Source organism: Ruegeria sp. H7, assembly GCF_056532945.1.
Genome location: NZ_JBQFNZ010000004.1, coordinates 288358 through 337883, shown reverse-complemented (window position 1 = coordinate 337883; position 49526 = coordinate 288358). Strand labels below are relative to the sequence as shown.

Annotated in this window: 47 protein-coding genes (1 of these 47 running past the window's edge); 22 read left to right on the top strand and 25 right to left on the bottom strand. The window is 60.8% G+C overall.

Annotation, left to right across the window (positions count from 1 at the left end; all coding sequences use genetic code 11):
• Positions 1-112: 112 nt before the first annotated feature.
• From ACR0AC_RS12060 to ACR0AC_RS12025, 8 genes are read right to left on the bottom strand one after another with little or no spacing between them, the layout of a single operon-like run.
• A complete protein-coding gene (locus tag ACR0AC_RS12060) occupies positions 113-520 on the bottom strand; it encodes a Rid family hydrolase (protein ID WP_480873610.1) in 408 nt (135 codons plus the stop codon).
• Positions 517-1698: a malate dehydrogenase gene (locus ACR0AC_RS12055; protein WP_480873608.1), complete on the bottom strand. Its 1182-nt coding sequence runs from the start codon at positions 1696-1698 to the stop codon at positions 517-519. The genes ACR0AC_RS12060 and ACR0AC_RS12055 overlap by 4 nt, the downstream gene beginning before the upstream one ends.
• Positions 1698-2321, bottom strand: a complete 624-nt coding sequence (locus ACR0AC_RS12050; protein WP_170611731.1) for a BMC domain-containing protein — start codon at positions 2319-2321, stop codon at positions 1698-1700. The genes ACR0AC_RS12055 and ACR0AC_RS12050 overlap by 1 nt, the downstream gene beginning before the upstream one ends.
• On the bottom strand, positions 2318-3697 hold the full coding sequence (locus tag ACR0AC_RS12045; RefSeq protein ID WP_480873606.1) for an aldehyde dehydrogenase family protein: 1380 nt from the start codon (positions 3695-3697) through the stop codon (positions 2318-2320). The genes ACR0AC_RS12050 and ACR0AC_RS12045 overlap by 4 nt, the downstream gene beginning before the upstream one ends.
• Positions 3697-4881: a hypothetical protein gene (locus tag ACR0AC_RS12040; RefSeq protein WP_480873604.1), complete on the bottom strand. Its 1185-nt coding sequence runs from the start codon at positions 4879-4881 to the stop codon at positions 3697-3699. Before ACR0AC_RS12040 ends, ACR0AC_RS12045 begins: the two co-directional genes overlap by 1 nt.
• Before the next feature lie 19 nt (positions 4882-4900).
• Entirely contained in the window at positions 4901-5209 is a 309-nt protein-coding gene (locus ACR0AC_RS12035; RefSeq protein WP_170630867.1) for a BMC domain-containing protein, read from the bottom strand.
• Between the two features lie 40 nt (positions 5210-5249).
• Positions 5250-5516 carry a EutN/CcmL family microcompartment protein gene (locus tag ACR0AC_RS12030; RefSeq protein WP_480873602.1) on the bottom strand — a complete coding sequence of 89 codons (267 nt, stop codon included), beginning with the start codon at positions 5514-5516 and terminating at the stop codon, positions 5250-5252.
• On the bottom strand, positions 5516-6808 hold the full coding sequence (locus ACR0AC_RS12025; RefSeq protein ID WP_480873600.1) for a glutamine synthetase family protein: 1293 nt from the start codon (positions 6806-6808) through the stop codon (positions 5516-5518). The genes ACR0AC_RS12030 and ACR0AC_RS12025 overlap by 1 nt, the downstream gene beginning before the upstream one ends.
• Positions 6809-6899: 91 nt before the next feature.
• Between ACR0AC_RS12025 and ACR0AC_RS12020 the strand changes: the two genes are divergently transcribed.
• The gene (locus ACR0AC_RS12020) at positions 6900-8039 is read left to right on the top strand and encodes an FAD-dependent oxidoreductase (protein ID WP_480873598.1); all 1140 of its coding nucleotides are present in this window, start codon (positions 6900-6902) and stop codon (positions 8037-8039) included.
• Here ACR0AC_RS12020 and ACR0AC_RS12015 read toward each other — a convergent pair.
• Genes ACR0AC_RS12015 through ACR0AC_RS12000 form a run of 4 tightly spaced genes read right to left on the bottom strand, consistent with a single transcriptional unit; the run spans position 8036 to position 11803 of the window.
• Positions 8036-8743 (bottom strand): type 1 glutamine amidotransferase, encoded by a 708-nt coding sequence (locus ACR0AC_RS12015; protein ID WP_480873596.1) that lies wholly within the window; start codon positions 8741-8743, stop codon positions 8036-8038. The genes ACR0AC_RS12020 and ACR0AC_RS12015 overlap by 4 nt on opposite strands.
• Positions 8740-10164, bottom strand: a complete 1425-nt coding sequence (locus tag ACR0AC_RS12010) for an FMN-binding glutamate synthase family protein (RefSeq protein WP_480873594.1) — start codon at positions 10162-10164, stop codon at positions 8740-8742. Before ACR0AC_RS12010 ends, ACR0AC_RS12015 begins: the two co-directional genes overlap by 4 nt.
• Positions 10149-10862: a GltB/FmdC/FwdC-like GXGXG domain-containing protein gene (locus tag ACR0AC_RS12005; protein ID WP_480584468.1), complete on the bottom strand. Its 714-nt coding sequence runs from the start codon at positions 10860-10862 to the stop codon at positions 10149-10151. The genes ACR0AC_RS12010 and ACR0AC_RS12005 overlap by 16 nt, the downstream gene beginning before the upstream one ends.
• The gene (locus ACR0AC_RS12000) at positions 10859-11803 is read right to left on the bottom strand and encodes a class II glutamine amidotransferase domain-containing protein (RefSeq protein WP_170622402.1); all 945 of its coding nucleotides are present in this window, start codon (positions 11801-11803) and stop codon (positions 10859-10861) included. Before ACR0AC_RS12000 ends, ACR0AC_RS12005 begins: the two co-directional genes overlap by 4 nt.
• 126 nt (positions 11804-11929) lie before the next feature.
• Between ACR0AC_RS12000 and ACR0AC_RS11995 the strand changes: the two genes are divergently transcribed.
• Together ACR0AC_RS11995 and ACR0AC_RS11990 are read left to right on the top strand one after the other, a co-directional pair.
• Positions 11930-12601 (top strand): GntR family transcriptional regulator, encoded by a 672-nt coding sequence (locus tag ACR0AC_RS11995; protein WP_480584464.1) that lies wholly within the window; start codon positions 11930-11932, stop codon positions 12599-12601.
• A gap of 119 nt (positions 12602-12720) precedes the next feature.
• Positions 12721-14343, top strand: a complete 1623-nt coding sequence (locus ACR0AC_RS11990; protein WP_480873592.1) for an acyl-CoA dehydrogenase family protein — start codon at positions 12721-12723, stop codon at positions 14341-14343.
• A gap of 86 nt (positions 14344-14429) precedes the next feature.
• On the opposite strand, the gene ACR0AC_RS11985 is transcribed toward ACR0AC_RS11990, so the two are convergent.
• Positions 14430-15365, bottom strand: a complete 936-nt coding sequence (locus ACR0AC_RS11985; protein ID WP_170622405.1) for a LysR family transcriptional regulator — start codon at positions 15363-15365, stop codon at positions 14430-14432.
• A 146-nt stretch (positions 15366-15511) separates the two neighbouring features.
• Between ACR0AC_RS11985 and ACR0AC_RS11980 the strand changes: the two genes are divergently transcribed.
• The 4 genes from ACR0AC_RS11980 to speB all read left to right on the top strand — a co-directional run bounded on the left by ACR0AC_RS11980 (position 15512) and on the right by speB (position 19458).
• Positions 15512-16528: a TRAP transporter substrate-binding protein gene (locus ACR0AC_RS11980; RefSeq protein WP_480873589.1), complete on the top strand. Its 1017-nt coding sequence runs from the start codon at positions 15512-15514 to the stop codon at positions 16526-16528.
• A 72-nt stretch (positions 16529-16600) separates the two neighbouring features.
• Complete coding sequence (locus ACR0AC_RS11975; protein ID WP_170622406.1) at positions 16601-17197, top strand: TRAP transporter small permease; 597 nt, start codon at positions 16601-16603, stop codon at positions 17195-17197.
• The gene (locus ACR0AC_RS11970; RefSeq protein ID WP_480873587.1) at positions 17194-18474 is read left to right on the top strand and encodes a TRAP transporter large permease; all 1281 of its coding nucleotides are present in this window, start codon (positions 17194-17196) and stop codon (positions 18472-18474) included. The genes ACR0AC_RS11975 and ACR0AC_RS11970 overlap by 4 nt, the downstream gene beginning before the upstream one ends.
• Before the next feature lie 21 nt (positions 18475-18495).
• Positions 18496-19458 (top strand): agmatinase, encoded by a 963-nt coding sequence (speB, locus tag ACR0AC_RS11965; RefSeq protein ID WP_480584453.1) that lies wholly within the window; start codon positions 18496-18498, stop codon positions 19456-19458.
• A gap of 112 nt (positions 19459-19570) precedes the next feature.
• Here speB and ACR0AC_RS11960 read toward each other — a convergent pair whose 3' ends face one another.
• The 8 genes from ACR0AC_RS11960 to ACR0AC_RS11925 form a co-directional block, all read right to left on the bottom strand.
• The gene (locus ACR0AC_RS11960; RefSeq protein WP_480873585.1) at positions 19571-20464 is read right to left on the bottom strand and encodes an autotransporter domain-containing protein; all 894 of its coding nucleotides are present in this window, start codon (positions 20462-20464) and stop codon (positions 19571-19573) included.
• A 21-nt stretch (positions 20465-20485) separates the two neighbouring features.
• Positions 20486-23824, bottom strand: a complete 3339-nt coding sequence (locus ACR0AC_RS11955; protein ID WP_480873583.1) for an OmpA family protein — start codon at positions 23822-23824, stop codon at positions 20486-20488.
• A gap of 484 nt (positions 23825-24308) precedes the next feature.
• The gene (locus ACR0AC_RS11950; protein WP_170622411.1) at positions 24309-24968 is read right to left on the bottom strand and encodes a DUF2461 domain-containing protein; all 660 of its coding nucleotides are present in this window, start codon (positions 24966-24968) and stop codon (positions 24309-24311) included.
• A 12-nt stretch (positions 24969-24980) separates the two neighbouring features.
• The gene (locus ACR0AC_RS11945; RefSeq protein WP_480873582.1) at positions 24981-25325 is read right to left on the bottom strand and encodes a TfoX/Sxy family protein; all 345 of its coding nucleotides are present in this window, start codon (positions 25323-25325) and stop codon (positions 24981-24983) included.
• Positions 25325-25723 carry an MAPEG family protein gene (locus tag ACR0AC_RS11940; protein ID WP_170622413.1) on the bottom strand — a complete coding sequence of 133 codons (399 nt, stop codon included), beginning with the start codon at positions 25721-25723 and terminating at the stop codon, positions 25325-25327. Before ACR0AC_RS11940 ends, ACR0AC_RS11945 begins: the two co-directional genes overlap by 1 nt.
• A gap of 24 nt (positions 25724-25747) precedes the next feature.
• A complete protein-coding gene (locus ACR0AC_RS11935) occupies positions 25748-26134 on the bottom strand; it encodes a VOC family protein (protein ID WP_480873580.1) in 387 nt (128 codons plus the stop codon).
• Positions 26135-26202: 68 nt separating this feature from the next.
• Positions 26203-27438: an RNA polymerase sigma factor gene (locus ACR0AC_RS11930; protein ID WP_480873578.1), complete on the bottom strand. Its 1236-nt coding sequence runs from the start codon at positions 27436-27438 to the stop codon at positions 26203-26205.
• A gap of 3 nt (positions 27439-27441) precedes the next feature.
• On the bottom strand, positions 27442-27813 hold the full coding sequence (locus tag ACR0AC_RS11925) for a YciI family protein (protein WP_170622416.1): 372 nt from the start codon (positions 27811-27813) through the stop codon (positions 27442-27444).
• 190 nt (positions 27814-28003) lie between these two features.
• Here ACR0AC_RS11925 and ACR0AC_RS11920 point away from each other — a divergent pair, with 190 nt between their 5' ends.
• Positions 28004-28417 (top strand): VOC family protein, encoded by a 414-nt coding sequence (locus tag ACR0AC_RS11920; protein ID WP_170622417.1) that lies wholly within the window; start codon positions 28004-28006, stop codon positions 28415-28417.
• Between the two features lie 11 nt (positions 28418-28428).
• Here the strand turns inward: ACR0AC_RS11920 and ACR0AC_RS11915 are convergent, their stop codons facing one another.
• Positions 28429-29619 (bottom strand): sterol desaturase family protein, encoded by a 1191-nt coding sequence (locus ACR0AC_RS11915; protein WP_170622418.1) that lies wholly within the window; start codon positions 29617-29619, stop codon positions 28429-28431.
• A 164-nt stretch (positions 29620-29783) separates the two neighbouring features.
• Here ACR0AC_RS11915 and ACR0AC_RS11910 point away from each other — a divergent pair, with 164 nt between their 5' ends.
• On the top strand, positions 29784-30827 hold the full coding sequence (locus tag ACR0AC_RS11910) for a helix-turn-helix domain-containing protein (protein ID WP_170622419.1): 1044 nt from the start codon (positions 29784-29786) through the stop codon (positions 30825-30827).
• A 31-nt stretch (positions 30828-30858) separates the two neighbouring features.
• On the opposite strand, the gene ACR0AC_RS11905 is transcribed toward ACR0AC_RS11910, so the two are convergent.
• Positions 30859-32382: an ABC-F family ATP-binding cassette domain-containing protein gene (locus ACR0AC_RS11905; protein WP_480873576.1), complete on the bottom strand. Its 1524-nt coding sequence runs from the start codon at positions 32380-32382 to the stop codon at positions 30859-30861.
• A gap of 295 nt (positions 32383-32677) precedes the next feature.
• On the opposite strand from ACR0AC_RS11905, the gene ACR0AC_RS11900 reads away from it, so the two are divergent.
• On the top strand, positions 32678-33682 hold the full coding sequence (locus ACR0AC_RS11900; RefSeq protein ID WP_480873574.1) for a hypothetical protein: 1005 nt from the start codon (positions 32678-32680) through the stop codon (positions 33680-33682).
• Here the strand turns inward: ACR0AC_RS11900 and ACR0AC_RS11895 are convergent.
• A complete protein-coding gene (locus ACR0AC_RS11895; RefSeq protein WP_480873572.1) occupies positions 33657-35213 on the bottom strand; it encodes a winged helix-turn-helix domain-containing tetratricopeptide repeat protein in 1557 nt (518 codons plus the stop codon). The genes ACR0AC_RS11900 and ACR0AC_RS11895 overlap by 26 nt on opposite strands.
• Before the next feature lie 148 nt (positions 35214-35361).
• Here ACR0AC_RS11895 and ACR0AC_RS11890 point away from each other — a divergent pair, with 148 nt between their 5' ends.
• The 4 genes from ACR0AC_RS11890 (at position 35362) to ACR0AC_RS11875 (ending at position 39248) form a co-directional block, all read left to right on the top strand.
• Positions 35362-36300, top strand: a complete 939-nt coding sequence (locus ACR0AC_RS11890) for a homocysteine S-methyltransferase family protein (protein ID WP_480873570.1) — start codon at positions 35362-35364, stop codon at positions 36298-36300.
• Between the two features lie 106 nt (positions 36301-36406).
• Positions 36407-37042, top strand: coding sequence for a hypothetical protein (locus ACR0AC_RS11885; protein ID WP_480873569.1), 636 nt, complete (start codon positions 36407-36409; stop codon positions 37040-37042).
• Between the two features lie 80 nt (positions 37043-37122).
• Positions 37123-37719, top strand: a complete 597-nt coding sequence (locus ACR0AC_RS11880) for a GNAT family N-acetyltransferase (protein ID WP_170622425.1) — start codon at positions 37123-37125, stop codon at positions 37717-37719.
• A 65-nt stretch (positions 37720-37784) separates the two neighbouring features.
• The gene (locus tag ACR0AC_RS11875) at positions 37785-39248 is read left to right on the top strand and encodes a cytochrome-c peroxidase (RefSeq protein WP_480873567.1); all 1464 of its coding nucleotides are present in this window, start codon (positions 37785-37787) and stop codon (positions 39246-39248) included.
• Positions 39249-39422: 174 nt separating this feature from the next.
• On the opposite strand, the gene ACR0AC_RS11870 is transcribed toward ACR0AC_RS11875, so the two are convergent.
• Positions 39423-40607, bottom strand: coding sequence for a M24 family metallopeptidase (locus ACR0AC_RS11870; RefSeq protein WP_480873565.1), 1185 nt, complete (start codon positions 40605-40607; stop codon positions 39423-39425).
• 84 nt (positions 40608-40691) lie between these two features.
• Here ACR0AC_RS11870 and ACR0AC_RS11865 point away from each other — a divergent pair, with 84 nt between their 5' ends.
• The 8 genes from ACR0AC_RS11865 to ACR0AC_RS11830 form a co-directional block, all read left to right on the top strand.
• Positions 40692-41735 carry a pyridoxal-phosphate dependent enzyme gene (locus ACR0AC_RS11865; protein WP_170622427.1) on the top strand — a complete coding sequence of 348 codons (1044 nt, stop codon included), beginning with the start codon at positions 40692-40694 and terminating at the stop codon, positions 41733-41735.
• On the top strand, positions 41732-42877 hold the full coding sequence (locus ACR0AC_RS11860) for a M24 family metallopeptidase (protein WP_480873562.1): 1146 nt from the start codon (positions 41732-41734) through the stop codon (positions 42875-42877). Before ACR0AC_RS11865 ends, ACR0AC_RS11860 begins: the two co-directional genes overlap by 4 nt.
• Entirely contained in the window at positions 42874-43584 is a 711-nt protein-coding gene (locus ACR0AC_RS11855; RefSeq protein WP_480873560.1) for a maleate cis-trans isomerase family protein, read from the top strand. The genes ACR0AC_RS11860 and ACR0AC_RS11855 overlap by 4 nt, the downstream gene beginning before the upstream one ends.
• A gap of 148 nt (positions 43585-43732) precedes the next feature.
• Positions 43733-44821 carry an ABC transporter ATP-binding protein gene (locus tag ACR0AC_RS11850; RefSeq protein ID WP_480873620.1) on the top strand — a complete coding sequence of 363 codons (1089 nt, stop codon included), beginning with the start codon at positions 43733-43735 and terminating at the stop codon, positions 44819-44821.
• Between the two features lie 104 nt (positions 44822-44925).
• Positions 44926-46017, top strand: a complete 1092-nt coding sequence (locus tag ACR0AC_RS11845; protein ID WP_170622430.1) for an extracellular solute-binding protein — start codon at positions 44926-44928, stop codon at positions 46015-46017.
• Positions 46018-46089: 72 nt separating this feature from the next.
• Positions 46090-47364, top strand: coding sequence for an ABC transporter permease (locus ACR0AC_RS11840; RefSeq protein ID WP_480873558.1), 1275 nt, complete (start codon positions 46090-46092; stop codon positions 47362-47364).
• Between the two features lie 5 nt (positions 47365-47369).
• On the top strand, positions 47370-48581 hold the full coding sequence (locus ACR0AC_RS11835; protein WP_480873555.1) for an ABC transporter permease: 1212 nt from the start codon (positions 47370-47372) through the stop codon (positions 48579-48581).
• A 161-nt stretch (positions 48582-48742) separates the two neighbouring features.
• Positions 48743-49526, top strand: the 5' portion of a protein-coding gene (locus ACR0AC_RS11830) for an aminopeptidase P family protein (protein WP_480873553.1). Its footprint extends 437 nt past the window's final position; only the first 784 of its 1221 coding nucleotides appear in the window; the start codon lies at positions 48743-48745; its stop codon lies off the right edge, out of view.

The following is a 49526-nucleotide window of genomic DNA, read 5'->3' as shown; positions in this document are numbered from 1 at the left end:
GCCAAACAGTCACTGGACAAGCTGCTGCCCATGATCGATTGATCAAACGGGTCGTAATCCAAACGCAAAGGGCGCCAATGGGCGCCCTTTTTGCGGCGCGTCGGATGGCCGTTCAGAAACCGATCTGGCCGGTTTCGTCGTGGATCACCGCATCCACGTCGATCTCCACCATCAGACCGGGTTGCGTCAAACCTGCCTGAACGGCGGTCAGGACCGGGTCTATGCCCCGGAACACCTCACCATGCACGCGGGCGAACTCACCTGCCTTTGACAGGTCGGTCAGATAGGCCCGCACCCGGCCCACATGGCGCAGCTCGGCGCCCATCTGCTTTAGCGCGTCTTCGGTGCGGGACAGGATATAGCGCGTCTGCGCGCCCACATCGCCGGGCGCATGGATGCGGCCCGTGGGTTCGATTGCCGTCGTGCCCGCGACCCAGACAAATGGCCCGATCCGCTTGGCCCGGGAATACGAGGCGACCTCTTCAAACCGTCCGCCGGATTTCCAGATGCGGACCGTCACAGGCCCAGCCTCAGCCGGATGGCATCCGCTGCCGTTTGCAGCGCCGCCTGTTCCGAAAGCGTCAGGCGCAATTCCTCGACCTCGACCAACCCACCCGCGCCAAGATGGGCAGGCACGCCCAGTACCACGCCATCAATGCCATATTCGCCCTGCAGCATGACCGAGACCGGAACCGGGCCGGTCCGCGCACCTCGGATGTGGTCGATCAACTCGATCGAGGCATGGGCCGGGGCAATCGTCGCGGACCCCGATTTCTTGAGCGCCACAACCTGCCCGCCCCCGGTGATCGCATCCTGCACGCAGGCATCGATCTGCCCGGGCGACAGGAATACATCCAGCGGACGGCCCTTGATGCGGGCGCGACTGGGGATCGGGGCCATCTCGTCACCGTGACTGCCAAGCGTAAACGCCTCGACGTCCGCAGGTGTGACACCGGCGGCCATCGCCAGCGCGTTGCGGAACCGGCTGCTGTCCAGCGTGCCCGCCATGCCTAGCACCCGTTCGCGCGGAAAGCCCGTCGCGCGCAGCATCTCGACCGTCATTTCGTCCAGCGGGTTGGTCACTACGATGACGATGGCATCTGGGGTCGCGGACCGGATCGCCTCGGCCGCCGGACGGATCACGCGGGCGTTCACGTCGATCAGATCGGCGCGGCTCATGCCCGGGCGGCGGGCGCGACCTGCGGTGACGACGACAACCTCGGCCCCGGCCACCAGATCCAGCGTTTCACCTCCGACACAACGGGCGCGGGCCCCGGTGATGCCGGATGTGTGGTTGAGATCCAGCGCGGTTGAGGCCGCTAGCCCCGGCGCAATGTCGATCAGCGCAATCTCATCCGCGAGATCCGCCATCGCCGCCAGATGCGCGATATTGCCGCCAACGCCCCCGGCCCCCACCAGCGCCAGCTTACCCAGCCTGCGCGCCTTGCGCGGCGCGCGCGACGGGGCGACCCATTTGGGCGAGCGGCGATAAAGCACCCGGCGCATCGATACCGCACCATCGGTGCGCGGCGGTTGCGGGCGTTCCAGCGGCCCATCCACCAGTGTGATCCCTACGCGTTCTGCGGTTTCGCGGGCCAATGCGGTCACGATGTCACCGGGCATAACCTCGAACACGATCCTGCCGCGGCGGCGGGCGTCTTCGACCGCGTCCGAACCTATGACGCGCGGGGTGGCCATCACCCGGCCTGCCCGTCCACGGCCTCGATGGCGCGGGTGGCGGCCTCGACGGCAGTTTTGACCGAGTTTTCCGAGCCCGAAATGAACAGACGCCCAAACCGCCCCACCGCACGCACCTCGACAATGTCGATCTCGGCGGCTTTCTCGGCCTCGTTCGCGGCAATCGAGATATAGGCGGCGGGCGCACATTCCACGATGCCCAGCGTCTGCCCGGGCACGATCAGCGCCCCCTTGCGCCATTTGTTCAGCAATTGCGCCTGATAGGGTTCGACGCTGGTGATGATCTGCGTCGAACTGATCGCGGGCTTCAGCCGGTCCGACATAGACGCGCCCAGTTCCGCCAGCATCGCATCGCGCGCGGCGGACACTTCGGCATTCGAGGGCGAGCGCAGGATGAAAAACCCGAACTCGCGTTCCACCATCTGCGTCGTCGCCTCGACCGAGGACGCCTTGAGCGCCCGGTCGATCAGCGAGAACACCCCGTTGCCGGGCGCAAACTCACCAATCAGCACGGTGTCGCCGGACAAGGGCACCGATCCCTGCACCGTCGCGCCGTTATAGGCGGCGAATTTGGGTTGCAGGTTGTCGATCTGCATCAGCGCCCGGATGGTGATCTCGCTCATGCGCCATACTCCTCGTAAATGTCGCGCCAGGGTCTGCTTTCATAGGCGACCCGCTTGATGTTGATCAGATGCAGGGCCGTCACATTGTCCGAGGTGATCGAGCCCGACCACGTGCCCGTGCCCAGCATGAAGGACGGCTCCAGATCGGTGGAATAGCCCATGCCGCCCATGATCCCCGGCGTATTCACCAGCACCCGGCCCGTGGGCACGGATGCGAACCGGGCCACCACCTCGGGATCATCGGAGTGGATGACCGAGGAATGGCCCCAGCCTTCGAATTTGGCGATGGATTGCGCCAGTTCGATGCCGTGATCGGTGGATTTCGCCTCATAAAACGCCAGCACCGGGTTCAGCTTTTCCGCCGAAAGAGGGCGGTGCCAGCCCACTTCGACCTCTTCCGACACCAGACAGCGGGTGCGCGGCGGGATCGAGAATCCGGCGGCATCGGCCAGCGCCTGCGGGCTTTGCCCGACCAGTTCCGGGTCCATCATCCGCGCGCCTTTGAAGATCACTTTGGCCAGCCGGTCGGCCTCAGCCGGGGTGCAGAAATAGGCCCCCTTGAGTTTCAGCTCATGCCGCAGGTCGCGGGCGATTTCGGGGTCTGCCACCACCGCCTGCTCGCTGACACAGGCGGTGCCATAATCGAAACTTTTCGAGGTCACGATCATCTCGGCCACTTCGGCCAGATCGCGGGCTTTGGATTTATGCACGTAACAGGGCACATTGCCTGCCCCAACTGCCAGCGTCGGCTTGCCGCTGGAATAGGCGGCCTTGACCATCGCCGGGCCGCCCGTGGCCATCACGACCGAGGTGCGGCGGTGTTTCATCAACTCAGCCGTGCCCTGAATGGTCACCGCATCAAGGCACTGGATCAGCCCTTTGGGCGCACCCATCTGCTCGGCCACACGGGCCATCATGCGTACGGTTTCGATCCCGCATTTCACGCCGCGCGGATGCGGGGCGCAGACGATGGCATTGCCCGCCTTCACCGCCGACAGCACCTTGTAAACAATGGTCGAGGTCGGGTTCGTAACCGGAATCAGCGCGGCCACCACGCCCATCGGTTCGCCAAAGGCCGCGACCTTGGTGGCGTCGTCCCGCCAGAGCAGGCCAAGGGTCGTCACGTCCCGCAGATGGTCCGCAACCGACAGGGCGTTGAACAGGTTCTTGACCCGCTTGTCGGGTACGTTGCCATACCCGGTTTCCTCGACCGCCAGTTGTCCCAGCCGTTCAGCCTCGGGCTCGATGGCGCGGGCCATGGCGTCGACGATGGCATCCACCTGCGTCGGGTCGGTGCCCAGAAAGGCGCGGTAGGCCTCGAACGCGGTTTCAGCAGCACGGCGGGCGGCGGCGATGGAGTTCAGGTCAGCGTCCATCACGCGCCTCCGGTGGCTATGGTGTCAAAGATACGGCGGGCCTGATCGACGTCGCCTGCGGTGATTCCGATCGTTTCCAGCCGACGACCGGCGGCGGCCACGTCCGCGCCGAGTATCCGGTCGGACATGGCGATCAGGCTGCTGGTCAGCGGCGTCGGAATTCCTGCCAGTTCCCCGGCCGACACAAGCGGCACCAGAGAGCCCAATACCCCGTCGCGCATCAAACCGCGCGCGGCCTGCTGATCCGGGATCGGACGCGCACCGGCGCCCCGCTCGGTCCCGGCAAAGGTCGAGACCCAGTCTTCGGTCTGCGGCAGGTTGCGTACACCAAAGGCGGCGGCTATGCGCCGCCTCTCGTCGGCAAGCCCGTGAATCACCGCCATCTGGTCGGCACCGATCAACGCGGCAAAGGTCTGGTTCGCCGCAAGCGGAACACCACCCATCGGCACGGTGGGACCGCCGGTGCCCATCGCCGCACCACCAAGGATCAGCGCCGGGATCTCAACGGCGGCAGACAGGTCGCTGAACCCCGATGCCAGAACCGACTCGACCGGGTGCAGGTTCGGCAGGTAGCGCGACAGCGCGTCCAGAACCTGATCCCGCCCGCGCGGCAAGGTCGCCGCAGCCATCGGTGCGGCTTGCGAAAGCGTCAGGCCCGAGCCCTCGGCCCTGTACCAATAGGGCAGGCCCTGAACCTCGACCAGCGTGACATCGGCGGTGCATCCGCCGATCCGCAGCAGCCATGCGGTTTCAATCGCGCCCAGCGACCGGCCCGGGGCCAGAACCAGTATCTGCCCGTCGCTCAGGTGATCGGCCAGCACCATGGCATAGGTACGTTGCTTGTGGATCGGACCGGTCAGGAAAATCGCTTGAGCGTCGCGCACCGCCGCATCCAGTTCCGCCGTGGTGCGCACCGATGGACCATCGCGGTCCACCTGATAGGTGCCCACCGGCCCATCACCCTGAATGCCGATGCCCGAGGATTGGGCCAGCAGCGCCAATTCGGCCCCATAGGCCGAAAACAGGGTGACATCGGCCCCTTTGGCCAGACACAACGCCGCCAGCAGGCGGGCGTCTGGCGCGCCGCCCAGAACGCAAATACGGTCCAGCCGGGGCGGCTCGGGCGCGTCCCGCGTGGCGCCGCGTGTCACGGCGCGGGTGAAATCCTCGAATCCGGCTGACATGAGACCTCCTCAGACGGGATCAGGCTGTCGAACCGGAACCGAGGCTGTCGATGATCCCCTCAAGCTCGTCATGAGGGCGCGCGATGACGTGGACCGAGACCACTTCGCCCACCTTGTTGGCCGCTGTCGCACCCGCGTCGGTGGCCGCCTTGACCGCGCCGACCTCGCCGCGCACAAGCGTTGTGACGAGCCCGCCGCCGGCCTTGGTCTGGCCCACAATTGCAACGCTGGCCGCTTTGACCATCGCGTCGGCTGCTTCGATTGCACCGACCAGACCCCGGGTCTCGATCATGCCAAGGGCCATCTGCCCCGCCACTGGTTTCGCCATTTTCTGTTCCTCCGAAAATAAAAGTTCCGCGTGTTGTGACTCAGGTGATCGAAACGCGATCCACCACCGCAACGATGGCCAAATCGACGGGGGCCGTGGACAGCCCCGCAGCCATGCGCGCCGCCGATCCGGTGACGACCAGCACCGTGTCGCCCACCCCCGCGCCGCAGGTGTCGACCGCCACGCGCGCCGGGTCGATCAGCTTTCCCTTACCGTCGACCAGATCGGTCAGCAGCAGTTTCGATCCTACCAGCTTGGCGTCCTTGGCGGTTGCCGTGACGGTTCCTGCGACTTTGCCCAGATGCATCAGAGCGTCCTCAGATAGCGGTCCAGTTCGACCTGCGTGACCTGCTGGTTGAAGAAATCCATCTCGCGCTCGGCCTGTTGCACCACCAGTTGCCATTGCATCTCGCCCAGCACGTCGCGCAGCCAGTCCGATCCCTGCGCCAGCGCAATGGCCGTTGGCAGATCGGTCGGGATCGGATCGCCGATACCCTCTTCATAGGCGTTTCCGGGTGTGGGATCGGTGGGGGTCAGCCCCTGTTCGATCCCGTCCAGACCGGCGGCAATCTCGGCGGCGAGCAGCAGGTAGGGGTTCGCATCCGCCCCCGCATCGCGCTTTTCGACGCGCACGGCACTGTCGGAGCCCTCGATCACCCGAATGCCCACGGTGCGGTTGTCAAAGCCCCAGCTGGTGTTGATCGGGCAGAACGTATAGGGCTGCCGACGGCGATAGCCGTTGACCGTCCCGCTGCCGCAAATCGACATCTCGCACATGCGCCGTTGCAGACCGGCGATGAAGGACTTTCCGGTGTCGTTGATCTTTCCATTGTCGGCAAAGACGTTCACGCCGTCCTTCCACAGCGAATAATGCGTGTGGAACCCGTTGCCGGACTGATCAAGGAACGGCTTGGGCATGAAGGTCGCCAGATAGCCATGGGCAATGCCCAACTGGCGGATCAGGGATTTGAACAGAACCACGCGGTCCGCTGCCGCTAGGGCTTCGCCATAGCGGATATTCACCTCGATCTGACCGGCTGCGTATTCCGGGTTCGACTGTTCGATGGGAATGCCGCATTCGTTGATCTGCTGGCGGATCGGGCCAACGATATGTTCCATCCGCGCGGCGCGGCCCAACCCATAGACCTGAATGCCGCTGTCGCGCGGCTGGCCGGTTTCGGGGTCCAGCAGGTAGAACTCCAGCTCGGTACCCACATTGACCTCGAACCCCATGGCGCGGGCGCGGTCGACCTGACGGACCAGAGCTTGTCGGGGATCGATCGGCACCGGCTTGTGATCCATACCCTCGGCGCGGCCAAAACAGACTGCCACGCCGGGCTCCCACGGCACCGGCACGGGCTGCGTCAGCGGAAACACATGCATGTCCGGATAGCCGTTGTCGAAATTGACGTATGGCGTGTCCCAGACATCGCAGGTCATGTCGATGGCCAGCAGGGCAATCGACAGCGCATTGCCGCTTTGACAAACGTGATCCCAATGGCTGGCCGGAATGCGCTTACCGCGCATGATGCCGTTCAGATCACCCACACCCAGAATGACGGTATGTATGCCCTCGGGCAGTTCAAACCCCGAACTCATTTGCGCGCGCTCCCTGTTTTTGGCTTTATAATTTCTGTATTCTGTATACAGTATTCACAAAGCCAGCCCGGAAACAAGGAAAATCTGCGCCATGTCCAAAAGCTCTGTCATTGTTGTCGGGGGTGGTATTGCCGGGGTCATGACAGCGCTGACCCTGCAACGGCGCGGCGAGACCGTGACGCTGATCGACCGGTGGGAGCCGGGACATTCCCGTGCATCTTCAACGGATTACAACCGGGTGATCCGCGCCATTTCCGGGCGGGACGAGTTCTATACCCGGTGGGCGCGCGAAAGCCGCCTGCGGTGGCTCGAGCTGCAGGCCGAGAGCGGGCAGAACCTGATGTATGAATGCGGCGCGCTGATTCTGGCGACCGGCGGGCATTGCGACTGGGAAGACGCCACAGCCGAGACCTTCGACCGGGTTGGCGTGCCCTATTACAAGTTCGCGCGGCAGGACATCGAAGCCCGGTTTCCGCAGTTCCGGGTGCCCGATATCGACTATGCCCTGTTCGAGCCCGAGGCCGGGATGCTGATGGCCCATCGCTGCGTGCTGACCGGGCTGGACCTGTTCCGCCGGGCGGGCGGCACCGTGCAACGGGGCCGCGTCACCACCGACGGGTCCGAGCGTCCGATGCTGGACGGCAAACCGCTTGAGGCCGATCTGATCGTCATCGCCACCGGCCCCTGGATGGCGGATATGTTCCCCAAAACGATCAAGCCGATCTCGACCGTGGTTGGGGTCAATGTCCTGTATACCTCGACCCCCGACGGGTCCGAGGATTTCGACATGAGCCAGATGCCCTGCTGGATCGATCACGGGCAGGGCTCATTCGGGCTGCCGTCCTCCGAAGGTTCGGGGGTCAAGGCGGCGGTGGTGATCCCCGACAAGATCGATCTGGACAATGACGAACGGCTGATCCGCCGGGAAACGCTGGGCCGCACCCGCAGCTATATCCGCCACCGCCTGCCGGGGCTGGACGGGCAACGGGTGGTGGATTCCAAGTTCAACCAGATCATCCTGACGCCCGACACCCATTTCATCGTCGACTGGCACCCCGAGCATGACAACGTGCTGTTCGCCGGTGGGTGCTCGGGACATCTGTTCAAACATGCCCCGGTGTTCGGAGAGTTTGTGGCAGGCGTCGGATTAAAGGATTTCGGCACCGCAGACCGGTTCAAGATCACAGGTCGCAGAAAGCTGAGCCCCAAGGAAAGCCCCAGCGGGCGTTAACCCCCGGGTTGGTCGGGCCTGTAGGTTCCGCGAAACAGATCAACGGCCTGAGACACCGCCAGATCCGTGGGCACGTCGCTGGTTTGCAGGTCGGCCAGACCGGCATCGGCCTCATCCCCGGTCAGAAACACATCGCGCCCGCGCTGGAACAGGTCGCGCAGGTGGACGGCCTGGTATTCGGGATGAAACTGCACCGAACGCGCCGGGAAATCATAGTCCAGCGCCCCAACCGGGCAGTGACTGGCCGTCCCCGTCACCCGCGCGGATGGCGGCACCTTGGTCACTTGGTCCTGGTGCCAGACATAGGCGTCCACTTGATCGCCGCCATACTCAAAGCGCCGTGCGCCGACGATATTGCCAACCGCCGCCTTTTCGGCTTTGCCGCCATAGACATCGGCCATGATCTGATGGCCGAAACAGATGCCAAAGACCGGCTGTTGCCCGGCTTTGCAATCCACCAGAAACGCCCGCAAGGGCTGCATCCAGTCGGTGTCGTCATAGACCCCAAATTCCGAGCCTCCGACGATCACGCCATCGAACTCCGCCAGCGCGGGCAGTGGCGCTCCGTCCACCACGTCGGTTGCGGTAAACCGTGCCTCGGGCAGGTGCGGCGCAAGCCAGTCGCGGATCTGCTGCGCGGTGCGCGGCAGACCCTGCAACAGCGGCAGCGGATGGCCGGTCAGTTCAAGAAGTGCGATCCTCACCAATCAAACGCGCGGTCGATCCCGGCCATTTTCACGCCGGTAAAAGCCGAGGCCTCAAAGCTGAGCGCGCGTAGGTCTTCGACCTCCAGATTATGGACCGAGGATTTGCCGCAGGCCTTGGCCAGTGCGGTGATCTCCATCGTCATTGCGGTCAGATAGCGGGCGATGCGCTCGGCCCCTGCATGGGGGTTCATGCGCGCCTCAAGGTCCGGGTCCTGCGTGGCCACACCCACCGGGCAGCGGCCCGTATGGCAATGGTGACACGCGCCCGGAGAGGTGCCCAAAGCGGTATAATCCTCAAGATAGCGCGGGCTGTTGCACCCCAGCGCCACCATCGCCGCGTTGCCGATCATCACCGCATCCGCGCCCAAGGCCAGACATTTGGCCGCATCCACACCCGACCGGATGCCACCGGCGGCCACAAGGGACACTTTGCCGGTCATGCCGCAGTCGTCCAACGCCTCGCGCGCTGCGCGAATGGCGCTCATGGTCGGGATGCCGGTGTGGTTCAGCAGCAGTTCGGGCGAGGCCCCGGTGCCGCCCTCGGCCCCGTCCACCACAACCACATCCGCGCCCGCTTTGGCGGCAACTGCCACGTCGAACCGGGGGCGGGTTGCGCCCATCTTGATGAAGATCGGCACCTGATAGTTGGTGGCAATCCGCAATTCCTCGATCTTGACGGACAGATCGTCGGCCCCAAGGAAATCCGGATGCCGGATGGTCGAGCGTTGATCGACCCCTTCGGGCAATGTTCGCATCTGGCTGACACGCGGGCTGACCTTCATGCCCAGCAACAGGCCGCCGGTTCCCGGCTTGGCCCCCTGCCCCACGACAATTTCCAGCGCATCGGCGCGGCGCAGATGGTCCAGATCCACGCCATAGCGAGCGGGCGACATCTGATAGAGCAGGCGCTGCGAGGCTTCGCGCTCTTCCTCCAACATGCCGCCTTCGCCGGTGCAGGTCATGGTGCCCACTTTTGACGCCCCATAGCCCAGCGACGCCTTGGCCGAGGCCGACAATGCGCCGAAAGACATGGAGGCGATGTAGATCGGGATTTTCAACTCCAGCGGACGTTCGACCAACCCGCGCCCACCGCCCAGAACGGTCGTCGTATCGCAACTCTCACGATAGCCTTCCAGCGGCAGGCGGGTCATGGTTGCGGGGACAAATGTCAGGTCGTCAAAGGTCGGCATCCGCTTATTGAACGTGTTGTAGCCGCGCACCTGATACCGGCCCAACTGCGCCAAAGCGTGAACCTCCGAGATCGCCTCGGGCGTCCAGCGCGTCGATCCGCCTTCGACGTATGAGGAGGGCACACCCGCCGGGCGACCCTCGATTGCGCCTGCGTCGCGGAACCGGATTTCCTCCTCGGGGGCGACGTCGAATGGATACTCATAGGGTTTACTCAGATCATGAGCCATGCGCTTGCGTCCCTGCTTTCAAAATACCAAAGGCGTTGACCGGAAACCATCTTGCGCCAGTTCCGGGAACGGTCGACCAGCCCCAGCGGATCGAGGATCGCGTCGACCTCGGCCACTTCCTCCGCGGTCGGTTCGATCACGTTGACATCGACGCCGACGCTGTCGACCTCACCCGCGACCCAAACCTCGCCTTCCCACAAGGCATCAGCGCAGGATTCGCCCGCGCCGCCCAATGCGATGATCCGCCCGGAATGCGCCATAAAGCCGGATTGATAGCCGATCTTGCCTTCGACCACGATATTGCCACCCTTCATGGCGACGCCGACCCGTGGCCCGGCATCGCCCTTGACGTGGATCGTGCCGCCGATCATCGCTGCGCCGCAGGACATGCCCGCATAACCGCCGACAGTGATGTGGCCCTTGGCCATGCCTTCCCCCACGGCCCAGCCGCAATTGCGTTCGATGGTGATATTGGCCCCGGTATTCAGCCCGCCGCAGTAATACCCAACCGAGCCTTCAAAGGTGATGTCCACATTATCCGGCAGGCCCACGCCCAGATTGTGCCGGGACAGCGTATCCACAACCCGGATCGGCCGACCCGTGGCGCAGGCGGCCATGATGTCCCGGTTCACCTCGCGGATATGGCGCTTGCCAACCTCGATAACGATCTCATCCATCTGTGCTGCCACCTCGCTCATGCTGCCAGGGTCCGGTTGCCGACGCCCCAGATGCCGGTCAGCGAGGGGCCGTCATAGTTGATCACGTCGCATTCCTCGGTCATCACCCGGCGCACCGCCTGTTCCTCGGTCGCAGCGGCCAGATCGCCGTTGCGGTTGACGACGACCAGCGGCTTCATCGCAAAACGATCCTTGGCAAAGCCGATCCCGTCCGGCGTGGCGATCATGTAGGTAAAGACCCCGTCGATCGAAGTGATCGACTTTTTCAACGCCTGCTCCATGGTCAGGCCCGCTTTCATCTGGTCGCTGACCCAGACCGCGATCAACTCGCTGTCATTCTCGGTCAGGAACCGATAGCCCGCGCGGGTCAACCGGTCGCGCCAAGTGAAATAGTCGGTGATCTGCCCGTTATGGACAATCGCCACATCCGAAAACGGCCGCGCCCAGAACGGGTGCGAGGCATTGGGCAGTACCGAGCTTTCCGTCGCCAGCCGCGCGTGGCCCAACCCATGGGTGCCGATCATGTCGCGCACGCCATGTTTCTCGGCCACCGCTTCGGCCCCGCCGATATCCTTGATGATCTCAAGGCTGCGGCCACAGGACTGAACCTCGATCCGGTCGGTCAGTTCATCGGCATCTGCGACCCAGGCCTGCAAATTCGACGGGTCCGAGATCTCGATCCGAAAACAGTAATGGCGGTTTTCATCCGTCACGATCCGGGGGTCGGACAGAAAGCTGCTGCCATGTTCACGCAGAACGGATTCAAAGGCGGTCAGGTCCGCATCCTGCCGGGATTTGTCAAACCCCATGCCACGCAGGACATACCCGGTTTCCCGTGGCACGCCATAGACAGCAAACCCGGTGCTGTCCGCGCCCCGGTGTTCCTGCGCATCCATCAGGTCAACCAGATCCGCACCAACCTTGCCGGGCGCGGCCAGTATCCTGCCAGCTATTCCACACATGAAGAGCTCCCTGTTCAATCGCGTCTGTATACTGTATACAGTACACGAGTAATAGCAACCCTATTCGCCTTGGCACCTGTTGGATTTTTGAATACAGAATTCAAAAGACAGAAAGAGAGGCTGCGAGTGGCTCTGAAACAAATAAAGACACAACGCCGACGGCTGGCGGATGAGGTCTATGATCAACTGGTCGACGCGATCATGAGTCGCGAGATCACGACCGAGGACCGGCTGGTGCAGGAAAAACTGGCCGCCGAGCTTAACATCAGCCGCACCCCCGTGCGCGAGGCCTTGATGCGGCTGGAAACCGAAGGCGTGCTTGAGGTTGCGGCCAGCGGCGGTTTTCGTCTCGCCCAGATGGATCAGAACGAGGTCCGGCAACTGTATCAGGCGCGGGCCGCAATCGAAGGGCAGGCAGCTCGAATTCTGGCCGTTCACGCCGAACCGGACGTGCTGAACCGACTGCGAGATTTAATCCGCCGCGAAGAGGATCTGACAGACCCGTCCACCCGCGACTATTTCATCGCCAACCGCCGTATCCACCGGGCCTTCATGGTCGAGGCGGGCAACAAGTTCCTGTTGGACATGTTCGACATGATCTGGGGCAAGGCGATGGCGTTTCATCTGTTTTCGGCCATTGAAAACGTCGATATTTCAAAGTCCCTGGGAAACCATCTGATGCTGGTCGACGCCATTGCTTCGGGTGACGCGACCGAAGCGCTTGAAACCTTTACCGCCCATATTCAGGCCGGTTTTGACCTGCAGATCGAAGGGCTGAAGGAAGAACACAAAAGCTAAAGCCGGTGACGGGCAGTCCAGACGGCCAGCCCGTCCGTGGATGACGCGACGATACAAATGCAAAGCAGGGGCCTCCGTGTCATCGTTTGTCAGAAATGACAGAAATGAACGTGAGCGCCATGACCACATCCGCATCAATGAGCCACCTGCCCACGCATGAGGTGCAAAACCAGCCCGTCCCCCGCGATGGTTTTGATCTTTGGGCCACCGACCCGATCCTGCGCGATCACATCGGGCTGAGTCAGGCCGATACCGCACAGATCGCCGATATGGGTGCCCGACTGGGCAGCGCCGAGATGCGCGAAGCCGGACGCGAGGCCAACCGGGTCGAGCCCAAGCTGATCAGCTTTGACCGCTCGGGCCGCAGGCTGGACGAGGTGCGGTTTCACCCCGGTTATCACAAGATCATGGATCTGGCGTTTACCTCGGGCATTGCCGCAGCGGCCTGGGACGGGGCCAAGGGTGGGCACACTCACTACATGGCGGGCATGTATATGCTCAGCCAGGTTGAACCGGGAACAAGCTGCCCGGTGACGATGACCTATGCCGCCACGCCGTCGCTGATGGCCGCGCCCGAGCTGGAGCGGATCTGGCGGCCCAAGCTGACCGCGCGGGCCTATGACACGGACATGAAACCGGTACAGCAAAAACGCGCCGCCACCCTTGGCATGGCGATGACCGAGAAACAGGGCGGCTCGGACGTGCGGGCCAACACCACCGTGGCCACGCCCGACGGTGACGCCTATCTGCTGCGCGGGCACAAATGGTTCTGTTCGGCCCCCATGTCGGACGGCTTCCTGACGCTGGCGCAGGCCCCCGGCGGGCTGACCTGTTTTCTGGTGCCCCGCTGGCTTGAGGGCGAGCGCAATTCGCTGCACGTGATGCGCCTGAAAGAGAAGCTGGGCAACAAGGCCAATGCCTCGTCCGAGATCGAATATCACGACACGCTGGCCTATCGCGTGGGTGATGAGGGGCGCGGCGTGCCCACCATCATCGAAATGGTGCAGCACACCCGTCTGGGCACTGCCATGGCACCCGCCGGTCTGATGCGCGGCGCGCTGGCCGAGGCGAAATGGTGGGTCGAAAGACGCTCGACCTTTCAGCGCCGGTTGATCGACCAGCCGATGATGCGGTCGGTTCTGGCCGATCTGACGCTGGATTTCGAAGGCACAACCGCGCTGGCCCTGCACATCGCACGCGCCTTTGACAGCGGCTCGGCAGATGACATGGCCTATGCCCGTATCGCGGTCGCGCTTTCCAAGTTTCTGGGCAACAAGCTTGCGCCAACGATCGTCTATGAAGCGATGGAGTGTCTGGGCGGCGTTGGCTACACCGACGACACGCCCCTGCCCTTGCTGTTCCGTGAAACGCCGCTCAATTCGATTTGGGAAGGGTCCGGCAATGTGATCTGTCTGGACGTGTTGCGCGCCCTGACGCGCGAACCGGAAAGCGGTGAGGCACTGCGCGCGGATCTGGACAAGGCGCGCGGGGCCAACACCGCCTTTGATGCCGCACTTGATCAGCATTTTGCCCGCTGGCCTGCCCTTCCGGCAGAAGCGGAGGCCCGGTGGTTTGCCGAAAGCCTGGCCACGTTGATGACTGCGTCGGTGCTGCTGCGTCATTCACCCGCCGCAGTGTCGGATGCCTATGTCGCAACCCGCCTGAACCCGGAAGGGCGCGGCCGGATCTACGGGGCCGTCAGCGGCATGGACACCAGCGCCATTCTTGAGCGGCTGGGTTAACCCCCAACAGCCAACCGGTCCAGCCGTGCGGCGCGCGGCTGGGCAGCTTGCCTGATGCCTGAATGCTAGCCTTACATGCGCAAGACTTAGCTGTGCCCTTCCTTACCTGACCTGAATTCATCAGCGCCAGGGCACCCCCCGTTGCACCCCTGAATGACGCAATCGACAAACAGCTCAACTGCGCGTCGTTGCAGGTTGGACGTCCGCGTCGCCAGAAAAAAGGTCGAGGTCCAGTGCAATCGATCAGGGGCCAGCGCCTTTAGGTTCTTCTTACGGCCCATGCTCTCGGCGTAATGAACCGGCAAAGGGCCCAAATAGGCTCCGGTTTCGATCAGCGTCGCCATCGCCTCCATGTTTGCCACAACGGCCTTGGGATCGCTGGGTTGAAGTTCGGGCGGCATCAGCGCGCTGTACGAGCGCTGGCAAATCTCGAAACGTGACGCGACACTCAGGTCAATATCCTCGTCCGGCCAGTCGAACAGCGGATGACCCCGACCGCAATACAGCCGGTGCTCCTCATCACACAGTTTGGTATAGCGCAATTCGGGTACCTGGCTTCGGAACGGCGCAATGGCCACGTGCACATCGCCCGAAATCAGCCTTTGCGTCAGTTCGGTCGGTGAGGCCACCACCATTTCCAGCCTGACCTCATTCGGGCGGTCAAGGAATTGTTGCAGGGACCGGGTCAGGTGCAGATCGGTCAGGGTATTCACCGCATCTACGATGCCGATCCGCAGATCGCCTGTGACGGCATCCCGAAGCTCCAGCAATTCGGCATCGAAATCCCGGATGTTGCGCAGGATCTCACCAGCCTTGCGATAGGCGATCTCACCCCGTTCGGTCAGGCGAAACCCACCGCGCCCACGTTCGCAGATCCGGTACCCCAACGCCTCTTCCAGATCACGGATTCGGATGCTGATCGCGGATTGGGTGATGCCCAAAGCGTATTGCGCATCCGTGAAGCCGCCGCATTCCACGACGGTCACGAAGGTTTCCAGCAGTGTATTTCTGAACAGTTTCAACGGCGTCAGCTCTGGCAGATTGTGACGTTTACTTACACAACTTTCATTTATGTGAACATAAGCAATATGATATTTTTTCGTGTAATGATCTGTGCTGTGCTTCTTCCCAACAAGACCCCCAAAAGGATAAAAGGGAGGACCCCCGCATGACCTTCACTCTACGACAAATGCGCACGACCGCAGCCGCCGCCCTGCTTGGCCTTGCCCCATTCACCGCCTTGGCTGAGGACTGGAAATTCGCCATCGAGGAAATTCCGGGCTCGATCATGGATGCCTACGCGCAAGAGTTCAAATCGCGCATCGAGGCCGCAACCGACGGCGAAGTCACCGTCACTGTCTTTCCGATGGGCACGCTGGGCACGCCCACCGAAACCGTGGAACAGGCCGCTGATGGCGTGATCCAGTTCACCAACGTTTCGATCGGCAACCTGGGTACCGTTGTGCCGGAAAGCCAGGTGTTCCTGCTGCCCTATCTGCTGCCCTCCGACCCGGCAGCGATTTCAGAAGTGCTGAGCAGCTCGGAAACCATCTATGGTCCGCTGAATGACGATTTCCGCATGCGCGGGCTGGAAGTTCTGACCATGTATTCCGAAGGTCCGCAGGTCTGGACCACCAACCGTGAAATCCGCACCCCCGAGGATTTCGACAACTTCAAAATGCGTGTGATGGTTTCGCCTATTCTGGTTGAAACCTACAACAACATGGGCGCCAGCCCAACCCCTCTGCCGTTTGGCGAAGTGTTCGGCGCGCTGCAACTCGGTGCCATCGACGGTCAGGTCAACCCGATCCCGACCATCGAAGAGATGAAGTTCTACGAAGTCACCAGCCACCTGATCTGGGCTGGCGAACAGGAACTGGTCACCACCGTTGTTGCCGGGTCCGACTGGTTCGAAACCCTGACCCCCGACCGTCAGCAACTGGTGCGTGACACCATGGCCGACATGACCGGCTTCATCGACGGTGTTGTCACCGACTTCAACCAGCAGCGTCTGGATATCATCAAGGAAGCCAAGCCCGATATCGGTCTGGTCGTCCTGAGCGAAGAAGAGCGTGACGCCTTCCGCGCACGCAGCACCGGCACATCGGCAGCCTATGTCGAGACCGTAGGCCCCCGCGGTCAGGAATTGCTGGACGCCCTGCAGGCCGAACTGGCCGGAAATTAACCACTCCCCCACCACTCACTCCAAACTTCCTCACGCGCTCTGCGCGTGAGGCTTTCTAAAAGGGGGGACACCATGGAAAACGGGACTGCCACTCCTTTCGGCATTTTGGGAAAGGTCGACGCCGTCATAGGCCGGATCGAAGTCTGGATCCTGGGCTGGGGCATCATCCTGATGGCCGTCAACACAATCGCCAATGTCTTTGGCCGCTATGTGTTCAACCAATCCATCTATTTTTCCGAAGAATTGAACGAGTTCCTGATCGTGATCGTCACCTTCATGGGGCTGGGCTATGCCACCCGCAAAGGCATCCATATTCGCATGTCGGCGATCTATGACGCGCTGCCGATCAAGATGCGCAAGGGCCTGATGGTCGTCATCGCCGCCACCACCGCCGTCGTCATGGCCGTACTGGCCTGGTACGCGCTGGAATATGTGCAGAAAGTTGCCTCGCGCGGGCGGATCACCCCGGCGCTGCAACTGCCGCTGTATCTGACCTATGTCTGGGTGGTGATCGGTCTGGCGCTGGCCTCGTTCCAATACCTGCTGACCGCGATCCGGAACCTGAATTTCGCTGATGAGGACGTCTACGTCTCGTACCTCGAAATTGACAGCTACGAAGACCCCGAAACCGCAGCCGCCATCAAGAAATTCGAGGAGGCCGACAAATGACCGAGTTGATGCTGGCCGTCATGATCGTCCTGCTGCTGGCGGGCTTCCCGATGAAAATGCCGCTGATCTCGGCTGCCGTGCTGGGGTTTCTGGTCTATTTCCCCACGATGAACATGCAGATCCTGATCCAGCAGATGATCGGAGGGGTCAAACCCGCCGCGCTGATCGCGGTGCCGATGTTCATTCTGGCCGCCGACATCATCACGCGCGGCCATTCCGCCAACCGTCTGATCGACCTTGTCATGAGTTTCATGGGCCATATCAAGGGTGGTCTGGCCATATCTGTCACCTCGGCCTGCGCCCTGTTCGGCGCAGTCTGCGGCTCGACCCAGGCGACCGTTGTGGCCATTGGTGGCGCGATGCGGCCCCGGATGCTGAAATCGGGCTATAGCGACAGTTTCTCGATCGGTCTGATCGTGAACGCCGCCGACCTTGCCTATCTGATCCCACCATCCATCGGCATGATCATCTATGGCGTGGTCTCGGGCACCTCGATCTCGCAATTGTTCATTGCGGGCATCCTGCCGGGGCTGCTGATCGTGGTGCTGTTTTCGGCCTATTGCATGTTCTACGCTTATCGCCATGACATCCCCGTGCTGCCGCGCGAGGGCTGGGGCACGCGTTTCACTGCCCTGCGCAGGGCGCTGTGGCCCATGGGCTTCCCGGCCATCATCGTCGGCGGCATCTATGGCGGCGTGTTCTCCCCCACCGAGGCGGCGGCGATCTGCGTGCTTTATGCGGTGATCCTTGAGGTCGTGATCTTCCGCTCGATCAAGGTAAAAGACCTGTTCGACATCGCGTTGTCCACCGGGGCCATCACCTCGGTCGTGTTCATCCTGATCGCGGCGGGTGCGGCGTTCAGCTGGACGCTGAGCTTTGCGCAGGTGCCGCAAACCATCATCGCCGCGCTGGGTCTGGAAAACGCCAGCCCGCTGATGGTGCTGCTGGCGATCAACGTGGCCTTCTTTGTGGGTTGCATGTTCGTGGACTCGATTGTGGTGATCCTGATCCTGGTCCCGATCTTTGCCCCGATGATCAAGTCCAGCGGGCTGGACCCGGTGCTGGTCGGCGTGTTGATCACGCTGCAAGTTGCCATCGGCGCCGCCACGCCGCCCTTCGGCTGCAACCTGTTCACGGCCATCGCCGTGTTCCGCCGCCCGTTCATCGAAGTGGTCCGCGGCGTGCCCCCGTTCCTGATCATTTTGTTGATTGTGACAGGGTTGCTGATAGCTTTTCCCCAAATCGCGCTGTTCCTTCCGGAATTGGCCTATCGTTAAACCATAAGAAACGGAGAAATCATGTCGGGACATGGTTATGAATCTGGTCGTCTGAACCTGCCTTTTGTCGGCATTTCGACCTTTGGCAAGAAACCCTATGTCGAGAACTGGGACGAGATCGACGCCGATGTGGCGATCCTGGGCGCGCCGTTTGATTTCGGCTGTCAGTTCCGCTCGGGCGCGCGGTTTGGCCCGCGTTCGGTGCGTGAGGCATCGACCCTGTTCAGCTTTGGCCATGCAGGCGCTTATGACCACGAGGATGACGCCACCTATCTGGGCGAAGACGTGCGCATCGTCGATCTGGGCGACGCCGATATCATCCACACCAAGACCGAGGAAAGCCACGCCAATATCGAATATGGCGTCAAGAAAATCCTCGACGCGGGCGCGATCCCGGTCACCATCGGCGGCGACCATTCCGTCAACATCCCCTGCATCAACGCTTATGCCGAGGATTGCGAAAAGAACGGCCCGATCCACGTGATCCAGATCGACGCACATCTGGACTTTGTCGATGAGCGCCACGGCGTCACCATCGGCCACGGCAACCCGATGCGTCGCGCCATCGAAAAGGATTACGTCTCGGGCATGACCCAACTGGGCATCCGCAACGTGTCTTCGACCGCGAAAGAGGGGTATGACGACGCCCGCGCCCGTGGTTCGGACATCCTGTCGGTGCGGCAGGTGCGCAAGCTGGGCACCGAAGGTGTGCTGGACCGCATCCCCGAAGGTGTTCGGTATTACGTCACCATCGATATCGACGCCTTCTGCCCCTCAATCGCGCCGGGCACCGGCACGCCCAGCCATGGCGGGTTCCAGTATTATGACGTTCTGGAAATCCTGCAGGGCCTCAGCAAACGCGGTGACGTGGTGGGCATCGACCTGGTCGAAGTTGCGCCCGCCTATGACCCCAGCGAAAGCACGCAGATTCTGGCGGCACAATTGCTGCTGAACTTCATCGGGTTCATCTTCCACAACAAGTAAGACGCACTGATACGAAAAACGACAGGCCCGCCAGATCACTGGCGGGCCTTTTTCCTGGACCACCGCGCGTCCGAACCACCAATGGATCCGGACGCAGGTATAGCTTGCGGCGTCAGAACTTCAGCTCATATTCGCCGCCTAGGCTCAAATACCCGGCCGCATCCACACCGGCGCGGGCAGTGACCTGCGCCAGCTGCAATCGCCGTGACACGTCAGCGGCAACAGACAGGGTCGAGAACCCGTTTCCACGCTCTCCGCTGATGCGGATGCCGTGCTGCCAGCCATGCGCTGTTTCATTGAAGCTTTCGTATTCAAGTTCGGCCCCAAGGCTGCAGGCATTGTCGAAACTTCCCGACGAGGCATAGCACGCCACAACCGGAGTGAAGGCCAGAAGCGACGCGCCGTCGTTCACCTCGCGCTCGATCCTCAGTTCTGCAAAAAGCCGCGTGTTGGTCAGCGAGGCCAGTTCCACCAGACCCGATTCAGTGATGCTCTGGAACCTCGCGACCACATCCACATCGACCGACGGCGAATACGCATAGTCGATACCCGCGCGCGGGACGAAACGATAGGTCTCGCGGTCGATCTCACCCGACAGGGCCACGCCCGCGAAACCGGCAAAATACCTGTAATCGCCGGTCGCCGCGATGGTGCCAAAGCTTCTTTCGAAATCCAGATCGAATTCATGACGCCCGACGGCACCGCCCAGATAATAGTCGAGATACAGACCATTGCTGAACCGGTTCGCACCGAAGATACCGGCATTGACGCCAAAGCCCTGAATCTCGCCCTCTGCTCTGCTGGTCACATCACCGGTGCTTCCATAAATCCCGACAAAGTAGCCGCGCACCCGGTTGTCGCTGACAAAGCGTTCACGACGGTATGACAGGTTCAACAGGGTCTGCGACAGGCCGCTGTCTGTCTCGAGAATGTTCAATGAGCCTTCGATGGTTTCCCACACGTCGCGCGCGCAATTGTAGTTCTGGTGAAACAGCCCACCATCCACCGTCACGTCCGAGCCATTGGCCTACAAATTGAAGGTTCGGTCCAGGTCCGATGAGTTCTTGCAGGTGTCATACTGTTCCTGCGCTTCGATCGGAGCGAATTCGACCCGGCGATTGCGTGCCTTGCCTTGGGCCGTCGCGTTTGTGTCGATCGGACGGCTTTCGCCATACCCGCGTGCACGATACCCGACTGTGTCCACGCCGCGGGCCGTCAGAGCCTGCAAAACCGCATCAACCCGCCGTTGGCTGAGCGCCAGATTGTAGGCATCCGATGCGTCGCTGTCGGTATGGCCGGCAATCTCGAATGCGCTGCCCTCACAGCTTCCCAGAATCTCGGCGATCTGGTCCAGAATTGGGTCGCTTTCCGGCTTGATGATTGCCTTGTCGGTATCAAACAGGATCGGCCGGTCGTTCAGATGATCGTTCACGGCGGTCGCACATTGACGCGCGCCGCGCTGTCTGAGGCGATCCAGCGCTCCGGCGGCAAAATCCCGGGCCTGTTGGCTTTGCAATTCGACAGTCGTGTCGCGATCTTCCTCCAGAATTGCAATCAGGTCCTCGGCGATCTCGTCGATCAGCGATGGGTTCGACACTTCCACACTCATCCGCGCCGTATCGCAGTTCGTGGGGTTCAATGTCTCGCAAATCTCGTAGGTGAAGACATAGGTGCCTGCGGTCGTGCCCGGAGCCACCTCGATCTCGCCCGCGGCGTTCATGGTGATGGAACCCGTCGCCGGGGCCACGTCCAGACCCAGAACCGTGACACCGTCGCTGGCCGTGCCCGTATTGGTCAACGTGACTTCCGCCGGGTTCAGGGCGATGCCGTTCAGCGTGTCGTTGTCCATAACCGAGGCCGTCGTCGCACCACTCGCCCCATTCACAGCCGTCGGCGCATCATCCACCGCGTCAATCGCCGCCGCATCGACCGAAACCGTCGCCTGCGCAGTGTCGCAGTTGGTGGAGTTCAGCGTCTCGCAGATCTCATAGGTGAACACATAGGTGCCTGCAGTGGTTCCCGCAGCGACCTCGATCTCACCCGCTGCGTTCATCGTGATGGAACCCGCCGCCGGGGTCACGTCCAGACCCAGAACGGTCACCCCGTCATTCGCCGTGCCGGAGGTGCCCAGCGAGATATCCGCCGGGTCCAGAACAGAGCCGTTCAGAGTATCATTGTCCAGAACCGAGGCCGTTGTTGCGCCACTCGCCCCATTCACCGCTGTCGGCGCATCATCCACCGCGTCAATCGCCGCTGCATCAACCGAAACCGTCGCCTGCGCCGTGTCGCAATTGGTGGAGTTCAACGTCTCACAGATCTCATAGGTAAACACATAGGTCCCCGCCGTGGTGCCCGCAGCGACCTCGATCTCACCTGCCGCGTTCATCGTGATGGAACCCGCCGTCGGGGTCACATCCAGACCCAGCACCGTCACCCCGTCATTCGCTGTGCCGGAGGTGCCCAGAGAGACATCCGCCGGGTCCAGAACAGAGCCGTTCAGCGTGTCATTGTCCAGAACCGAAGCGGTCGTCGCGCCGCTCACCCCATTCACCGCCGTCGGCGCATCATCCACCGCGTCGATGACCGGGATCGGCAACACAATCGGGGTCGGGGTGCCCGGCCCGCCGGGGTTCGACGTTGGGTTTGTTCCGTTGTCGGACGCATCGGATACCGTCGTGCCGCCCAGATCATCGCCGCTGGCGGTCGCCATGTTGTTCAGGCTGGCCGGCGCCCCTGCCGCAGTGGGGTCCACATTCACGGTGAATTCGACCTGATAGCTGTCACCCGGCGCCAGAACGCCGTCGCTGCCCACAAGCAGGTCATTTGTGCCGTCATAAGACGCGCCATTGCTCGTCGGCAGGCTGGATCCTGCGCCGATGGTCACAGCACTGACCACCGGGGCTGACGTCACCCCATTGAAGGTCGAGCCGAGCTGATCCGATGCTGTCAGGTCGTCCACCAGGCTCAGCGTATCCAGCGTCAGGTTCCCGGTGTTCTGCACGACGATCGTATAGGTCACATTCGCGGTGCGATCGGCCAGCAATGCCCCCACAGAGGCCGATTTTGCAACGCCAAGCTGCGGGGCGGGCGTCAGCGTGAAGCGGGTCGGATCATCGGCCCCTGCCCCTTCGCCAAAGGCGGATTCATCCGACAAATCCGACTGGGGCGACCCCTCGGCGTCGACTGCATTGGCCGAGGCCTGGTTGTCCACAAATCCGGCAACAATGTCTGCTTCGGTAATGGCATAGGTCGCCCGGTGAACCGTTGTCTGTGCCAGCGTGAACGGGTCTGTCGGCTCTGTGCGACCGACAAGGTCTGCCTCGTCGCCATCACCATCGACATTCCCGCCACCTCTGACAAAGGCAGGGACCGGAGGTGTGCCGGTGCCCGTAAAGCTGGATCCGTCCTCGATCACATTGATGTCGAACATCGTCACGTTACTCAGGTTGCGCGTGGTGTATGTATAGGTGACGATTTCACCGGCCTGAGGCGGCGAGGACAATGCGGATGTATCTACCGCCTTGGTCACGGCGATGAACTGGTTGGGCTCATCGTGGTCAAGGAACCCGTTCTGGTCCCAAACCGCGCCGGGAAAGATGACCGAGATATCGTCAAACGTGAAATTGTCGCCGGTACCGGCTCCGTTATAGGTAATGGTCACGTTGCTGACAGGATTTGAAAGATCGTAATTTCCGATAAACCCAAAGACCTGATTGCCCAGCGTCACCGAAGCGCCGGTATTCGAATCTGTTACGGTGCCGACCAGATTGCTTCCCACCCAATCCGTGCTGTCCCAAACCGGTGTGCCATCGAAGGAAATCTGCAGGTTCGAGATCGCACCGCCATCATGAATATCACCCAGATACAGACCGAACCCTACAACGGGTTGATTGAAATTGATCGACACGATTGCGGTCTCGCTTGGCGACCCGCCGATCTGGACCGTTGCCTGACGCGATCCGGTTCTTGGGGATGTGCCATACTCGGCGTTGTCGATATCCAGATCGCGGGGAAGGGCGCTGGAATGTGTCGCGGTGATCGAGAACCGGGAGTTTCTGAAGCCGTTCAGCGGTGAGTCGATTGCCGCGCCTTCGAAACTTTCGGAAAAGAACTGGCTGGAGGGTAAAGCGGCAAGCACGCTGTCCCACGCCGCCCCGTCCGTAAGGGTTCCGGTGCCGACGATGTTGGAGATTTGCGTGCCATCCAGCAAGGTGCCGAAGCCTTCCAGAGCGTCAGAGACACCATCGCTGTCGCTGTCCTGCGCAAGGGTCTCGACCGGTGTCAGTATCAGTCCCAACAAAAGCGCCCAAACGAAGAGGGTTTTGGCCAGGAAACCACCGCGCACAGGCAACGCGTTCACCTTCATTCTCATCACCACTTAACAGGCCCGCCGGGGGGCACAAATCACTTTGCCAAAGCGCCAGATATCAAAGTCCTGACCGCCGTTTCCATTGTTAAGGTGCTGGAGTTGCAGGTTGAATTTCGAAAAAAGCTACCGCAGAAGCGCCGCAGTTGCGGTCGCTTTCCTTAGGAAAACGCAATTTCGAAACGGATTTTTTTCAGCGCAATCAGAGTGTATTTGGTGCTGCCGAACGTTACTTGCACGCCCCATCTTGAAGGGCTGGCTTCTACTGACATTTTGTTAAGATCGCGACCAAATGCGGATTTTGTGACTAAAATTTAGGCAATGTCGCGGCGCAGCATCGCCGCGACACGGCGGTCGGCTGTCGATCCCAGGGCTGAGGGCGCCGCACTAGCATCCGTGTGCCGGGCCACCCGCTGAATTCAGGATCTGTCCTTCTTGTCTTTAACCCACTGATCTGACATTTGTTTCTGCCCCGTTGCCGTCGTCATTCGACCGGGGACAGCAACCGATAAACAGGCAAAAGCCGTCGGAAATCATCGATGGATCGCCGCACCAGGTCCGGCCTGATAACACTTTCGTGATCAGCCCGGTCAATCCATGCCGAATACCCCTTGCGGCGCAGCGCATCTTGATTGGGGTGATCTTTGTCGAAACCGGATGGTACGCGTTTCAGATCGGGTTCGCTGACCCAAATGCCAGCGCCCTGCAACTCGGCAGTCAGTTTCAGCAACTCGGCCCCTTGTGGCCCCGCCATCGCGGTCCGAAACGCGGCCAACGCGGTTTTGTCATACTGGAACACTCCGCATCCCAGCGACAGCTTGCCCGGTGACAGCCCAAAGAACCACATCGGCGGCTGGCCCGCCTGCCCCTCGGGCGTGAAGGCAATGTGGAGATGCGCGTTGTACGGAGTCTTATCCTTGGAAAAACGCACGTCCCGATGGGTGCGAAAGATCTTGCTGGAATGGCTCTGACCGGTCAGGCCATGCAATGCCGTTGCCACGTCGCCTGCAAACTGTTTGCCGGGCTCTTTCAGGTGACGTTCATAGATTGTCTTGTTCGCGGCAAACCATTCTCGCGTGTTGTTCGCCTTCAACCCCTCAAGAAAGCCAAGCGCCTCGGGCGAGAAACAGTTGAATCCGGCCATCACATCCTCCGTTCAGTCTTTTGCGGGCAGGGCTGCGGCGTGTTCAAGGCACATCTGCAACCAGTGCTGCAGGGCATTGTCGTCACAATCCCCCTCATCAACACGGATAAAACCGCCCAATTTGCGGGTTCCGTGGATCACCGTTTGGGCCGTTGGGTCCGTCAGCGCCGTGGCCTCGTTCGCCTTGCCGACCCGAAACATGAACCGGCCAATGCCGTCCTTGTGCCGTCGCACGCCGCCCAGCATGTTGCCGTTCAAAAAGAAACATTGCCCGCCCATCATCTGTTTCTCGGAAATCCCCACATGCGCGGCCAAAGCGTCACGCATGCGGGCGTTCAGGGCTTCGTCCACAGGCATCAGACGCCCGCGCCAAGGTGCCAGAGGATCGCCAGCGCCAGCACCAGCATGGTCAAGGTCGTCAGCCCCGCACCAATCGCGCGGCCCTTGCCGTTGGTCGAGGCGCGCAGGCTGAAATAGTGGATCAACCGCGCAAGCAGCAAAACACCACCACAGGTCGCCACCAGCCAGGTCGGGGTTCCCGCAACCTCGGCCCCCGCAAGGGCCAACAGGGCCAGCGGGACATATTCGACAAAGTTCCCATGCGCCCGCATCAGGCGCAGCAGCCCTTCATCCTCGCCATGCAGCAATTGGATCCCGGTCTGGGCGCGGCGCACTCCGACGGCGATGGCCATTGGAATGCTGATCAACACAAACACCGCCGTCACGGCGAGGGTGATTTCGGGGATATGTACCATCTGAACCCTCCTTATTTGCGACGCTTAAGACGCCATGCTTTCATATGTAATCAGCGCGAACCGGGCTCCCTGAGGGTCGGTCAGCGTGGCCATGCGCCCAACGCCCGGCATGTCCATCACCGGCTGAATGACCGTGGCACCTTTGGCCTGCGCCTTGGCAATACTTGCGTCCACATCTGCAACGGTGAAAAAGATCGTCCAGCTGCCATCGTCCTCTGGCATCGGGGAAAAGCCGCCAATGGCGGTTTCACCGACCACCGCAGCCGAATAGCTGGACCCGTCCTGCATCGGCATGTCGTTGATCGCCCAGCCCAGAACGTCCTGATAAAACGCCTTGGCCTTGCCCTGATCCGGGCCGGAATGGCCGATCCAGCCGGAATTGCCGATTGTGGTCATCTCAAGAATACTCATGGCTTTCTCCCTTGGTTGCGCCCGCCACATGCGGGTCTGATCCAAGGACGCATGAGGGGGCCGTATCCCTACATCTCGCCCAATTCTTTTTGACTGGTTGCGATTTTATCTTTGATTGCGACGCGTTCCGGACCGGTTGGGGCGAGGGTCAGTGCCGTCTCAAACGCTGCAATCGCCGCCGTGTGGTCGCCGATGTCCTGCAAAAGCCCCCCTCGCATGGCGTGAAACCAGCGATACGAGGACAAATCCGCAGCCAGCACTTCCATAGCCTTCAGGGCATCGCGCGGCCCGTACAGCTTGGCTTGCGCAGCGATCTGGTTCAGCCGCACAACCGGGGTTGGTTGCAAGGCATAAAGGGCGGCATAGTGGCTTTCGATGAAGGCCCAATCCGTCTGATCTGACGAGGCCGCGCGGGCGTGTTCCGCCGCAATCGAAGCCTGGATGATATACACCCCGTGATGTGCAATCCGCTGCGCTTTTTGCAAATGCGCCGTCGCCTCTGCGATGTTGGCCTTGTCCCACAGGCTGCGGTCCTGATCGTCCAGTGCGACCAGCTTGCCCTGCCCGTCCATCCGCGCGCGCCGTCTGGCGTGTTGCAGCAACAAAAGCGCCAGCAGCGACGCCTGTTCGCCCATCGCAGGAAACAAACCCGCCAACAGGCGGGCAAGGCGGATGGCCTCTTCACACAAGGTCAGCTTCATCTGCGTCGGCCCGGCGGAAGAGGACCAGCCTTCGCTGAACATCAGGTAGATCATCAGCGACACCTCACCCAACCGCGCGCCGCGTTCCGTCGGGCTGGGCGTTTCAAAGGCGACCCGGTTGCTGGCGATCTTCTTCTTGGCGCGGGTGATACGTTGTTCCATCGTCTTGGGTTTGACCAGAAAGCCACTGGCAATCTCATCCACGCTCAGCCCGGCCACGATCCGCAACGCGATGGCGATCTGGTCGCGCCGGTCCAGTTCCGGGTGGCAGCAGATGAACAACAGCCGCAAGACATCGTCGCGCAGCTCATCAGGGTCAGGCGTTTCGGCGGGCATCGGCTGAAACTCTTCAGCGTGGCGCGACAGGATTGCGCTGCGGCGGCTGGACTTGCGCACGTGGTCCAGACCCGCGTTCCGGGCGGTGGCCAGCAACCACGCCAGCGGATCGCGCGGCGCACCGTCCTTTGGCCAGACCGTCAGCGCCTTTACGCACGCATCGGCAAAGGCTTCTTCGGCCATGTCGATATCGCCAAACACCCGTGTCAGCGCCGCAAGGGCGCGGGGGCGGTGTTGGGAAAATGTGGCCTCCAGCCAATCCGACATAGGCTATTCCGACGAAATCAGACCACCGGCCCAGGCAACAGGGCGCACTTCTAGCCGTGCAACGGGTGACGAGATCATCTTTGCATACTCCAGCGCCTCATCAAGATCCCGGAAATCTGCGGCGTAGAATCCCAGAAAACTCTCTTTGGTTTCCGAAAACGGCCCATCCGTGATCAGCGGCGCAGCGCCCTCGGCCGTTGCAGGTTCTATCGTGACGGCTGCGGTGGGCGGCATCAGTTTCATCGTCACAAACTCTCCCCGCGCCTTCAGGGCAGTTTGCAATGCGCCGTGGCCCGACATCACCTCATCCTGGCGATCCTTGGGCAATGCCTCGAACACGCCCGCCTGCCCGTAAATCGAGATTACATAGATCATTTTAGCCTCCGCAGTTCGGTTACATGCTGCAAGGACGCGCGAAGACATGCAAATCCGACAGCGGGTTTTGGCTTCGACAAAACCGTCCGGCACGCCCAAGTGCAAATCGCGGTGATTGTTCCAAGCTATGTACCCGTGGCGATAAAGATGCCGTAAGCTGGGGTCGAATGCCTGCAAGGGAACCTTCCGAATGATTGCCTATGTCACCATTGGTGTCGACGATATCGAACGGGCCGAGCGGTTTTATTCCGCGTTTCTGCCTGCCCTTGGATACTCGTTAGAAAGGTATCACGGGGACCTCAGCTATGCGCTGCCAGTGGAACCCGGCCAGCCCCCCTTGCCAGAGTTCTACGTCAAGTCACCGTTTGACGGACACCCCGCCTCGGCCGGGAACGGGACCATGGTCGCATTCGAGGCGCAAACCCAACGCCAGGTTCGCGATCTTCACGCGGCAGCCCTTGCAGCAGGGGGATCTGACGAAGGGCAGCCGGGGTTTCGCGAATCTTACGGCCCGCAATTCTATGTTGGCTACCTTCGGGACCCTCAGGGCAACAAGATCGCCTTGTTTTCCAGCAATCCGAATGAACCCAGGCGGGACGACTAGGCCGAGCGCAATCAGTCGCTGTGACGGGCAAGGATTTGCCCTAGGTAGCTTGTCGAATGCCATGTCTGGCTGGCACAGAATATCCCCGCACAGCCTTTCAGTTTCAAACTGTGCCCGGATGCAGCGCGAATGGATCCCCGAAACCGTCGCCCGGTTTCGGGGTCAAGCAACGCACCCCTCCAAACGGCCCCGTCCAGTGTAAGGTCGGTCAGGATCACATCGCCAATGCGCGCATGGGGGGTCTTGTCCTGGTCCCAGACCCAAACCAGACGACCGCATTTGGTGGTGGCCTCTGCCGTGCAGGGTTCAAACCTGACAATGACGCCCAGCCCCGGTGAGGCGTAGCTGCCAGAAAGCTCGAACGCATCTCCCCGGCCTGCCAGACACACACTGAAAATGACAAGGACCAGCGCCCCGGCTTTGAGGCGGTTCCCGGAGATCCGAGGGGCCGCCTTTGCGAACGCCTGCAGATAGTGCGGATGCTCGGTTTTCATCAGGCGATCCCACCACGAGAAGTAGAGGCCAAGATTGTAACCCGCATGGGCGTGGTGCAGATCGTGATGCGTCACTGTGGTCATCCAGCCAAAAACGGGGCGTCCTGTGGCTGTTGCGGGAAAGACCTCGACCCCGCAATGACCCACGGCATTTCGCAACATCATATGAGTCACAAAGATGAACAGCGCCACGGGATGTGCTGGGATCAGGATCAGTACCAAAGGCAGATAGGCGGCGTTCACCACGGCCTCGCCCAAATCAAAGCTGTAGGACGTGAACGGTGTCGGCTGATACGATCTGTGGTGCAGCCGGTGAAACCTCCGAAACAGAGGCGGATAGTGAAGGGCGCGATGGGTCCAGTAGAACCACGCATCGTGCAGGACGATCAGCAAGACTGTGCTGAGCAGGAAATAGCCCCACCCATAGGCCGCAACGTCCGGGTAGACTGTCATCAGGCCGGCTTTGGCCCCCAATGCGATTGACGTTCCGGCGGCGGCAAAGATCAAAACAGTGCGCAGGCTGGCCAGAACCTCTTGCCTGATCTGGCCTTTTGGCGGTTCCGTGGCTCTGATTTTCTGACCGCGCAGACGGCGGGACAGGAAAACGCTGATCACCAGATAGGTGCCGCCCGCGCCCACAACGTATCGCAGCAGGTCCGCGCCGAAGATATCGGCATAGATGGATGGTATTTCTGAAAGGGCTGTCATTGTTCGCTCCGTCATCAAAAGGGATATGGGCGGAACATGCGCGGGCGTGGTGAGCGCTGGCGCGCCGATTTCGAAACACGGCGCGGATTCTTCAGGATCGGTCAGGATTTTTCACAATCGGCAAGCCTGTGCCGTTGACCCGCGCGGGAAACCGGAATTTGCTTATGGCCACGATGCCGGACACAGCGATCTTTGATCTTTTCCTTCGGGGAAGCGCCTTCGGTGCGCTTGCGCTTTGCGCCCTGGTGTTTCTGACCAACGGCGCGCGGACGCGCAAAAGCGTGTCTGTTGCTTTGCTTTGTCTTGGCCTTGGCCCCTACCTTGTCCTGTCGTCCCCAAATATCGAGCTGGCCCCAGCCGCGCAGTCCGCGCTTATTATGGTGGCCTCGACCATCCCCGTTTTGGTGTACTGGGCCGCCATTGAACTGTTTCAGGACAGCGTTGGGATCAGGCCATGGCAGATTGTCATTGCCGCAATCCTTGTGGTCTCGGCCTGGCTGGCCCATCTGAACCTTCCCACAGGGGCTATCCGGGGTGCCTGCGCGTTGGTTCTTTTTGCGCATATCCTTGGCATTGTCATAAAGGGCGACGCGGATGATCTGGTGGCCACCCGCCGCCGGTTCCGGCGCTGGTTTCTGGCCTGGGTTCTGTGCCTCGGCATCATCATTACAGCGCTTGAGATCACGCAACTGGACCGTGCCCTGCCGCATTGGGTCTACATGTCCCAAGCGACGCTGATCTTTCTGTCGGCAGGCGCGTTCCTGCTGTGGTCGGTGCGATTGCGATCGGATATCTGGATCGTCCAGCCCGCCGGGCAACCAGAGGACGTGACGCTCAGCCCCGCGCAGGCCGCACTGATCGGGCGGATCGAAAAGACAATGTCAGACGGGCTGTGGCGCGAGGAAGGTCTGACCGTGACGCGAATGGCCGCCCATCTTGATACACCCGAGCACCGTATCCGGGCGGCCATCAATCAGGGCATGGGCCATCGGAACTTCCCCAGCTACGTCAACACCTTTCGCATTGACGAGGCTCGGAAACTGTTAATCGCGCCGGACATGGAGGACAGCACCGTGCTGAGCATCGCGTATGAAGTCGGGTTTTCGTCGCTTGGCCCGTTCAACCGGGCGTTCCGGGCCAGCACCGGCATGACACCGACCGAGTTCAGAAAACAATATGGCAAAGGCACCACCCCGGCCCCGGCTTAACGGCGGCGGAGCTTCCTTGCACGTCAATCTCCTAGCCCGTGTCGCCCGACATCTCGGCGTCCAAAAACGCTTCGGCGCTATCGACTTCCCTCAGCTTTCGGCCCTTGATCCACCAGAACCGGGTTCCGACAGTGCGGATGAACTGCCTGTCATGGCTGACCAGTAGACAGGTGGTATCCTGGGCGATCAACTCTGCCTCCAACAGTTCTTGCCCGGCGATGTCCAGGTGGTTCGTGGGCTCGTCCAGCAGATAGAAATTGGGATTCTCCAGCCGCAGGACCAGCATGGCCAGACGCGCTTTTTGCCCACCTGAAAGCTGATCGATCGGGCGGTCCTGCCGCGCAATCTCGATCCCTGCCCCGGCCAGAACCTGACGCGCGCGCCGGTCGCCAATGTCGGACCGGTGCGTGACAGCGATCATCGGCGTTGCCGCATCGTTCAATTGCTCAAAACTCTGACCTGAATAAGCCGGAATGATCGAGGATGCGCATCGGATCTGCCCCTCTTCACCAGTCAACGCACGCCGGACCGCCTGGATCAGCCGGGTTTTCCCGGCCCCGTTTGTGCCCAGCAAAACCACGCGGTCGCCCTTGGTGATCCATTTTTGACCGGTTCGGTACAAGGGCGCGCCATCGGGTTTGGTGATGGTCATATCCTCCAGTGACACCAGTGCCCTTGCATGGGTGCCGCTATTTGCCAGCCTGATTTGCCCCGCATCCTTTTCCTGATGTGCTGGCCTTGCCATCTCCTCAAGGCGTTCGGCACGTTCGGTCAGACGCTTTGTCTTGGTCAGCAACAGGTCCGAGCCCGAATTGATCCCGACATTCTTGAGTTTTGCCGCCTGGCGCCGCAATTGCCGCACCTTGTTCATGTCGTTGGAATACTGCCGCGCATCGGCCGCGTCCGCCTCGTCCAATGCCTCCCGCGCCGCAGAAAACGGCAGGTTGAACACGCGCGAATTGTCCGGTCGGATGAACAGCGTCCTGTTCGTTGTTTCGTCCAGAAAGGCCCGGTCATGCGAGGTCATCAAAATGGCGACACTGTGCGGCAGGGCTGCAAGCCAATCCTGCAACAAGGCGATCCGGCGCAAGTCCAGATGGTTGGTGGGTTCGTCCAGTAACAGAAGATCCGGCTGATTGACCCAAGCCGCGGCAAGCAGCGCCGTTCGCTGCCAGCCCCCGCTGAGTTCGGCCAAAGGGACCTGCTGAACCTCGAACGGCACCTGAAGATCCGCAATGGCCACGTCGACTTTCCAGCTTTCATACTCTGCCACCTCGGGCGGCAGGTTGCGAAGAACCCATTCATACAGTGTAACCGACAGCGCCGCATCGGGGACATCTTGCGGAACATATCCGACGCGCAGCCCCCTGCTGCGTGTGATTTCGCCGGATGTTTGTTCGATCTGACCAGCAAGGCATTTCAAAAGCGTGGATTTACCACGGCCATTGGCTGCAATCAGGCCAATGCGGTCACCTTTTGAAATGGTCAGATCAAGGTTCTTAAAAAAAGGAGTCCCCAGCGTTACGCCAAGCGACTTTGTATTGAGAAGAGTCATAACGGTCTCGTGTCACAAGAAATGCGCCGCCACGCGGCTTTGGGCAGACCGTCAATCGGATAAGGATTTGGTCAGCCCTGCAAACGGATTTGCAGGGCAAAACGGGGACCATGCTGAAGTCGGCGTGTGATGCGCATGCTCAGCAATTGCCCTCCTCTTGTGACCGTTCAGACAGGGATAGACTAGCTGGGCTGTGGTGTTCAGGCAAGTCGCAGCATACGTCTTGATCTTGCATTCTTGCTGAAACAGGGGTGATGTTCGGGTGTCTACGGCGTGATTGCGACAGGAGCAGGCAGTGGATTCGCGTTCAATCGTCCTGACAATCGGATTTGGTCTGGTCCTGATCAACACCATGCCGGTCTGGATTGGCGATCTGGCGGCAAATGCCCGACTGTCTGACACTCAGGCCGGGGGTATCGGCAGTCTGGTCCTGTTATCCGCCGCTGTGGCCTGCGCCACTGCCAGACACGCAGAACGTGCCGGTCTGGCAAAGATCGGCGTGCCGGTTTGCCTTGTCTATCTGGCCCTCAGCCCGCCTTTGAACTCAGTCTTCACACTGGTCGCCTGCTGTATTCTCGGGCTGGCGATCGGGTCTTTGGCCGGATTCGCGACACGCGGTTTGGGCAGTCTTGGCACAGGGCTTCGCGTTATCAGCACAGCGATGACGGTCGGATTGGTGGTCTCACTGATCGTCTATCTGGTATTGCCAGTTTTGGGTCTTTCGTCCTTCTGGGTTCTGGCTGTGATCTCTCTCGGCCTGCTCGCAGCGCCGGTGCAGACATCACCCACCGGGCACCACGTCAACTGGCGCAGCATCCTCGCGGATGTGCCTGCCCGTTACCTTCCCTTTTTCGTGCTGATGGGTGCGTATTGGACCTATCTGGAGCTTTTCGGAGGCCGGTTCGAGGACGCGCAGAACCTGCCCTTCTGGCTGCTTTCCAGCCTTGTAACAGGCGCGTTGGGATCAATCCTTGCCTCGCAGGTGCCAGCAAACTGGCGCGGCAGGGCCCAATCGCTGTCGATGTTCGCGGCCGCGCTGATCGGGGCGCTGAGCTACGTGGCGCCAACCCTGTTCCTGTTCGGCCTGACAATACTCTTGAACGGGTTCGCCTTGTTTCTGTTCTTTCCCCTCTATTTGGGATCCGCCGGGGACCGGGCACCGGGGGCGATGGCCGGATACCTGCTTGGGTTCGCTATCGGAGGGGTGGCCGGGGCCGTGCTGGTCCATGCTGCGGGATACGCATCGCTTGCAGCCGCGATCCTGTTGTCCGGCATTATCGGCCTTCTGCCGCGCCAGTAATAGTCAACCCTGCTCTGCGCCAGCTTGATAAGGCCTGCTCGACAAGGTCCGAGTTCGCTTCCCACATCGCCAGTTCCTGAAAGACGCGGGTCTCGAAGTCCGGGAAAGCCTGTTTCAGGGCCAAAACCTCTTGCTGCGCCGCATCCAGATCGTCGAGGGCGACATACAGCCAGACAAGATGCGCATGGTACCAATAAAACCCCGGCATCGGGACTTTCTGAAGCTCGACCAAAGCCGCCTCGTTCAGTCCCAGTCTGGCGTATCTCCAGACCTTGGCGAAATGGTACCAGCCGGGATGTTCCGGGCTGATGTCCATGGCCCGGTCCAACAGCTGCAAGGCCTCATCTTCCCGGCCCAGAAATGCGTAGCAATGGCCGATTTCCGACAGCACATCCGAATGCCCCGGATTCAAGGCTAGCGCCTTTTGCGCCGCCTGATCAAAGGCGGCGACATCCATTGCGAACAACCGACACATAGCCAGTGCAACCCAGGCAAACGCATTGCGCGGGTCTGAGACAGTCGCCTTTTCTGCCGCCCCCGTCGCCAAGGCCAGGGCATCGATACCGGGCCTTTCGTTGACGTGATACCGAAACTCTTCCAGCAAGATGACAGAATAGGCCGCCCATCCGTCCGAGGCATCCGGGTGGCGATCCAATGCCTGCGGCAGTTCCTCGCGCAAACGGGCGTGCAATTCTATGTCGTAGGTGCGGTAAAACCGGCGAAACTCGGACACCAGACGAAACATCGTCCAACTGGAATGGGATGTTTCGGTCCGGATCTCTGCGGCGATCCTGTCGGCCACCGGCCCATGCGGGCCAGCAAGTCGGCCTGCGCAGGTCAAGGCGATCTTGTCCTGCACATCAAACAGCGACGCAACCGTGGCCTCGCTATCGAACTGATCGGTGACCACAATCGCGCCGGTTTCTGTCGATACCAGTTGCACGCTGACACGCAATCTGGCTTCGGTCTGACGAACGCTGCCTTCGATGACAAACTCTGCCCCATAACGGCGGCGGATCTCGTCATGATCCAGTTGCGCAGCCTGAATGGCGTCTGCGGTGGTGCGGGACAACACTTTGAAGTCCCGGAACCGGGACAGGCTTGCAATGATTTCATCCGTAATCCCGTCGCAGATGAACTGGGCCTCTGCATCCCGGCTTGTGTTCTTGAAGGCCAAAACAACCAGACAGGGGACAGCCGGTTCAGGTCTGCCGCCCTCAGTCACCGGGGCGGGATCAAGGGCCATTCGGAAGCCCACACCATGAACCGTCTTGATGACCCGCTGCGCCGTGCCGCTGTCCCCGACCGCGCGCCGCGCTTCTTTTATGGCGGTCGAAAGGGTGGCGTCCGTGACAATGCGATCCCCCCAGACCCTGAGAATCAGGTCATCCTTGCTGACGACAGCTCCGCCAGCCTCAAAAAGCGTGCGCAATATCCCAAGCGACTGCCGGGTCAGCCTTAGGGTCTGACCGCCATGGGTGGCCGTCACCTGATCAAAATCGATCTCGGCATCTGAAATCCGGACTTTCATGACCTCACACTAGCTGCACTGCAAATCCACGCAAAGCCTCAGACGTTCTCAGGGTTTTCTCAGGTTTGCCTCAAGCCCGCATTGCGCCGCCGGGGTAGCACATCCTCATCACTGAACGAAGACACTCCATTCTCAGGAGGGAGGAAAGATGAAATACCGAAACGCTCTGCCGCAATTGTCCGGACATTCGATGATCACCGATGGTGGGTTAGAGACCTTTCTGATCTTCCAGAAAGGGATCGACCTGCCGCTGTTTGCCTCTTTCAAGGCGCTGGAGACCGAAGAGGGCGTCGCCGCCCTGGACGCCTACATGATGCAGTTCGCCGAGATGGCCGTCGCGGAAAAACGCGGATTTGTCATGGACACTCCGACCTGGCGCGCCAGTGCCCGTTGGGCCGCCGAACTGGGCATCAGCCATGACACGTTGCGCGCGGTACACCGGGAAGCCATCTGCAACCTCAGCAAGCTACGCGACCGGATGGAAATCGAAGGTCAATCCCCCTTTGTCATCAATGGCGTCCTTGGCCCGCAGGATGATGGATACGCGCCGACGCGCATTCTGACACCGGATCAGGCCCAGGCCTACCATGACGCGCAGGTCGGTTGGTTCGAAGAATTCGGGGCCGATATGGTCTCGGCCATCACGATGACCTACTCGGCCGAGGCTTTGGGCATCGCACGGGCCGCCAAGACACGGGGCATTCCGGTGGCCATCGCCTTCACGCTTGAAACCGACGGGCTGTTGCCCTCGGGCGAGACCTTGCAGCAAGCGATCGAGGTGGTTGATGCAGGTACCGACGCCTACCCTGCTTACTACATGATTAATTGCGCCCACCCGGACCATTTCACCCATGTTTTGAACGGCGGCTGGACCCGGCGGATCATGGGCCTGCGTGCCAACGCGTCACGGCAAAGCCACGCCGAGCTGGATGCTGCCGAGACGCTGGATGACGGCAACCCGGCCGAGCTTGGGGCGCTTTATGCAGGACTGTCGGCGATGCTGCCGAACCTGACCGTCATGGGCGGATGCTGCGGCACGGACCACCGCCATGTCTCTGCGATCTGCAAGGCAACGGAACCCACCTGAGATCGCCCAACCCTTCGGGCTTTTGGCCCTGACCAGATCGTCGCCTGCGGACAGGTCCGCGGGCGGGTGATGACCCATTGAAATCTGAAACTGAAAGGAAAATTCAATGTCCAAATCAATTCTCTCAATGCTCGCCATTCTGGCGTCCACCGGAATGGCCTATGCGCAAGAGCCGCTGATGGCGTTCGATGTGGCCGAAGATCACACGCGGATCTTCATGGCGGCGGACCCTGTGCACGAAAACGGGATGCCAGCCCATGGCAACGCATTCGTAAGCCAGGGTTACATCTACCCCGCCGGCACGCTCAGCGATCAGACCAAGGGCGTCAATCAGGATGGCAGCCCGGCCTTTCCCGGACTGGTTCTGGGGACCTGGACCTGTGATGGGTACTTTGTTGGCGAAGGCGGCAACGCGACCTCGGGTGTCTGGGTCATCAGCCGGCAGGTTTTTGAATTCAACGACGGGGACACAGTCATCACGCAAGGCCCCGAAATCGCTGATATCGGCAAGGAAAACCTGCGCCCGGTCACCGGATCGACAGGCGAATTTGTCGGGATTGAGGGCGGGCTGGTTCAAACCACCCTGGGCTTCAACGAATTCATGGCCATCAACGCGACTTTCAAGTTTGAAACCGCCGAGAAGGATCACGCCTCTTACAAGGTCGATGACGGTGACTTTCTGGAATGGGACTCGGGCGTGCCCGTTGGCCCGATCGAGTTCACAGCCGACGCCAATTCCTGATCGCACTTAGCAGCGCCATGCCCGGTATCCGACCGGGCATGGTGCCTTGTGCAAATTCATCCAATTCACGCGTGGACGTTATGAAAGACACAACACTCCCTGAAATTCGACCTGCGTCCAGAAACGACGCAAAAGACCTTGCCAAGCTGATCGACATTGCAGGCGAGGGTATCCCCTCATGGCTGTGGGCAAAGTCAGTGGCCCCCGGACAAACCGTGCTCGACGTCGGCATGGCGCGGGCGCAACGCACCAGCGGCGGCTTTTCCTATACCAACGCTATTCTCGCCCGGAACCAGAACCACGTGTTGGGCATGGCGTTGACCTATCCGATTGAAACGGTGCCCGAAGGAAACATCGCGGACCTTCCGGATCCGATCAAACCCTTCGTCGAGCTTGAGGCGCTGTCGACCGGGACATGGTTTGTCAACGCGCTGGCCGTCTACGCCTCGGCCCGAAACCGGGGCATCGGAAGCGCGCTACTGGCCGAGGTCGAGAACACTGCCCGCCGGGCCGGGTACCAAAAGCTGAGCATTCAGGTCTATGGCCAAAATACCGGCGCGCTGCGGCTGTATCGCAGGCTTGGCTTTGAACCGGTCGCGCAGGCGCCCGTGCGGAACCACCCTTGCCAGCCCTACTACACCGGCGACGTCGTCTTGCTGATCCGCAACCTGCCCTGACCTGCCGTTTGACCGGGTCTGCACCCGCCCAGTGCTTGCCCCAGCCTTTTCAGGAGTTGAAAACAATGCACATCAGTTTGAGATCTTTGATTGTGACGCCCTTATTGGGCGTCATGCTCTCAACCTTCGCCCTGCCGCAGGTTTCCTGGGCCGAGCATTGGTTGCCCTTGCCCGATCCGCTGGAGGACACGGATTTCCTGTATGACGGTGCACCCTCGGACACGTTGGTCGAGTTGGGCCGCAACCTGTTTTTCGACCCGATCCTGTCCGGAAACAAGAACATATCCTGTGGCACCTGCCATGACCCCAGCCTGGGGTCGGGGGATGGTTTGGCCTTGGGCATTGGCGAAGGCGGTACAGGGACCGGGGCGCATCGCGTCACACATGATGCCGTCAACGGGCGCATTCCGCGCAACGCTCAGGCGCTTTGGAACATCGGGGCACGGGCCTACACAAGCATGTTTCACGATGGGCGGGTCGAGGCGATGGGCGCAACCATTCGAAACCCGGCCGGATCAGCCCTTCCGCCTGATCTGAGCAGCGTTCTGGCGGCTCAGGCGTTTTTCCCGGTGACATCGCCATTGGAAATGGCCGGTCAGTATGGCGAGAACCCAGTCGCCGATGCCGCAGCAACCGAGGACAGGGCGACAGTCTGGGCGCTGCTTGCAAAGACGGTTTCCGAAATTCCCGCATATGTCGCCCTTTTTGATGCCGCCTTTCACGAGATCAGGCAGCCATCAGACATTACCTACGCGCATATTGCCGAAGCACTTGCAGCCTTTCAGACCGTGGCTTTTCGATCTGACAACAGCCCGTTTGATCTGGTGTTGCGGACAGGGGATATGTCGCATCTGTCCCACGATGCGCAGGCAGGTCTGCAGCTGTTTTACGGCAAGGCGGGCTGTTCCGGCTGCCACAGCGGGCCGCTTTTGACCGATCATGGTTTTCACGCCATTGCCATGCCGCAGATTGGGCCCGGCAAGGGCCACGGGGCGGATCTGGAATACTGGCGCGAGACCGGGTTCTTTGCCCGAACCGAGGATGAGGGCCGATACAGGGTCAGCAAACGCGGCAAAGATCTGTTTGCGTTTCGTACCCCGTCTTTGCGAAACGTCGCGATTACAGGTCCGTGGGGGCATAGCGGCGCGTATGACACGCTTGAAGACGTCATCCGTCACCACATTGACCCGGTCGGCAGCCTGAACCGCTATGGTCTAAAACCCGATATCTTGCCTGAACTGAAACATGTCCAACGGCTTTCGGCGCGTGGGTCGGCCTTGAGTTTCACCGCAGTCGAACCCGACCGCCGGGGCGCTTTCGATACCCGCGATGGCTGGGTTCTTGAATCCCCCAACCTGAAAGCACGCATCGCCGCCGCGAACCAGCTCGAGCCGCGCCCCGATCTGACAGATCGCGACGTTGCGCATCTTGTGGCCTTTCTGAACGCGTTGACGGATCCAGCCACGAACACCCTGCGCCACTGGGTGCCCGATGACGTAGCCTCGGGGCTTGATCCGCAGCCAAACTAGGTTGGAATTGGGGTTGCCGCACCCGGTCGGATCGAGACGGACCGAGATGCCATTCTGAAACAGCACCTTCGGGCTTTCGGATACCGCAATGCTGGTGAATCTGGCTCGTTCCGAGGTGTCAGCAGGTGCCCTTGGCGTCTCATGTTGAGGCTCAGCAAGATGCGACCAAAGACGTCAGGGCTTTACGAACAGTTTCCGGGGGCGGTTGCAAAAACACTCTGCCGGGCCGGACTCGCGGATCAGAATGGATTCAGTGATCTCCAGACCCCAATCCTGCATCCACAGGCCCGGCATGAAGTGGAAGGTCATTCCGGGTTCCAGGATGGTCTCGTCCTCATCCCTCAGGGAAATTGTCCGCTCGCCCCAATCCGGCGGGTAACTCAGGCCAATCGGATAGCCGCACCGCGCGCCGCGTTCGATCCCGGCGCGTTCCAGAGGGGCTGCCAGAGCGGCTGCAATATCCCGCGCCCGGTTGCCGGCGCGCGCCGCGTCCAGCCCGGCCTCCAACCCTTCGACCAGCGCCGCTTCGGCCCGTTTCATCTGCTCCGGAGGCTCACCCAGAAAGACCGAGCGGCAGAATGGGGCGTGGTAGCGCCGGTAACACCCTGACAGTTCAAAGAACGTGCATTCACCAGATTTGAACACGTCACCGTTCCAGGTCAGATGCGGCGCAGCTGCATCCGATCCGGACGGCAACAGCGGCACAATCGCAGCGTAATCGCCCCAATCCTCTCCAACCCCGGTGATCGCGTCGTGATAGATCTGCGCGACCAGTTCATTCTTACGCAGGCCCGGTTCGACCCTGTCCAGCACCCCATCGACGATATGCTCGGAAATCCGCGCCGCCTTGCGCATCAGGGCGATTTCTTCGCCGGATTTAACCGCCCGCTGCCAGTTCACCAAGGCGGTGGCATCCACAAAACTTGCGTTGGGCAGTTCGGCTTCTAGGGTCTGATGGGCCTTGGCCGAGTAGTAGTAATTGTCCATCTCGACACCGATACGGCTTGTACCATGACCGAACCGGGCGATGACCTGCGCCAGATCCTGCATCGGATGACGGGTTGTGGATTGCACAAAGTGATCGGCATATCCCAGAATGCGATCATCCCCCATCCACACCGTCCGCAGTGCGCCATTGCTGTCTTGCTGCCGCCCCCACCAGACCGGATCTGCATCGAGGAAGACCAGCACCCCCTGTTGCACATAGAAGGACCACCCCTCATACCCTGTCAGCCAGGCCATGTTGGACGGGTCCTGAACGAACAGACAATCCAGACCTTTCGCCGCCATCGCGTTTCGGGTCTTGGCAAGACGACGGTCATATTCAGCTTGAGTGAACGCAGGGTCAGAATGAGTCATCGCCACCTCGGGTTATGAAACAGTTTGCGTTGACACAACCGCACCAAATGGCTCAGGTCAACGCAACGAAACGTCGGAGGTCCCATGCACACTGTCAACAACCCGCATCGGGGGGGTCAGAAACTGGCACCATCCGCCCCTTATCCATCGACAGATGCGGCGCGCGTGGCCGATTTGTTGGCGCAATGCCCCGCCGCTAGGGAAACGCCATTGGTCGAGGTTTCAGGGCTGGCACCGGTCGCGCGCCTGTGGGTCAAGGATGAACGCGGGCGGATGAATTTGGGATCGTTCAAGGCGCTTGGTGCGGCTTATGTGATCGCCCGGCATGCTGCCGAAGAAAAAGGCAAGCCGGACGCGACGACATTGCAGGGGCGTACTTACGTGACCGCCAGTGCAGGCAATCACGGGATGAGTGTCGCAGCCGGAGCCAGAATGTTCGGCGCAAAGGCTGTCGTCTACATTGCCGACACGGTGCCCGAAACCTTTGCCGACCGCCTGCGCGCGCAGAATGCGCAGGTTGTGCGCGAAGGCACGGACTATGCCGCCAGCATGGACGGCGCAAGCACGGCTGCCCGCGACAACGGCTGGATCCTGCTGTCCGACAGTTCGTGGGAGGGGTATTTCGATCTCCCCCACACGTTGATGGAGGGGTACTTGCAGATGGCCGCCGAAGCAGCAGAGCAATGCCCCGAGCCCCCGACTCATATCCTGCTGCAGGCAGGCGTCGGCGGGCTGGCCGGGGCGGTCGCGGCGTATGCGCGTACCGTTTGGGGAAACGCGCCGAAGATCGTCGTGGTCGAGCCCGAGGATGCGCCCGCCCTTCAGGCCAGCATTTCAGCAGGCGAATGCGTTTTCGCCGATGGTCCGGACAGCGTCATGGGGCGGCTGGACTGCAAGGAACCCTCGCTGATCGCGCTGAACGGGTTGGCCCGCGATGCGGATCAGTTCCTAACCCTTCGCGATGACGAAGTGACGACACATCTGGATGCGATGGAGGATGCGGGGCTGGCAACAACGGCCTCGGGCGGCGCCGGGGTTGCTGCCGTGATGAGCGCCGAGGCTCGGGCCGCAATAGGGATCGACGAAAACGCGCGCGTTCTCTGCATCCTGTCCGAGGTCGCGGAATGAGGGGGTTTGACCCGACCGAGTTTCAGGCCCGAACCGAGCGTGCTCAACGACTGATGGATCAGGCGGGCCTGTCGGCGCTGCTTTTGACCACGGAAACGGATGTGCGGTATTTCACCGGCTTCCTGACCCGGTTCTGGGAAAGCCCGACGCGGCCCTGGTTTCTGATTGTGCCTGCCAGCGGCAAACCGGTTGCGGTGATCCCTTCGATCGGCGCGGCCCTGATGGCACAGAGCTGGATCGAAGATATCCGAACGTGGTCCTCACCGGATTTACAGGATGATGGCGTCTCGCTTCTGGTGGACGCGCTGGCCGAACTGGCCCCTTCGGACGGTGTCATAGGCCTGCCGGATGGGCATGAGACCCACGCCAGAATGCCGCTGGCCGATCTGGAGCGGGTGCGTCAGGCCATCACTCCGCGCAGCCTGTCAGGCGATCACGGCATCCTGCGCCAGTTGCGCATGGTCAAATCTGCGGCGGAAATCACCAAGCTCGAAACCGCTTGCGGAATCGCCGGGCGCGCCTTTGCCCGAGTCCCGGAAATCGCGCGGGAAGGCGTGGCGCTGGATGAGGTGTTTCGCAAGTTCCAGATGCTCTGTCTGGAGGAAGGCGCGGATTGGGTTCCCTACCTTGCCGGGGGCGCAGAGCAAGGCGGATATAGCGATGTGATCTCGCCAGCCAGTCCCACCCCGCTGGCCAAGGACGATGTGCTGATGCTGGACACCGGGCTGGTTTGGGACGGGTATTTCTCGGATTTCGACCGCAACTGGTCAGTCGGACCGGCAACGCCCGCTGTCCGTGCGGCCCATGCGCGGCTGATCGAAGCCTCGGACGCGGCGTTTCAGATCGCCCGACCCGGTGCCACGGCATCGGATCTGTTCCATGCCATGAACACCATTCTGACCGCAGATAGCGAAGGGACCGACGCCGGGCGGTTGGGTCACGGGCTGGGCATGTCGCTGACCGAATGGCCCTCACTCATCCCGACGGATCATACGGTGCTGGAACCCGGAATGGTTCTGACGCTAGAGCCCGGCATCGCCGTGGCGGACAAGATACTGGTGCACGAGGAAAACATCGTGATCACCGAAGATGCACCGCGTTTCATCAGCCCCCGAAAAGGGCCGGAGGTGGCCCAGCTATGACACGTATCCCCTATACTCTGGACGCTGACGATCCGGCTGCCACGCCAATGGGCCTGATCGTGCTGCAAACCGACGAAACGCTTGAGCCCGAGTTCAGCGACTATTTTTCGGACCGGAAATATCCGATCTACGTCACCCGCATTCCCAGCGGAATCCAAGTGACGACCGGTACGCTGGCCGAGATGGAAAACGCCTTGCCCGCCGCTGCCGATTTATTGCCCAAGGCCCGGCCATACAAAGTTGTCGGCTATGGCTGCACCTCGGCCAGTTCGGTGATCGGATCAGAGCGCGTTGCCCAAATGGTCAAGAAGACCTGCAACACGGCCGAAGTGACAAACCCGTTGCGGGCCGCCGTGGCCTGCGCCGCGAATCACGGTGTTTCGAAATTCGCGCTTCTGTCGCCTTATATTGAGGAAGTGAACATTCCCCTGCGGCGCGCATTTGCTGAAAACGGAATCTCGACCGATGTTTTTGGCACATTCGGCGAATCAGAAGAGGCAAAGGTTGTGCGGATTTCCAATGATTCAGTTGTCTCGGCAGCCGTTGAATTGGGGTCGGATCCACAAGTGGATGCTGTTTTCTTAAGCTGTACCAACCTCAAAACTTTGTCAGCACTGCCGGAAATACGGGCGCGGCTTGGAAAGCCTGTATTATCAAGCAATCAAAGCCTTGCGTGGCACATGCGCCGCCTGAATTCCGTCAATTGAATTGTCAATTCGAGACCGCAGGCACAAAAAACGACATTCCTTGTTGCAAAACGTATTCGGCTTGGTCTTAATTCATGCGGACAGATCAATGAAATCCGGAGAAACCGGATAATCATTTGACGAAACAGGGGGTCTTGTGACCGAAGCAATGAATGACGCCGCGTTTGTCGAGTTTCAACGCGTTCAGAAGTCTTATGATGGCGAAAACCTCGTCGTTAAAGATCTTAACCTAGCAATGCCAAAAGGCGAATTTCTGACCATGCTCGGGCCGTCGGGGTCTGGCAAGACCACATGCCTTATGATGTTGGCCGGGTTCGAAACTGCCACCCATGGCGAGATTTTGCTGGACGGCAAACCCATCAACAACATTCCACCGCACAAGCGCGGAATTGGCATGGTGTTCCAGAACTACGCGCTGTTCCCGCACATGACCGTGGCCGAGAACCTCTCGTTCCCACTGGAAGTGCGCAAGCTGGGCAAATCCGAACGTGAGGCCAAGGTCAAACGTGCGCTGGACATGGTTCAGATGGGTGCCTTTGGCGGACGTCGTCCGGCGCAACTGTCCGGTGGTCAGCAACAGCGGATCGCTCTGGCACGCGCGCTGGTGTTCGAGCCCGAACTGGTTCTGATGGACGAACCGCTGGGCGCGTTGGACAAGCAGCTGCGCGAGCATATGCAGTTCGAGATCACGCGCCTTGCGCATGAGCTGGGCATTACCACCGTCTACGTAACCCACGACCAGACCGAAGCGCTGACTATGTCAGACCGGGTCGCGGTGTTTGACGATGGCCGCATTCAGCAGCTCGCCCCGCCGGATCAACTGTATGAAGAGCCGGAAAACAGCTTTGTTGCGCAGTTCATTGGCGAGAACAACACGCTGGAAGGCGTGGTCAAGTCAATCGAAGGCGACACCTGCCTGATCCAGCTGGACGACGGCTCGGAAATCGATGCGGTGCCGATCAACGTGCACAATCCGGGCGAACGGACCAAGGTCTCAATCCGGCCCGAGCGGGTCGAATTCAACAAGGACCGTCTGCATGCCGACGCGCATACGCTGAAAGCGACGGTCAAGGAATTCATCTATATGGGCGATGTCTTCCGCTTCCGCATGTCGGTTGCCGGAAACGACGATTTTATCGTCAAAACACGGAACGCCCCCGACGCCATTCGCCTGCAGGCCGGTCAGGAGATCGAGATCGGCTGGCTGGCACAGGATTGTCGTGCGCTCGACGCATAGACCAAGCCGCGCAAAACAAGCGGAGCTATACAAGAGGGACCGGCTGATGAAGACCCGTGCATCAGCTGACCACATACATAAACGGGATGAACTGGGAGTTACACATGAAAGCAACCAAAACCCTTCTGACTACTGCCGCCGTTGCAATCGCCGCGGGCGGCGTGTCCGCGCAGGAAATGACGATCGTTTCCTGGGGTGGCGCATATTCCAAATCGCAGCTTAAGGCGTATCACGAGCCCTATTCGGAAAAGACCGGCGTCACCATTCTGAACGATGACAGCTCGGCCGAAGCGGTTGCCAAACTGCGCGCGATGAACGAAGCGGGCAACATCACATGGGATGTGGTCGATGTTGTTGCCGCCGATGCGATCCGTCTGTGCGACGAAGGTCTGGCGATGGAAATCGACCCTGACACCATGCTGGCCCCTGCCCCCGATGGCACGCCCGCGTCCGAAGACTTTGGCGACCTGCTGGTCAGCGACTGCTTTATCCCGCAGATCGTGTATTCGACCACATTCGGCTACCGCACCGATCTGGTTGGTGACACACCGCCTACCGATGTCTGCGCCGTATTTGATCTGGAAGCCTATCCGGGCAAACGCTCGCTGGAGAAGCGCCCGATCAACAACATGGAATGGGCCCTGATCTGCGATGGCGTTGCGAAAGACGATGTCTATGACGTTCTGGCAACCCCGGAAGGTCAGGATCAGGCGCTGGCCAAGCTGGACACCATCAAGGACAGCGTTGTCTGGTGGTCTGCCGGTGCTGACACGCCGCAGCTGCTGGCGGATGGCGAGGTTATCATGGGCTCGACCTATAACGGTCGTCTGTTCAGCGTGATCGAAGAGCAGAACCAGCCCGTCGCCATGCTGTGGGACGCGCAGGTGTTCGATCTGGACGGATGGATCATCCCGGCTGGTCTGAGCGAAGAGCGTCAGAAGCAGGCGCTGGACTACATCATGTTTGCGACCGACACTCAGCGTCTGGCGGATCAGGCCAAGTGGATCTCGTACGGTCCGGCCCGTGCTTCGTCGGCTCCGCTGGTGGGTCAGCATGCCGATCTGGGCATCGACATGGCACCGCACATGCCGACCGATCCGGAAAACGCAAAGAACACGTTCCTGTATAACTACGAGTTCTGGGCGGACTACCGCGACGACATCGACGCCAAATTCCAGGCGTGGCTGGCACAATAAGCCGGACCTGACGACATAGGATTGTCGGGGGCGGTGCGCCGCCCCCAGACCAAGACAAAACAGGGAATAACGATGACGGACGCAAGCGATAACGCAGGGCCAATGCTAGCGGCAGATGGGACGCCGCTGAAACAGTCGCTGGCCCGTTCTTTGCGGCGACAGAAAATGCGGGCTTTGCTGCTGATTACCCCTTTGCTGCTGTTCGTGATGTTCTCGTTCATCATTCCCATTGCCTCGATGCTGTTCCGCTCGGTGGAAAACAGCATTGTTGCAGACACGCTGCCGCTGACCGTCGAAGCCCTCAAGGATTGGGACGACACGTCGGGCGAGTTGCCGGATGAGGCCGTCTATGATGCCTTTGTGCGCGATATGCTTGTCGCCATCGACAACAAACAGCACACCCGTCTGGGCTCGCGTCTGAACTACGAAGAAACCGGCATGTCTTCGATGTTCCGCAGATCCGGGCGTCAAATCAACAAAATGGATCCGGAAACGGACGGTCCATTCAAGGAAAAACTGATCGACGTGCACGATGGCTGGGGCGACCCAAAGACCTGGGCCGTGATCAAAACCCACTCGCCTGCTGTTACCAACGGTTATTTCCTGAACGCGGTCGACATGCGCCGCACCCCCGAAGGCGCGCAGGCCCAGCCCGAAGACAAACAGATCCTGATCAAGCTGTTCGGGCGCACGCTGTTCATGTCGTTGGTGATTACGGGGGCCTGTATTCTGCTGGCCTATCCGGTCAGTTACCTGTTGGCGACCTTGCCGATGCGGGTGTCGAACCTGCTGATGATCCTTGTCCTGCTGCCCTTCTGGACCTCGTTGCTGGTGCGAACTTCGGCGTGGAAAGTAATGCTGCAACAACAGGGGGTGATCAACGAAACCCTTGTCTGGCTCGGGCTGGTGGCGGATGACGCGCGGCTTGTGATCATCAACAACCAGATCGGTACGATCATTGCGATGACGCATATCCTGCTGCCCTTCATGATCCTGCCGATGTATTCGGTGATGCAGACCATCCCGCCCTCTTACACCCGCGCGGCGAAATCGATGGGCGCCACCAACTGGACCACGTTCTGGCGCATCTACTTCCCGCAATCCATTCCGGGTATCGGCGCGGGATCGATCCTCGTGTTCATTCTGTCGATCGGTTACTACATCACGCCTGAAATCGTGGGCGGCACCAAGGGCGTCTTTATCTCGAACCGGATCGCCTATCACATCTCGTCCTCGCTGAACTGGGGGCTGGCCGCGGCACTGGGGACGATCCTTCTGGGCGTCGTTCTGTTACTCTACTGGGTCTACGACAAGATCGTCGGCATCGATAACGTGAAGCTGGGATAATCAAAATGGCCGCACTGACTCCGATTTCCCGCAAACCCATGTCCATGGTCCTGCCCAGCGTCGCGCTGGCAGGGGCCTTCGCCGGTATCTTTGTCGGCGCAGGCAACGGATCGATCCTTCTGGGCCTTCTGGGCGGCGCCGTTCTGATTGCCGCGCTGGCCTGGGTCTACATCAACCTGCTCAAGAACGAGAAGCTGGCCCGCTGGGTCAACATCCTGGGTTTCGGCATTGTTGGCTTTCTGGTCGCCGGTCCGATGGGCGGCGTTCTGGGCCTGCTGGGCGGCTGGTTCTTTGCCTGGTTCACCTACTGGCTGTACGAGGGGCGTTATCGGCAGAAACTGCTGCCCTATCTGACGCCGAAACAGGTATTCTATCACTACCTGTTCCGGGTGATCTGCGGTGCAATCTTTGTGTTCCTGATCACGCCGATCCTTGTGGTTCTGCCCCTGTCGTTCAACGCACAGGACTTCTTTACCTTCACGCCCGAAATGCTGCGGCTGGACCCGGAAGGTTATTCGCTGAAGCACTATCGCGACTTCTTTACCAACAATGAATGGCAGCGCAGCTTCAAGAACTCGCTGATAATCGCGCCGATTGCGACGGTCATCTCGGTCTCACTGGGAACACTGGCCGCCATCGGGCTCAGCCAGTCCCACGTGCCGGGTCGGCGGGCGATCATGGGGATCCTGATTTCGCCGATGATCGTGCCCCTGATCATCTCGGCTACCGGCATGTTCTTTTTCTACAGCGATATCGGGAACTTCCTCGAAGGGACGCTGGGTATGAACAAGAACTTCGTGGGTTACGTAAAAGTGATCCTCGCGCACGCTGTTCTGGGCATCCCCTTCGTCATCATCACCGTGACCGCGACGCTGGTTGGCTTTGACCGGTCACTGACGCGGGCGGCGGCCAATATGGGTGCAGGCCCGGTGCGGACCTTCTTCAAGATCCAGATGCCGCTGATCCTGCCGGGCGTGATCTCGGGCGGGCTGTTTGCCTTCATCACCTCGTTTGACGAGGTTGTGGTGGTGCTGTTTGTCGGTTCGGCCAGCCAAAAGACGCTGCCCTGGCAAATGTTCACCGGCCTGCGCGAGCAGATCAGCCCGACCATTCTGGCGGTCGCCACGATCCTTGTGGTGCTGTCGATTGCTCTGCTGACCACGGTTGAACTGCTGCGCCGCCGGTCCGAGCGTTTGCGGGGTCTCTCGCCCGCTTGACGCAGGGACAAAGCTGATCTAACGATTCACCTGTTCACCCCAGCCGCGATGGCGTCGCGGACGCACTGGGGCGAACGGCTCTCGGAACCCGAGACCGCCTGTCCTGAACGCCGGGACAAGTGGCCGGGCTTTGCATACCCGGCAAAGATGAGAGACCAAGGATGAACGATATAGCTCAACGCCCCGAATTCTTCACTTGCCACAATGGTGACAAGGCCCCCCTGCCCTTTAGCAAAGCCGAATACAGCCGCCGCCTGAGCGCCCTGCGCGCCATCATGGCCAAGCGCGATATCCCGGCGGTGCTGCTGACCTCGATGCAGAACATCGCCTATTACTCGGGCTTTCTGTATTGCTCGTTCGGTCGCCCCTATGGCTGCGTTGTCACGCAGGACGCCTGCACCACCGTTTCTGCCAATATCGATGCGGGTCAGCCGTGGCGGCGCTCGGTTGACGAGAATGTGATCTACACCGACTGGAAGCGCGACAACTACTGGCGTGCCGTGGCCAGCCTGATCGGTGGCGCGAAACGGATCGGGATCGAAGGCGATCACATGACCCTGGCCGCACGCGACACCGCGCTGCGGATGCTGGACGCGCCCGAACTGATCGATATCGCACCCGACACGATGTTCGCCCGCATGGTGAAATCCGCGGAAGAGATCGAGCTGATCAAAGGCGGCGCGCGCACCGCTGATGTCGGCGGCGCCGCCATCCACGCGGCCATCCGCGAAGGCGCGACCGAGATCGAGATCGCCATGGCAGGTCGCGACGCGATGGAAGAAGAAATCGCGCGGGCCTACCCCGACTCGGAAATTCGCGACACATGGGTCTGGTTCCAGTCCGGGCTGAACACGGATGGTGCCCATAACCCGGTCACCAAAAGGGCGCTGCAAAAGGGCGATATTCTGTCGCTGAACACCTTCCCGATGATCTCGGGCTATTACA

What these genes read in the sequence shown, in the direction of transcription:
- ACR0AC_RS12025 (WP_480873600.1), bottom strand. Translation starts at nt 6,808, where the DNA reads ATGAGTTCGGGGTTTGAACTGCCCGAGGGCATACATACCGTCATTCTG.
- ACR0AC_RS11970 (WP_480873587.1), top strand. Translation starts at nt 17,194, where the DNA reads ATGACCGAGTTGATGCTGGCCGTCATGATCGTCCTGCTGCTGGCGGGC.
- ACR0AC_RS11850 (WP_480873620.1), top strand. Translation starts at nt 43,733, where the DNA reads ATGAATGACGCCGCGTTTGTCGAGTTTCAACGCGTTCAGAAGTCTTAT.
- ACR0AC_RS11865 (WP_170622427.1), top strand. Translation starts at nt 40,692, where the DNA reads ATGCACACTGTCAACAACCCGCATCGGGGGGGTCAGAAACTGGCACCA.
- ACR0AC_RS11875 (WP_480873567.1), top strand. Translation starts at nt 37,785, where the DNA reads ATGCACATCAGTTTGAGATCTTTGATTGTGACGCCCTTATTGGGCGTC.
- ACR0AC_RS11990 (WP_480873592.1), top strand. Translation starts at nt 12,721, where the DNA reads ATGACCACATCCGCATCAATGAGCCACCTGCCCACGCATGAGGTGCAA.
- ACR0AC_RS12045 (WP_480873606.1), bottom strand. Translation starts at nt 3,697, where the DNA reads ATGGACGCTGACCTGAACTCCATCGCCGCCGCCCGCCGTGCTGCTGAA.
- ACR0AC_RS11975 (WP_170622406.1), top strand. Translation starts at nt 16,601, where the DNA reads ATGGAAAACGGGACTGCCACTCCTTTCGGCATTTTGGGAAAGGTCGAC.
- ACR0AC_RS11950 (WP_170622411.1), bottom strand. Translation starts at nt 24,968, where the DNA reads ATGGCCGGATTCAACTGTTTCTCGCCCGAGGCGCTTGGCTTTCTTGAG.
- ACR0AC_RS12000 (WP_170622402.1), bottom strand. Translation starts at nt 11,803, where the DNA reads ATGTGTGGAATAGCTGGCAGGATACTGGCCGCGCCCGGCAAGGTTGGT.
- ACR0AC_RS12010 (WP_480873594.1), bottom strand. Translation starts at nt 10,164, where the DNA reads ATGGCTCATGATCTGAGTAAACCCTATGAGTATCCATTCGACGTCGCC.
- ACR0AC_RS11910 (WP_170622419.1), top strand. Translation starts at nt 29,784, where the DNA reads ATGGCCACGATGCCGGACACAGCGATCTTTGATCTTTTCCTTCGGGGA.
- ACR0AC_RS12035 (WP_170630867.1), bottom strand. Translation starts at nt 5,209, where the DNA reads ATGGCGAAACCAGTGGCGGGGCAGATGGCCCTTGGCATGATCGAGACC.
- ACR0AC_RS11870 (WP_480873565.1), bottom strand. Translation starts at nt 40,607, where the DNA reads ATGACTCATTCTGACCCTGCGTTCACTCAAGCTGAATATGACCGTCGT.
- ACR0AC_RS11905 (WP_480873576.1), bottom strand. Translation starts at nt 32,382, where the DNA reads ATGACTCTTCTCAATACAAAGTCGCTTGGCGTAACGCTGGGGACTCCT.
- ACR0AC_RS11945 (WP_480873582.1), bottom strand. Translation starts at nt 25,325, where the DNA reads ATGCCTGTGGACGAAGCCCTGAACGCCCGCATGCGTGACGCTTTGGCC.
- ACR0AC_RS12050 (WP_170611731.1), bottom strand. Translation starts at nt 2,321, where the DNA reads ATGAGCGAGATCACCATCCGGGCGCTGATGCAGATCGACAACCTGCAA.
- ACR0AC_RS11840 (WP_480873558.1), top strand. Translation starts at nt 46,090, where the DNA reads ATGACGGACGCAAGCGATAACGCAGGGCCAATGCTAGCGGCAGATGGG.
- ACR0AC_RS11895 (WP_480873572.1), bottom strand. Translation starts at nt 35,213, where the DNA reads ATGAAAGTCCGGATTTCAGATGCCGAGATCGATTTTGATCAGGTGACG.
- ACR0AC_RS11855 (WP_480873560.1), top strand. Translation starts at nt 42,874, where the DNA reads ATGACACGTATCCCCTATACTCTGGACGCTGACGATCCGGCTGCCACG.
- ACR0AC_RS11955 (WP_480873583.1), bottom strand. Translation starts at nt 23,824, where the DNA reads ATGAAGGTGAACGCGTTGCCTGTGCGCGGTGGTTTCCTGGCCAAAACC.
- ACR0AC_RS11845 (WP_170622430.1), top strand. Translation starts at nt 44,926, where the DNA reads ATGAAAGCAACCAAAACCCTTCTGACTACTGCCGCCGTTGCAATCGCC.
- ACR0AC_RS11880 (WP_170622425.1), top strand. Translation starts at nt 37,123, where the DNA reads ATGAAAGACACAACACTCCCTGAAATTCGACCTGCGTCCAGAAACGAC.
- ACR0AC_RS12055 (WP_480873608.1), bottom strand. Translation starts at nt 1,698, where the DNA reads ATGGCCACCCCGCGCGTCATAGGTTCGGACGCGGTCGAAGACGCCCGC.
- ACR0AC_RS11940 (WP_170622413.1), bottom strand. Translation starts at nt 25,723, where the DNA reads ATGGTACATATCCCCGAAATCACCCTCGCCGTGACGGCGGTGTTTGTG.
- ACR0AC_RS12030 (WP_480873602.1), bottom strand. Translation starts at nt 5,516, where the DNA reads ATGCATCTGGGCAAAGTCGCAGGAACCGTCACGGCAACCGCCAAGGAC.
- ACR0AC_RS12005 (WP_480584468.1), bottom strand. Translation starts at nt 10,862, where the DNA reads ATGAGCGAGGTGGCAGCACAGATGGATGAGATCGTTATCGAGGTTGGC.
- ACR0AC_RS11935 (WP_480873580.1), bottom strand. Translation starts at nt 26,134, where the DNA reads ATGAGTATTCTTGAGATGACCACAATCGGCAATTCCGGCTGGATCGGC.
- ACR0AC_RS11835 (WP_480873555.1), top strand. Translation starts at nt 47,370, where the DNA reads ATGGCCGCACTGACTCCGATTTCCCGCAAACCCATGTCCATGGTCCTG.
- ACR0AC_RS11920 (WP_170622417.1), top strand. Translation starts at nt 28,004, where the DNA reads ATGATTGCCTATGTCACCATTGGTGTCGACGATATCGAACGGGCCGAG.
- speB (WP_480584453.1), top strand. Translation starts at nt 18,496, where the DNA reads ATGTCGGGACATGGTTATGAATCTGGTCGTCTGAACCTGCCTTTTGTC.
- ACR0AC_RS11930 (WP_480873578.1), bottom strand. Translation starts at nt 27,438, where the DNA reads ATGTCGGATTGGCTGGAGGCCACATTTTCCCAACACCGCCCCCGCGCC.
- ACR0AC_RS11915 (WP_170622418.1), bottom strand. Translation starts at nt 29,619, where the DNA reads ATGACAGCCCTTTCAGAAATACCATCCATCTATGCCGATATCTTCGGC.
- ACR0AC_RS11860 (WP_480873562.1), top strand. Translation starts at nt 41,732, where the DNA reads ATGAGGGGGTTTGACCCGACCGAGTTTCAGGCCCGAACCGAGCGTGCT.
- ACR0AC_RS11885 (WP_480873569.1), top strand. Translation starts at nt 36,407, where the DNA reads ATGTCCAAATCAATTCTCTCAATGCTCGCCATTCTGGCGTCCACCGGA.
- ACR0AC_RS12040 (WP_480873604.1), bottom strand. Translation starts at nt 4,881, where the DNA reads ATGTCAGCCGGATTCGAGGATTTCACCCGCGCCGTGACACGCGGCGCC.
- ACR0AC_RS11925 (WP_170622416.1), bottom strand. Translation starts at nt 27,813, where the DNA reads ATGATCTATGTAATCTCGATTTACGGGCAGGCGGGCGTGTTCGAGGCA.
- ACR0AC_RS11890 (WP_480873570.1), top strand. Translation starts at nt 35,362, where the DNA reads ATGAAATACCGAAACGCTCTGCCGCAATTGTCCGGACATTCGATGATC.
- ACR0AC_RS12020 (WP_480873598.1), top strand. Translation starts at nt 6,900, where the DNA reads ATGTCCAAAAGCTCTGTCATTGTTGTCGGGGGTGGTATTGCCGGGGTC.
- ACR0AC_RS11980 (WP_480873589.1), top strand. Translation starts at nt 15,512, where the DNA reads ATGACCTTCACTCTACGACAAATGCGCACGACCGCAGCCGCCGCCCTG.